Below are 57,079 nucleotides of genomic sequence, written 5' to 3' on the forward strand. Positions count from 1 at the left end.
TTCCCGTGCCTGGCACCCCGAACAATTCACCACCAACGCCGAGGCCAACGAGAGTGTCCGGCAGCGTGCGGAAAGCCATCTAGCGGAGTTTTTCGCTGTCATGGACGGTGCTATTGCCGGCAGCCCCTATTTCCTGGCACGTGGCTTCAGCGCACTGGACATCTATCTGGCGATGCTGAGCGAATGGTCTGCGGACCATCAGGCCTTGTTTGAGGCCAATCCACACGTCGGAGAGCTTTGCAGGGCTGTTCGGGAAAGACCGGCATACAGAAAGGTGCTGGAAATGCACACTGCTCCCTTGGCCGCCTGACGCCCGAACAACAAAAACCAGTTGGCCTCAGTCCTGGACGAAATCACCGCATTTCGGGGGCTGCTGATCTCCCCAGGGCATCAACGGCACGGTTGAGGTCGAGTTTTTAGGGCTGCCTTCAATCAGCTTGTCGGAATAGACCAGATAGACAAGAACGTTTCGCTTGGCATCGCAGCCACGGACGATCCGCATTTTCTTGAACATGAACGAGCGGCGCTGGCGGAACATTTCCTCGCCCTGTTCGAAGTTCTCCTTGATGGTGACCGGGCCAACCTGACGGCACGCCAACGATACGTCAGAGACTTCTTCCGCAACGCCGAGCCAACCGGAAACGCCGCCTTTCTCCGGAACAGTGAAGTGGCAGGAGACACCGTCGACAATCGGATCGTCTATGGCGTAGGTCGCCAACTTGTGGTCGGGCGTCAGGAACTTCCAGACGGTTGATTTCTTGAAGATCAGATCAGGCTCATCCGCCGCAAGAGCAGCGCCCACGCCTTGCAGCAGCAAAGATGCGCCAAGAGCGGCGGCGACCAGAAAACGCATTAGAAATCCTCCAGATTTTCAACCGCCCAACATGTGGGGATCACGAAAGCGCGATCAAGCGTCAGACGAAAAACAAAGCGCGCGCCCATCAGGCGCGCGCCTCATAACTTCATCTTACCGGGTTTTCGACGCGATGTTAGCGGGCGTCTTCAAGAACCTTGTCTGCGGCCGCCTTTTCTTCAGGAGCCGGCGTATCCGACGGCTTTTCGTCCTCGATAATGTCCTCGGCCGATAGCTCCATGTCTTCGCTGTCTTCCGGCTGCTCCTCTTCAGAACCGAGTGCAAGCGAGGCAGCAAAATCGCTGTCCGAGACGAGATCGGATGCTTGTGCTTCTCCGCCCGTTGCCGGAGCCTCTTCCGAGACTTCCGCCGCGGGCGTATCGGCGACAGCCATTTCCGCCGCAACCTGCTCCGGTGCCCCCTCACTCAGGCCTGCTGTTCCGTCCAGGGCATCGTAAAGATCGGCGATCCGTTCCCGTGTCCATATCTGGGGCTGGTCGAGGCCAAGAGCTTCGTCGTAGGCCCGGGCAACGCTTATGGGCAGATGAAATTCAAAGTCGGCCTTCGAGCCGAAACGGGCAGCAAGCGCGTCACGAACAGCCTGGAAAGTATCCTTCAGACCAAGGCTCTGCTCGACACATGCAGCTGCTGCGTCCCGCAAGGTCACGACAAAATCGCGAGTGGTTTCAACAGCCGTTGCCACGGCTTGCGCACCGATGGCGGATTTACCGCGTCCCGGCATCAGCGCAGTCGGACGAAACGCCGTGATGCGGTCGAGCGCGCGCGGCCAGTCGGCCAGATGGGCATCTCCGCAATAAGGAACAGCGGCTTTCTGAACCAGATCTCCTGCGAAGATCACGCCACTTTGCGGAACCCATACGACCAGATCGCCCATCGTATGGGCGCGGCCCAGATGCATCAGCCGGACGTCCAGCCCGCCGAGGTCGATGGTCATTGAAGATGCAATGGTCATGGAGGGCATGCTTACACCGGTGTTGCCGGGTAGTCCGGCGAACAGTGCCGCATCCCGCTCCCGGGCCACGCGGATTTCCTCGACGCCGCGCGTTTCCATCATCCGCCTGGTCAGATCGGAAGCAATGACCTCGCCCGGCTCGAATGCCAGGGCACCAAGCGTGTTGTCTGAATGGAAGTGCGTCAGAACAACCTGTTTGATCGGCTTGTCCGTGAGCTCGCGAACCTTCTGCAGAACCTTTTCCGCAAGGGCCGGTGTTGCCTGGGCATCGACAATCAGAACACCTTTTTCGCCGATGACCACGCCGGTGTTGGAACAGCCATCCGCGCTATAGGCATAACAGCCGCGTCCAAGCTCTTCGAACCGTTCGTTTTCACCCGGAACGGCTTCGGACCTGTTTGTCATCTCTACCATAACGGTCTCGCTTTCCTGCCAGATGTCTGACTGCCTGTTTCGGCCTGCGCGAACTTTGCCGCGCTTTTTCCTGTTGACTGAAGCGTCTCAGTTTCGGTGTCTGATTCGCAATTTTTCACGCGCCAATTCCTTAACTATTCTCTCTTTATCAACAGATAGGTCAGCTCTTTCGCCGTATTTTGACTGCACCTGACAAAGCTCTTCGCCATACTTGCTTTCAATCCTGCTACTTTTTCGTAGCTGCCCGGGGTGTCTTTCCGGGGTTATTCAACCGGATATACTTGCTAGTCACAGAAAATGGCCGGATAACGGCATTGTTCATCTGCCTGCTCAATCAGGCTTAACGAATCTCCAAGGCGTCGACTTATCCATGTCCGATCAGCAAGGGCCCAAATCCACTGTTTCCCCAGGCAAGGTACCTTCCAAACCTGTCCTGAAGCTGAGCGCATTCCTGCCTTACAGGCTCAACCATCTGGCCGAGACCGTCAGCAGGTCCTTTTCCAGAATCTATGCCGACACCTACGGTATCGGGATTCCCGAATGGCGGGTGCTTGCCACTCTTGGCGAATACAAGGCCATGACCGCACGAGATATCAGCCAGGCAACCTCCATGCACAAGACCAAGGTCAGCCGGGCTGTCGCCGCCCTGGAAAAGCGCGACCTTATTGTGCGAGACAAGAACAGGGACGATCAGCGGGAACAGACCCTGTGCCTTTCTGACCAGGGCAATGCCATGTACGAAGAAATTGTCCCTCAAGCCCTCGCCTACAGCAAGAGCCTGGAAGACGCGCTGACAGAGGAACAGAAATCGGTCCTGGACGAGATTTTCGACCGTCTGCACGAGGCCACCCGATCCGGCGAAAGCGACTGAAATCCTGCGTGATCCTGCCGCTCCGCCATTAACCTAACGTGAGAGCTTTCATTGCTATTGATAGGTCCAGCAGCGATAGTGCCGAGGTCGGTTGAAGGCCGATACGGCGTGGCAAAAACGCTGTAGGGGATGGGTGATGAGACGTAGCTGGTCTGCCGGGTCGAAGGTTATGGCACGCGCTGTCGCGTTTGGTGCCGGGCTTGTGCTGTGCGCACATACTGTGAGCGCGGCCACCTGCTCCAGCCTGAAGGCCGAACTGCAGCGGCTGGAATCGCGTTCGACGGCACAGTCTCCCGCAGCCCAGAAATGGACCACCGCCAAATCCCAGCAGCAAAAGGCCATCAATGCCGCGGAACGGGATGCAAACTACTTCGGCTGCGCTTCAAACGCATCCCCCAAATGCAGTGGTCTAAATGACAAGATCAAGCGCATGAAGGCCAACCTTTCTGCAATTGAACGTCAGCTTGCGAAGTCCGGTGGCGGATCGTCGAAGACTGCAAAACGTGCAAGGCAGATCCGGGCCTCGCTGGCAAAACAGAAATGCGATGCCCCGACCCGCGAAGCACGACAACAAAATGCCAGCGGTGAGGACAAGCCGCAGTCTCTCCTGGCCCGCATCTTCAACCCGCAGCCGCGCGTCGAACTTGCCTCTGTAACGACGGGCGACCGGGAAATCGCTTCGGTGCGCCGGCAAGCCCGCAGCGAAACCAAACGATATTCCCTGCCTTCCGGTGGCGCATTCCGGACCGTATGCGTCAGAACCTGCGACGGCTATTTCTTCCCGGTAAGTTTTTCGACGGGCAAGAGCCAGTTTGCCAATGACGAAGCAAGATGTTCGGAAATCTGTCCGGCTGCGGAAACCGAACTATACGTTTATCGCAACCCGGGTGGCGACCAGGCCCAGATGATGTCTCTGGCCGGCAACCTCTACTCCGAACAGCCCTTCGCCTATCGCTACAAGAGCGAATTCGTTGAAGGCTGCAGTTGCCGTGCAACCCGGCAATCGAAGGCGCAATCGGCTTGGACGGATCTCAGCACTGGCTCGGGGAACAGGGTATTCTTCACCGACATAAGCGCCGGCCTTCCCAGGCGGACGCTTCAACCGAGCCGCGGTGGAACCTACGAACACGAAGAAGACCTTCCCTCTCCGCTGGCCAGAACCCCGCTGACCAGAACGCAACTTCCGCGCTTTGAAGATCCCGACACGCTCATGAACATGGAAAAGGGCTTCGACGTGTCGGCGCGGCTTGATCTCGCCGCGACACGACTTGAGCGCGACGAGGACAAGGTTGCTTCAAGTTCCGGTTTCAAGGACGGTTTCCCGGTCCTGTCGATCCATTCCCCCAAGGAAACGGATGACGAGGAACTGGCGGCTTTTTCGCCTGTGTTCAAGGCAGAAGACGACGGTTTTAGCGCAGCGCCGGACCGAAAGGCCCCTGTCAGGGTAGTCGGTCCAGAATATTTTGTCGCCCAATAAGCGGCAGCAAGGCCTTCATGTCCGGACCGTGATCCATCCCGGTCAGCACCCTGCGCAATGGCATGAACAGGCCACGACCCTTACGGCCGGTTTCAGCCTTCAGAGCAGACGTCCACTCTCCCCAGGTCTCCAGGGTGATGTCACCCTCGGGCAGCAAGGCCTTTGCACCTGAAACGAATTCCTGGTCTTCGGCCTCGATGCGGCTTTCCACGGGACCCGTGACGACCTGCCAATAGGCACGCGCGTCGTCAACTGTTTCACAGTTGCCACGCACGGTATCCCAAAAGTCAGCGCCCCGACTGATGCCCATCGCTGCAAGACGGCTCTCCACCGCCTCGAAGGGCAGATCATGTACGAGGCGCGCGTTGAGGGATTTCAGCTCTTCCGGATCGAACTTAGCGGAGGACCGCGAAACGCTGGTCAGGTCGAATTTCTCGATCAGGGCATCCATGGACGCAACCGGCTCGACCGCCTGACTGGTTCCGGTCAAAACGGCCAGGGAAGCGACCGCCATTGGCTCAAGCCCGGCCTCGCGCAGCGAACCTATGGACAATGCCCCCTTGCGCTTCGAAAGACCTTCGCCATCGATCGTCGTCAGGAGGTTGTGATGACCGAATACCGGCGGTTTTGCCCCCATCGCCTCGAAGATGGCAATCTGGACGCCTGTGTTGGAGACGTGATCTTCGCCGCGGATGATGTGGGTCACATCCATGTCGATGTCATCGACAATTGAGGTGAAGGTGTAAAGATACGAACCGTCCGCACGGATCAGAACCGGATCGGACATGGAGGCCAGATCGATCGTCTGGTCGCCGCGGCACAGATCCGACCAGGCGACATCCGTACGTCTGGTTTCAAACGGGTTGCCGTCGTGGTTCGGCAGGACAAAGCGCCAATGCGGCTTGCGGCCTTCGGCTTCGAAAGCCGCCCGCTCTTCGGCGGTCTGCTTCAGGCCTGCACGGTCGTAGACCGGAGGTCTGCCGAGCGCTCGCTGGCGCGACCGACGGCGTTCCAGTTCATCCGGCGTTTCGTAACACGGGTAAAGCAGGCCCGCATCTTTCAGCTTCTGAGCTGCTGCATCGTAGTTGGCGATCCGGTCCGACTGCCGCTCCTTCAGGTCCGGTTCGATCCCGAGCCAGTGAAGGTCAGTCTCGATGGAATCGGCATATTCCTGCTTCGAGCGGACGAGGTCCGTGTCATCGAAACGCAGGATGAACCTGCCGCCCATCTTCTTGGCAAAAAGCCAGTTGTAGAGCGCAGGACGGATGTTGCCGATGTGGATATGGCCGGTCGGCGACGGCGCGAAGCGAACAGTGACGGTCATGGCGATGAGTTAGCCGGGGTTGAACCGGACGGCAACCCCAAACTACCGGACCTTACGAAGAATGTTCGGAAGACCGGTAGGTGCGCGACACGAACCCGAGCACACCGCAGAAAACGAGGCAGTAGCCGCACATTGCCATGACCTGCAGGTCGAACGAGACACCTTTGTCGATCAGCCAGCCGACGAGACCCGGACCGGCCGCGGAAGCAAACACCATCACCGAAAACGCGACAGACCGAATGGCCCCCATGTGCCGCGTGCCGTAAACCTCCGGCCAAAGCGCGCCCACCAGCGTGCTGTTGAAACCGTTCGAGATGCCGACAAGCAGCATGAAAACGAAAGCAGCTGCTGGCGCGTGGAAATTGGCCAGCACGAAACAGGCCAGCGTCAGGGGAACAAGGGTGAAAGGCAGCAACTGACGCGCGGAAAACCGGTCGATCAACGGGCCTATCACCAGGGATGCACAGACCACGCCGGATGCCATCAGCAGAAAGGCGCTTGCAAACAATTCCAGCGTCCACCCTCTCAGTTCCACCAGATAGACCTGGTGGAAGAAGATTGCCGTTCCGATAAAGGCCGGCGCGTTGACACCGCAGTTGACCAGCCAGAAGCGGACATCGCGCAGCGCTTCCCCTCGTGTCCACTGGCGGCCTTCCGGTTTGGCCGAGGCCGTTTCGAGCGCGGAAGGGATGCGGTCCTTTGCCAGGAGCGTCAACAAGACCGGCAGGGCGACAACAGCCAGCACGATGGCCGATACCGTCCAGGCACCGCGCCACCCGAAGGCATTGGCCAGAACAACGAAGCACAGCGGAAACAGCGCTTCTGCCGTCGGAAAACCGAGAACGGCGATCGACACCGCCCGGCCCCGCTGCGCAGTGAACCATCGCCCGGCAGCGGTCACCGACGTGTGGGTCATCATGCCCTGCCCGCACAGCCGGAGGCCATAAAAGGCAAGTCCGACCATCCATACGGAAAACGTGTTGGCCATCGCCAGGCAGAACAGGGCGAGACCTGTCATCACCACCGCTGCGATCTTCTGTACCGGGAAGTGATCAAGGCTGCGACCGACATAAGGCAGGGTCAGGGCACTGCCGAGGGTCGCCACCATGTAAAGCAGGCCAATGTCACCGTGACTGAGACCAAACTCCGCCCTGAGGTCCCCCGCCGACAGCGAGATGAAAAACGTCTGCCCGAAGCCGGAAAAGACCGCGAGAAGGTAACTGGCGGCAAGCCAGCGGGCATTTTCACGCAGGAAGGAGAAATAGGTCATCGAGGCAAAAGCCCACTTTCAACAAACAACTGACGATCCACAAAACAACCCATCCTGCGAAAGCGCGTAACGCCGTCTCGAAGGATGAGGCGACAGCTTTCTGCCACGCCCGTTCAAATTCAAACGATCAGATTCTGCGAAACATCAGCCAGGCAAGCACTTATGAATGCCCTGCCCCTCAAGAGCGATCGCGGAACCTGTTGGTGATGGGATATCGCCGGTCCTTGCCGAAGTTGCGCTCGGTGATCTTCACCCCCGGAGGCGCCTGCCGGCGTTTGTATTCGGCAATATAAAGAAGATGTTCGATCCGGTGGATCAGTGCCCGGTCGTGACCGCGTTTTTCAATGTCACCCACCGACATCTCGTCTTCCACCAGACATTCCAGGATGTCGTCGAGAACATCGTAAGGCGGCAGAGAATCCTGGTCGGTCTGGTTTTCACGCAGTTCGGCAGTCGGCACCTTGGTGATGATATTGGACGGAATAACCTCTCCACCCGGACCAAGCAGCCCTTCCGGCAGGTTGGCATTGCGCCATGCGGCCAGGTGATAGACCTGCGTCTTGTAGAGATCCTTGATCGGATTGTAGCCACCGTTCATGTCGCCATAAAGCGTGGCGTAGCCGACCGACATTTCCGACTTGTTGCCGGTGGTCATGACCATGCGCCCGAACTTGTTGGAAACTGCCATCAGGATGACACCACGCGCACGCGATTGAAGGTTTTCTTCGGTCGTGTCTTCGTTCGTGCCGGCAAACAGATCGCTCAGCGCCGACCTGAAGCCTTCAACCGGTTCGGAAATGGGCACAGTGTCATAGCGAATACCCAGCGCGTTGGCGCAGGCGGCCGCATCGGTGATGCTTTCTTCCGAGGTATAGCGATAGGGCAACATGATCGCATGGACCTTGTCGGCACCAAGCGCATCAACCGCCATTGCCGCACAAATGGCCGAGTCGATACCACCGGAAAGACCCAGTACGACTCCTGGAAAGCCATTCTTGGTGACGTAGTCTCCAAGGCCCATGACGCAGGCCCGCCAATTCGCCTCATCGAGTTCCGGAAGCCTTGCAAAAGTGCCGTTCTCGCAAACCCAGGTCTCACCCTCGCGCTTCCAGTCACTGATACCAAGAGCGGCTTCAAACTGGGGCATCTGGAACGCCAGCGAGCGATCGGCATGAAGCGCGAAAGATCCGCCATCGAAAACAAGCTCGTCCTGCCCGCCAAGCTGGTTGCAGTAGATCAGCGGCAATCCGGTCTGGACCACACGCGAAACAACCACCTGCAGACGGTGCTCCGCCCGGTGTTCCCAGTAGGGAGAGCCATTGGGAACCAGCAGGAGCTCCGCGCCGGTTTCCTCCAGACACTCGCAAACCTCGTCGTTCCAGATGTCCTCGCAGATCGGCAAGCCGATGCGCACACCGCGGAAGTCGACAGGTCCGGGCAAGGGGCCGGCAGCAAAAACCCGCTTCTCGTCAAAGACGCTATAGTTGGGCAGGTCGTACTTGTAGCGAACGGCCTTGATCTCACCCTGGTCCAGCAGCAGGGCGGCGTTATAGACTTTACCTTCCTCGCTACGCCAGGGAGACCCCAGCACGATGCCCGGACCGCCATCTGCGGTCTCACTGGCGAGGATTTCGGCCGCCTCCATGCAGCGCCTGACGAAAGCCGGTTTCAGAACAAGGTCTTCCGGCAAATACCCGGCGAGCATCAGTTCGGAGGTCAAGACAAGGTCGGCCCCTTGAGAGGCGGCTTCCTGACGGGCCTTGCGAACGAGCTCTGCGTTGCCGGCCACATCGCCAACAGTCGGGTTTAGCTGCGCGACAGCCAGTCTGAAACGGTCTGAAATCATCGGAAAATTACCAGGAAGTGACATTGCTTTCTGGTGTAGCCGCTAGATCGGCGAACGTCCAATCTGAATTTGCATACGTCCAGAAGTAGATTTGCCGGCACCTGTCAAAAGCCCGGTCGTGATGGGCCATGCCCGAAGGCATCGTCAGAGCAAGGCGAGCCCGGCTTGATCGGTTGAAGATTCCGATGCTGCCGTGGACGAGATGTCCGTGACATTCAGTTTGCGCAGCGGCTGCTGATGCCCGGGGCCGAGAAGACCTTTCGAGCGCCCATGCATCTCCTGCCGTTCAAGGATTTCGCCGATGTGACGATACAAGATGGCAGGAGCGATCGGTTTGGCGACGAACCCGTGAATACCGATCTCGATGCCTTCCAGGATTGTCGCGCGCTTGGCATGGGCAGTCACGATCAGAACCGGCGTGGTGCTGACCACAAGGTCCCTGTCGGCACGAAGGATGCGGAGAAACTCATTGCCGCCAAAGGGGCTCATCACCCAGTCGCAAAGCACAATGTCCGGCTTGCGGTCAACGACCATTTCCAGGGCTTCCGCACCATCACTGGCTTCATAGGCCGAACGGATGCCGAAGCCCGCCAGCACGGAGCGGAGGATCGAGCGCATATGGGGATTGTCTTCCGCAATCAGGCAGGAAACCTTCGTCAGATCCCACTTATCGCGCACAACTCAAACTCCCCACTACACCCGTTTCCCTAAAAAGAAGGTATGCGCGTCGAGCGTTAAGCGAGGCTTACCTCAGGGCACGTTCATTCGGAAAATTCCGGAAAAAACGCAAAAGGGCGGCAAATGCCGCCCTTTCAGATAACGTAACGGAAGAGGCAATCCTCTTTATGCGCTTGCCGCAAGCGGCTCGACCTGTCGGCCGTCGCGTTCCTTCTTCAGGTTTTCCGCAATCAGGAATGCAAGTTCCAACGCCTGATCCGCATTGAGGCGCGGGTCGCAATGGGTGTGGTACCGGTCGCCGAGCTGGTCTTCGGTCAGGGCGCGCGCCCCGCCCGTGCACTCGGTCACGTTCCGGCCGGTCATTTCGATGTGAACACCACCGGCATGCGTGCCTTCCGCCCGATGAACCGCAAAGAAGGCTTCAACTTCTTTCAGGATCCGGTCGAACGGACGGGTCTTGTAACCGCCAGCGGAAATGGTGTTGCCATGCATCGGATCGCAGGACCAGACCACCGTCTTGCCTTCCCGCTCGACAGCGCGAACGAGCTGCGGCAGGTGGTCGAACACCTTGTCGGCGCCGAAGCGGGCGATCAGCGTCAAGCGGCCCGGTTCGTTTTCCGGGTTCAGGATGTCGATCAGCTCCAGCAGGCCATCCGGTGACATGGACGGGCCACACTTGAGGCCGATCGGGTTCTTGATACCGCGGAAGAATTCCACATGGGCGTGGTCCGGCTGACGCGTCCGGTCGCCGATCCAGATCATGTGGCCGGAAGTCGCATACCAGTCACCCGAGGTGGAATCGACGCGCGTCAGGGCTTCTTCGTAGCCAAGCAGCAGAGCTTCATGGCTGGTGAAGAAATCGGTCGACCGAAGCTGCGGAACGCTATCGGCGTTGATGCCGCAGGCCTTCATGAAGTTCAGCGACTCCGAAATGCGGTCGGCCAGTTCCTTGTAGCGATGGCCTTGCGGGCTATCGGAAATGAAGCCGAGCATCCAGCGATGAACCTGGTCGAGGTTTGCGAAACCACCCTGCGCGAAAGCACGCAAAAGGTTCAGCGTGGCTGCCGACTGACGGTAAGCCATGGCCATGCGGCCCGGATCCGGGATACGGCTTTCCGGGGTGAAATTGATGTCGTTGATGATGTCGCCGCGGTAGCTCGGCAGCTCGACGTCACCCTTCTTCTCGAAATTGGAAGAACGCGGCTTGGCGAACTGACCGGCGATCCGGCCGACTTTCACAACCGGCTGGCTGGCGGCATAAGTCAGCACGACAGCCATTTGCAGGAAGACGCGGAAGAAATCACGGATGTGGTCGGGATGATGCTCGGCAAAGCTTTCGGCGCAGTCACCGCCCTGGAGCAGAAAACCGTTGCCCTGCGCGACATTTGCCAACTGGCTCTTCAGCGCACGTGCCTCACCTGCAAAAACCAGCGGCGGATAAGTCGACAGGCGCTGTTCAACATCCGCCAAAGCCTCTTGATCCGGGTATTCCGGAACCTGCAAGATCGGCTTCGATCTCCAGCTGTCCGGGCTCCACTTCTCCGCCATACTTCCTACTCCTCACTGGACCCGCAGGTTCGTTTCACACCCTAGATCACGCGGTCCGCGACATTTTCGTTCGTTTGGGCCTGCCAATTGAAGGCAAACGTGCGGCCTTATACACTTCATGGGCCGCCAAGGCCACAGGGCAATCCCCCAAAATATACCCTGTTTTAAGGATCATTTTCGCCACTTCTGCCTGGACACGAAATCCTTGCCTTTGAGGCGGATCATTGCGGGTGGTGATCCATGGGGGCATCGTGTGTGAAATCATACAGGATGACCTCATGCCAACACCTCGTCTGGAGCATAGCCACAGGCCCGATGACATCGCGAACCGGCTCGCTTCGGGACCGGATGCAAGCTACCTGAGAGACTGGGTCTATGGCGGCATAGACGGCGCCGTCACCACCTTTGCCATTGTTGCAGGGTCTGTCGGCGCGGACCTCTCTCCGACGATTATCCTCATCCTGGGAGCTGCCAACCTGTTTGCCGACGGGTTTTCCATGGCGGCAGCCAACTACACCGGTTCCAAATCCGAAATCGAGGATTATGCGCGCCTCAAGGCGGTCGAGGAAAAGCACATCGCCGTGGCGCCAGATGGCGAACGGGAGGAAATCCGGCAGATTTTCCGCGCCAAGGGCTATGACGGACCAGACCTGGAAACCCTGGTCGAGTTGGTTTCCTCCAACAAATCCATCTGGATCGAAACCATGATGCAGGCCGAATACGGTCTGTCGAACACGGCGCGATCGCCAATGAAGGCAGCGCTTTACACCTTCGCCGCCTTCGTTCTGTTCGGCTCGATCCCACTGCTGCCGTTCGTCATTCCGGTGCCAGCCAGTGCAGAAACCGCGACAATCCTCACGATACTCGCCTTTTTTACCATCGGCTCCCTGAGGGCGCGCTGGTCGCAGCGGCATTGGTTTTCCTGCGGGCTGGAAACAAGCGCAATCGGCACCCTGGCCGCGGGCATCGCCTTTGCGGTCGGATACGGCCTGCAAACGCTGCTCGGCTGACGGTACGATAATGCCTAAGTGGCCGGGGAAAGAAAGTTGATCCCGAGGTCTTTCAACTTGCTGTCGATCAGCTTCGCCACTTCCGGATCGAGCACAATCTTGCGCGGATAGAGAGGATTTGCACGGTCCGGCAGTACTGGCACATGCCAGCCTTCAGTCGTTTCCAGAAAATGATCGATCCCTGCTTCGCCCCAGAAACGGTAGAACCCGGCGAGAACGCAATCCAGGTAACTTTGCAGGATCGGATGTTTGTCCGTGCCCCAGCGACAATGTTCGGGCGCAGCCCTGAATAGAAACAGTTCGTCAGGCCCCGGCCGCATGGACGCGTCGCAACGAAATGCGCCGCCGACAGCTTCGACCTTCAGGTATCGTTTCTCGCGCAGTTCCAGCTCGGCAAGGCGGGTCTTGGGTTCACGCGCCATCACCCCCATGATGCGTGATCCTTCCTTTTCCCGTACAGTCAGGGCGCAGCGCCCCTGGCCGTCCGGGCTCTCGCCGCACACTTTCCATTCCCGCACCCAACCGTGAAGGGTTCCGGGCGTCACTTCAACGCCGGCGGGAATAGTGTCAATATTGACTAGGGAACCATAACCAAAATATGTGATCGTCATCTGGTGCTTGTCTAGTGCTTGTATGTTTTTCTTAGATTGTTTCCGAGGGTGTCATGATCGTTCCGTCTCTTACCCAGCAGGATATCGACCTCATGAGGGACGATACTCCGGGTGTACGTCAGCTCATTCACTTTAACAATGCGGGAACGGGGCTGGCCCCAACTCCTGTTCTTGAAGCAATTAAGCAGCATCTCGATCTTGAAGCGACCCTCGGCGGATATGAAGCCGCAGCGGCCGCCAAGACCGCAATGGACACCTTTTATACGTCTCTGGCAGCTTTGATCGGCAGCAAACCGCAGGAAATAGCCTATATCGAAAATGCCACCCGGGCCTGGGACATGGCTTTTTACGGCATCGACTTCCGCGAAGGAGACCGGGTTGTCACCGGCCGTGCCGAATACGTCTCCAACTACGTTGCCCTGCTGCAGATGAAACGCCGCAAGGGGATCGAGATCGATATTGTCGAGGACGATGAATTCGGGCAAATCGACCTGAAGGCCCTGAAAGCCGCTATTGGTCCGAAAACGCGGCTCATCGCCCTTACGCATGTTCCGACCTTTTCCGGACTGATCAATCCTGCCGAAGAGGTTGGAGAGATCGCGCAGCAAACGGGTGTCCTTTATCTTCTCGACGCGTGTCAGTCCGCAGGGCAGATCCCGCTGAATGTCGACGAAATCGGTTGCCATATCCTGTCCGGCACCGGGCGCAAATATCTGCGCGGTCCGCGCGGCACCGGATTTCTCTACGTCAGCGACGCCGTGCTTGACCAGGTAGAACCGCCGTTTGTCGATCTTCAGGCAACGGAGTGGATCGACGAGGATCGTTATGAACTTGTTCCCCACGCACGCCGTTTCGAAACCTGGGAACGCTATGTCGCGGGGCAGATCGGCCTGGGTGTTGCCGTCAGCTATGCCATCGGCTTCGGCATGGAGCGGATCGGCAACAGGATCTGCGGGCTTGGCGCTCAGCTCCGGTCTGAGCTATCTGCACTTCCCGAGGTAACCCTTCACGACAAGGGCCAGCGCAAGGGCGGCATCGTCACCTTCTCGCTGGCCGGTGAAAGCCCGGCACAGACCAAGCTACGGCTCGGGCAAGCCGGTATCAACGTTTCGGTCAGCCAGGCCAGCTCAGCCCGGATCGACTTGCCGCTCCGGGGTCTTGATGCCGTGGTGCGGGCGTCGGTTCATGCGTTCAATTGCGAAGAGGAAATTGAACGCTTTGTTAAGTGTCTCGGTAGTTTTCGCTAGGTGAGCACCCTAGAAAAGCGCCTCCCCCACCCGGTGTTAAAGTTCTTCGGCTAAACAGCTGTCGCATCCGGGTAAGAGGGGATGGCGGTTTCTTGTTCCGTTTGAAGAAAAAGACATCTGAAGCAACACATCCAGGGCTGGAGGCTCCCGAAGCCGGCCAGCGGATCACGGTGTGGATCTACAGCCTTGCAGCGCTCGTGATTTTCCTGTCGACCGCTTCCCTCACCTTCATTGCCCACATGGCCTGGGGCGAAGCCGACAGGCGCGCTCTTGAAGCCGAGCAGATGCGCCTGACCAACACCTTGAAGGACATCCACCGCCAGGTCGCGCGAGACCAGGTGACGATGGCTCAGTGGGACGATACGTTCAACGCCCTTCAGGCCCCCTTGGACCGCGAGTTCATCGAAGACGAACTGATCGGCGACCTTTGGGAAGATTTCAACCTCGACCGGACTTTCGTCGTGATGCCGGACGGGACCTTGATCGCGCAGGCAATCAGGGACGATGTCCTGATTGAAAATCGGCAATTGCCGGCCGAAAATCTTGTTCGGAAGCTTGCCGAACAAACGGCTGCGGCTTTCCGGAAGCGGCAGGACGGTTCCAACTCCGTTTTTGCCGAATGGTACATGCCTCAGTCCGCCTTGCTGGAAACGTCTCAATCCGCCTTTGCCCAGATCGACGGATCCCGAGCATTCCTCAGCGCCATCCCGGTTCTACCCGATGAAGGTCATGTCCGGCTGGTGGGCGACTATCCGGCAATCCTGGTCAATGCCGTCTACATAGATCAGGACTGGCTGACCGGACTGAACGAACAACTCGGCTACAGGGATTTCCGGTTTTTCCCCGGTGAACCTGAACGCAAACACCCAACGAATTACCTTGTACAGGCGGCAGACGGGTCCACGTTCGGCTATTTCAAATGGGACCATTCCAAACCGGGTCGCGAAATCTGGATCATGGCCCTGCCGCTGATCATCCTGTTGGCGTCCATCATCGCAATCGTCGCCTTCGCGCTTGCAACTAAGATCAGCCGTCTGTCGGCATCGCTTGAAGAAAGCGAACGGAAGAACCGCCACTTTGCGCGACACGACGCTCTGACAGGGCTGCCGAACCGGCATCATTTTTCCGACTGCCTCACTTTCTCGCTGGATGGCCTGCCGGATCGTGGATTTGCGATATTTGCCTGTGATCTCGACCGCTTCAAACCGGTGAACGACACATATGGGCATGAAGCCGGTGACCGGGTCATCTGTACTGTCGCCGACAGAATGCGGCTTCTGGTCGGCAAGGATGGTGTCGTCAGCCGGATTGGAGGAGACGAATTCATTGTCCTCTTCACCAAGCATACAGACAGGGACAGGCTTGCAGCACTGGCCGACGAAATCCGCCGGTCGATTGCCGAGCCGATAGACATTGGTGGAGGTCAACAGGTCGACATCGGTGTCAGCATCGGCATTGCCAGCGCGCCAGAGTCCGGCACGAGCGAGAAAGATCTGATCCGCATGGCCGACATGGCGCTTTACCGGGCGAAGGATAAGGGCCGCAATGCTTATGAATTTGCGGGCCCGCACAGTCTCGAGGCTGCCAAGGCCCGCAAGCAGATGGATCTGCAAGCAATTCCGGCGTCACGCTAGCGGGCACTGCCGAAAGCGGCAAATTACATTGTCATTAATACTATAAAAGGCAGAGTCCTTCGAGGATGCACCTCACGAAAACTCCTGAGTTTTTTAATACTCCCACATCCTGTTAAGGTATTCGTTGATACAATCACTTTACTCTTTAGTGGCAAGAATTCAGAATAACAAACAAAGACCCAATCGGGATCTCAATTTGACCGAGTTTAGGCGTAGATATAGCGACCAGGCCGCGAAAATTCCCCGGCAGCATATTTCCCGGCTGGCGTTTCTGCTTGCCGGATTGCTGATTGCTGTTACGTCCGTTTCGTTGCTGTTCGTCGGTTTCGTTGCCTCTCAAGCTTCCCGGCAGCAGGCCATCGCCAACGAGGAACGTCTGTTCCAGAGCACGCTGGCAGATCACCTTCGCACCATCGTTCGCGAGCAGATCGGCATCGCGTCGTCGGACCAGTCGGTGCGCAAGCTGGTGCGCAATTTCGATCCCGACTACGTTCGAAGCAGCTTCGACACCCTGTGGTCAACCTATCGCCACAGCAAGGTAATGCTGATCTCCGGAAACGGGGACGTTCTGGCTGAATCCTTCGCAGACTATACTCACATCATCCGGCGTCCCGTCTCCGAAACGCCGGAGCTTGAAATTGTTCATGAAAAACTGAAGGCGCTGTACCTGCAAAACCGCGTGCGGGTGCCTGGCGGTTTCGGTCACAAGTCCCTGCAAGGAGCAGATCCCGGGGAATATGCCGTCATGGGTTTTGTCCATATCGACGGCAAACCGGCCATATTCGGCGCGATGCCGATCATTCCGGACGACTATGAAGAGACTTTGCCCGACGGGCCTCCCACCGTGCTGCTGTCAGCCCATTACGTTGACGCCTATCTGCTCGGCCAGCTCAACGCGCAGCTGAATTTCGCCAATTTCGGCTTTGAGGAAGATGCAGGCGTGCCCGGCAAAGGGCCGCGCCATCTTGTCAAGGATCAGAATGACGACCCGCTCGGAACCTTTCGCTGGGACAGCCAGACCGTCGGCGAATCCATCTGGCCAACCATCGTCCCTGTCATCGTGGTTCTGAGTGTTGCCCTTGGCGCCCTCGCCTTCGGCATTGCCTGGCGGATCGGCCAGCTGACCACATCCCTTCAGGCGAGCGAACACCAGAACAGGTACCTGGCTCTGCACGATACGTTAACGGGGCTCGCTAACCGCCTGCAGTTCAACCGTGTCCTGGAATCCTCGGTCAAAACCCTGCCGGACAAGCCCTTTGCCGTCATTCACTGCGATCTGGACAAGTTCAAGGCGGTGAACGACACCTTCGGACATGCCGCGGGCGATATCGTCATCAAGACCATGGCGGAGCGCCTGAGCAAAGCCGTCGGCAAACCCGGTCTGGTTTGCCGTATCGGCGGCGACGAATTCATGGTGATCTATCGTGGCACTGTTGTGCGGGAAACCTTGAACACACTTTGCCGGGCCCTTGTTGCTGCCGGCGAATTGCCCGTACCGATCTCAAGTGGCGATATTGCGCAGATCGGTCTTAGTGTCGGCATTGCGATCGCCCCGGAGGACGGAACGACTTCCGAACAACTCGTCACCCGTTCGGACGCCGCGCTATACCAGTCGAAGAAACTCGGCCGGGGCCGGTATTCCTTCTATTCCGATTCACTCGATCTGGAAGTCGGACCAGACGGCGTGTTGACTGACCCTGAAGACGAGCCGCTGCGGCGGGCAGCGTCAGGGCCTGCAGAATGAAACCGCTGCGGGACAAGTTACCCCGCAGAGGCTCCTGACTTTCTGAATTGCCGCCGAACTACCCGCGCAGACACTCGGTCGGTTCACGCATCGTGACGAGTTCTTCAGCAGCGGTCGGATGAACGGCGATCGTCCTGTCGAAGTCGGCCTTGGTCGCGCCCATCTGCAAGGTGATGCCGAGGATCTGAGCCAGTTCGCCGGCGTCCGGTCCCATGATGTGGACACCGAGTACTTTCTGCGTGTCTGCATCGACGATCATTTTCATGAGCATCTTTTCATCGCGGCCCGACAAGGTGTGCTTCATCGGACGGAAGCTGGACTTGTAGATATCCAGATTGGGCGTACGCTGCAGTGCTTCTTCCTGTGTAAGACCGACTGTACCCATTTCCGGCTGCGAGAACACGGCAGTGGCAATCAGGCTGTGGTCGACCGTCCAGGGCTTGTTGCCGAAGACCGTGTCTGCAAAGGCATGGCCTTCCCGGATTGCAACCGGCGTCAGGTTGGCCCGGTTGGTGACGTCGCCAACGGCATAGATGGATGCCACATTGGTGCGGGAGTCCGCACCTACCTTGATCGCACCCGCCGCATCCATCTCGACACCGGCCTTCTCAAGACCGAGGTCACGGGTATGCGGGTTGCGGCCGATGGCGAACATGATCTGACCTGCTTCCAACGCAAGCCCACCCTTGGTGTGGCCTGTCAGAGTGCCGTCTGCCGCCTTCTCGATCCTGGAGAACGTGTCGTTGAGCACCACCTTGATGCCCTTCTTCTCCATTTCCTGGCGAACCGCGGTCCGAAGCTCACCGTCGAAGCCGCGCAGAATTTCCTCTCCGCGATAGATCAGCGTCGTATCGACCCCCAGCCCGTTGAAGATACCGGCAAACTCGACCGCGATGTAACCACCACCGGCAACCACGATCTTGCTCGGCAGTTCGGCAAGGTGAAAGGCTTCGTTCGAGGTGATCACATGCTCGCCGCCCGGCAGACCTTCGTCCACGTTCGGAGACGCGCCGACGGCCACGAGAATATATTTCGCGCTCAAGGTCTGACCGGTGGACAGCAGGCGGACGGTGTGGGCATCTTCAATCACCGCGCGGCTGTCGTGGACTTCCACGTCGGTCCGCTCGAGATTGCGCCGGTAGATCCCTTCGAGGCGGGTGATCTCCTGATCCTTTGCCGCAACAAGCTTGTCCCACGAGAAGGCGCGTTCGCCGACCGTCCAGCCAAAGCCTTCCGCATCTTCGAATTCTTCGGAAAACTTCGAGGCGTAGACAAACAGCTTCTTGGGCACACAGCCGCGAATGACGCAGGTACCGCCGTAACGGTACTCCTCGGCGATACCGACCCGGGCGCCGTGTGTCGCGGCAATTCTGGCAGCGCGTACGCCGCCGGAGCCGCCGCCAATAACAAAGAGATCGTAATCGTAGTCGGTCATCAGTGCCTCATCGTGATCAAAAGTCCGCCGGCTGCCGTCCGGCAGAGCCTTGCCAGCCCCGCAGATAGGCAACCGAAGCTGCGGTACAAGTCCGGATGCCCGGTCGGGCCAGGCCATCAGGGACAGCCAAAACGGGCCATTTCCAAAAGAATTGGGCCGCTTGCGCGGCCCGAAAGCCGGACATGACCCCGGCCTCACTTATTCGTGTGAAAGGCGTGTTCCCTGCCATCGGCATGGCCGACGCGGGAGCCCTGCCCTTACTGAGCTGCGTTCAGCTTGGCCAGTTCTTCCTGAACCATGGTCACCATTTCGGTGGAAACCTTGTCCTGCCATTCACGGGCAGCACCAACGGAATACTGCGTGATGGTCGGGATCTTTTCGGTCAGCTTCTGGCCGAGTTCGGTGCTGTAGAATTCAGCAAGCTGGTTCAGCTCTTCTTCGGTGAAGGCGTCTGCCCAGGCCTTGTAAACCAGATTGTTGAGCTCGGTCCGCTTCGGCGCCAGCGTCAGCGCGACATTCTGAACGACTTCGGCGATTTCTTCCGCACGGGTCGGGTCGGACTGAATGAAAGCCGTCCGGGTCTGTTCAGCAAGGATCGGAAGAATATCGTCAAACGGTTCCAGAACCTTGGTCACAACGGCAACCTGCTTGGCTGCGGCAAGGTGGCTTTCAGAAACGGCATCCTGTGCGGCTGCGCCCGAGGCGACAAAACCAGCGGCCATCATGGCTGCGCCCAATACAGCTGCCCGCGGGAAAGATTTGATAAGCTTCATTTTTCTACTCCTAGGCGGCTTTCATCTTTAGTCTGGAAAGCCAAATCCACACCACTTAGATGGGCAAGACGGTCTTTACCCCATCTGTGCCGGCCACGTAAGCTTTTGTTGCAAGTTCAATGAAGAGGCCGTGTTCGACAACCCCCGGGATGGCAACCAGCCGGTCGCCCAGGGTCTGGACCTCGGGTATGCTTTCAAGCTGCGCATCCAGGATGAAGTGCCCTCCATCCGTGACGAAAGGCTGAGCCGATCCGCCGCGCAAAGCCATGTTCAACGGCAGTCCAAGATCCCCAAACACTTTCAGGATCGCGCGCCGCGTTGCTTCCAGACCGAAGGGAACGACTTCGATCGGCAGGGGAAAGCGGCCAAGCGTCGCAACTTCCTTGCTGCCGTCTGCAATGACGATCATGTTGGCCGACGCTGATGCCACGATCTTCTCGCGCAGCAAGGCTCCTCCACCACCCTTGATGAGCGACAGGTGCGGGTCCAGTTCATCGGCTCCGTCGACGGTCAGGTCAAGTTCCGGCAATTCATCAAGCGTGGTCAGGCGAATGCCGAGGCTCGACGCAAGTTCCCGCGTGCGCTCCGAAGTTGGCACACCGATAACGTCCAGGCCATCCTGTACCCGACGGGCAAGTGCATGGACGAAGAATTCCGCGGTCGAACCGGTCCCAATTCCAAGACGCATTCCGGATGTGACATCGTCGGCAGCGCGCTCCGCCGCCAGTTTCTTGTACTGGTCGCTCATTTACCGTTCCTAGGGCCAACCTGTCGGCGGAGAAGACCAAGCAATCATCTCCATCCGGCCGCCGGGTGCTTAACATGGCCGGCGTCCGCCGGTCCAGTGACATTCCCCCTCTTCAACGGGGAAACACCGCCATAGCGCCCATATCCGCGGTTTATTAACCATCATTTCAGACCAACAATAGATAATGCTTTCAATTGTCTAGGGTTTGGAAAGCACAGAATCAAATGAACATTCTTCGACTTAGACCAAGGCAGAAAGACGAATACAATAATTTAAACAACAAGATACCTGCCCCTGAGGAAACTGACAATACTTCCGGAAACCAGCCGGAAGCGCAGCTGGCAGCCAGCCAGATGAGCTTCGTACTGGACAGCCTGGAAGACGATCTGCAAGTCGCGGCCAAGACCATCAACGCCGCGGCGGAGAAGGTGCAGGACCGGCTCGTCAGTCAGATGGACAAGCTGGAGACCATCCGCAGCGACAGTCAGTCGCTTGCGGACCAATCGGCCGTTGCCAATGAGAACGCTTCGGGACTGGCCACGTCCATTCAGGATCTCACCACCTCCAGCAGCGAAATCGGACAGCAGGTCGGTGTGTCCAACCAGTTGGCACAAGAGGCGCGCGACGTCGCGGCCCAGGTCAACCAGGGTGTTCTGGAGCTCAAGAACGCGATCGATGACATTGCCAATGTCGTCAGCCTGATTTCGGACATTGCCAAGCAAACCAACCTGCTGGCCCTGAACGCCACTATCGAGGCCGCCCGTGCAGGCGAAGCCGGTCGTGGCTTTTCCGTTGTCGCGAGCGAGGTGAAGGCGTTGTCGGTGGAAACCCAGTCGGCAACAGAACAGATCGTCGCCAACATCGACCGCCTCAACCAGTCAGCGGAACTCAGCCTTGGCTCGGTCAACCAGATCATCGATGTTATCGGCAGGATACGGCCCAGCTTTGCCGCGGTCGAAGATGCGGTTCAGACCCAGGTAGAGACCACGAACCGGATCGGTGACCAGGCACAGCAGACGGCGGACTTCGTTCAGGAAGTGCTGCGCACCGCGCAGACGATCACGGAGTCTGCTGCGGCAGCAGAAGAAGGTGGCATGCTGGCGCGCGAAACCGGTGCGGAAATGAGCACGGCTTCCAAAGCGCTGCAGTCCCGCTTCACCATGATGATCCGGCAGACCGAAATCGGCGATCGTCGTCAGCACGACCGATTGCCGATCAAGATTTCCGGATCGGTGACAGCAGGGGGAACATCCGCACAGATCGAGACCCACGATATTTCGGAAGGCGGCACGCTGTTCCGGCCCGAAGGTGGCTCCAACCTGAAACAGGGCATGAATGCCCGTCTTGATCTCACCGGGATCGGCCAGGTGGAAGTCCGCATCGTCGCCGTCTCCGAACATGGTTGCCACGGTTGCTTCGTCAACAAGGATGCCGGGTTTCAGGCGGCCCTGGAGCGCAAGATCGCATCCATTCATGAAAGCCACGCTGCCGAAGTGGAACGCGTCCAGACTGGGGCTTCACGCATTTCCAACGCGATGGAACATCTTATCGCGCAGCACCAGCTGACCATGGACGACCTGTTCGATACCAATTACCAGCACATAGCCGGCACCAACCCGCCGCAAGTGTCGACGCGCGCGTTGGCTCATCTGGAAAAGATCCTGCCAACGATCCAGGAAGAAATCCTCGGCAAATGCAAGGGTATGGCCTTTTGTGCCTCGGTCGATCGCAACGGCTATCTGCCGGTACACAATCTGATCTACTCGAAGCCGCAAAAACCGGATGATGTTGCCTGGAACACGGCCAACTGCCGCAACAAGCGCATCTTCGATGACCGGGCCGGCCTCAGCGCGGCGCGCAACACGCGCCCCTTCCTGATCCAGTCCTATGCCCGGGACATGGGCGGCGGCAATATCGTCTGGATGAAGGAGATCGACGCGCCGATCATCGTTCAGGGCCGTCACTGGGGTGGCTTCCGGACCGCGTACAAACTCTAGAACCAACCGGCGGAGCCGATCCCCCCTTGCGGCGGAGCGGCTATGCAGCTAGGCATTGAAGGCGGCCTGCGTTCGGGTGAATGCAGGCCTTTCCCACATTCCGGGGCCGGTTTACCTGCCCGCAATCATGCCTTACAGCATGAATGCGTTCTTGCCGTCCCGCTCCTGCATTTCAGAGGGTCTCATGTCCGTTCTGGTTTTCGATCTGGATGGCACGCTGGTGTCGTCCATGGAAGATCTCGTCGCCACCTTGAACGTCGTCATGACCTCCGCAGGACATTCGGCCATTCCCCAGGACAACGTCGCCAACATGGTCGGCCTCGGTGCAAAGGTGCTGATCCAGCGCGGCCTGGAATTCAACGGCATTTCCTGGACCGATGAAACCGTGGCGCCGCTCTATGTACATTTTCTGGAGCATTATGCCGCCAATATCGCGGTTCACACCAAACCGTTCGACGGCGTTGTCGCGGCGCTGGAAAACTTCCGAAAAGACGGATGGAAACTGGCGGTCTGCACCAACAAGGCCGAGCGGCTGACGCATCCGCTGTTGGCTACACTCGATCTCGCCAGGCATTTCGACGCCGTCGTCGGCGGCGATACGTTTTCCGTGGCCAAGCCGCATGCCGAACCCGTGCATGGTGCCATCCACCGGGCGGGTGGAGAAATCGGCGGCTCCATCATGATCGGTGACAGCGGCACCGACATCGATGCCGCCCGTAACGCCGGCATTCCGGTCATCGCGGTCGATTTCGGCTATACGGTCGTGCCGGTCCGGGATCTTTCCCCGGACCGGGTCATTTCGCATTTCGACGAGCTGGCTGGTGCAATCGCTTCGCTCAAGTCCTGAGGCTGGTTCTGTCAGACATCAGAACGTCCTGATGGCATCGCCCAGGGTTTCACGGATTTCTTCCCGGCGCACGGATAGTGCCGCGATTTCCGTATCGACATCCTCGATCCGGGTTTCGCTTTCCTCCAGCTTGCGGGCGGCACGCTTGTAGAGATCGGCACCCGGCTCAAGAGCCGCCAGGTTGGCCCGGTGGCGTTCCTGGTCCCGGCTCTCCTCATCCTTTTCCAGCCGCAAGCGCTGGATCTGGCGCTCGATCTGCGCGATCTCGTTCTGCAGCTCCGACAGTTCCTTCAGCTTTGCAGCGGTTTCCTTGTCCGGCGAGCGCCTGGAGAGATAAAGCAGCTGGTTCGCATCGGTGGAGATCAGTGAATAGGTCTCCGACAAGGTCCGCTCCTGCAGGGCGGAAACCGTTTCCGTTGTTCCCGCAGGCACTTCCACCTTCAAACGGTGGTGCGTTGCGGTGCTGTCCAATTCCTGTTCGGAGGAAAACTGCCACCCGGGACGTTTGGCATGCTCGATGACGATCGTGCGGTCGCCGTCCGGGGCTCCCTTGATCGCGTATTGCGTCGAGGATCGCTCGCGCACCATCGCGTTCAGAACCCCGTCATTGACCTTGATCGAGACGATCTGGCTGTCGGCAGATGTTGACTGTGCAATCCTGACCTTCTTGTCGGTCGCAAAGCTTGCCATGCGGCTTTCGCCCGAGGGCATGCCGCTGATCTGCGCGTCGCCGACATATCCTTCCTTTTCGTCATAAACCGTCAGGATGCCCTGCGGCAGGCTGGTTTCGGTCTCGTTCTTGATCAGGATTGCAGCAATGGGATGCTGCAGGCCGCTTTCCGGCTGGAATACGGAAACCGTTTCGGCGGATACGACCTTGTCGATGATCGGTGCCGACAGGGTTTCCCCGCTTTCAAGGTCGACAGGCCATGGAATTGTGAAGGACGCGGTGACCGCGCCTTCGCTCACCTCGCCGACATTGGCAGCGGCCATGTTGAGAACCATTTCCGGCGCAACCGCCGAGCCAATGAAGCTGGAACGCGCCGCGCCCGGCATGCGGGCCTCGCTCTCGGCAACATCAAACTGCGGTTCCGCCCCCATGTCGACAGGAGGCACATAGCCGCTGGACACATCCACCGGCACTTCCTGCCGTTGCTTCCAGTAAAGATCGTGGAGCCGCTGTTTCAGCGTTACCGGTGCGCCGGAGGACAGGGTTATCCTGACATCGTCCCAGTCTTCGCCGCTGGCGTTTTCAAGTACGGCCCAGGCCTGCAGCCGGGCCTTGTCATCGGCCATCGTCACCACGCGGTAAGCCGTCTTCCAGATGGGAGCCGGCACGACGTAGGAAACCGCGACCTCACGTTCGCCCTCGCCTGCCACTTTCAAGGCAACGGTTCGCGCGCCGTCCGACTTGCCGTTGCCAACGGCCGACAAGGCCTTGGCAACCTTCTGCTGAATGTCTTCATCGAGAAACGTGACTTCGGTATCTGCGGACAGGCCGACTCCGGTGATGCGACCATCACTGAGAACCGAAATGACAAAGGACTGCCCCCTGTCGCCGTCATCCTGCACCGACACGCCGAGAACGAGACCCTCGACCGTGGACCCGGCCTTTTCCAGACGCACGCGGGTTCCCTGCAGTTTTGCCAGAAGGCGTGCGGGCGACTGCAGGTCCTCAACGGTGAACGGCAGGTTCTTGAAGGTTTCCGCCAGCGGGTTCGGGCCGGGAAGAGTAATGCCCTCGACAACGCCTGCCTCGTCAAACACGACAATGCTCTTCAGCACATCGTTCACCTGTTCGAGTGGGACCGTCATGTTGATCAGCCCGCTGCTGTCAATATCCGCCTTGCGCACCACTTCGGCGAGACCACCCGAAGACAGCGTGATGCTGGTAATGGGCCCATTGTCGGCGCCAAACGCCCCGGCAGGCAGGAAAAGCCCCACGAGCGCGAGAGAAGAAACGCGTGCAATCATTTAAAAACACTCCAAAAAACAGTCAGTAGAAACGATCGTCCGCTTTAAATACGGCCTTTTCGCGAAGACTGATAACGGCTCCTGACATAATCTGTCACGCGATACGACAGCCTTCAGGATCCGCCCGCTCGGTCAAAACCTCACCGCACTGAAGACCACGCCGACTGGCAGCCGTTCCACATTACGGCACCCCGATATTCCAGACATTACCGGTCAGACGACAAACATCTTCGCCCGGGAGAGCGGGTCACCTCTTTGCGTGGCATCAACACAAAAAGGCAATTAGCTAGAACCGATGAGTCCCAGCAACAGACGTCGGCTCCAGAAAAAGGGTGTTGCACAAGCAGTTGATTTGCCCTAGATACGCGCCACCAGCCGCCAAGGCATGGGCGATTAGCTCAGCGGGAGAGCACTCCCTTCACACGGGAGGGGTCACTGGTTCAATCCCAGTATCGCCCACCATTTTCCTTTGTTTACATCCAGATCCGGTTGCCGCAATTTTCACTACTTTGCCGTGATGCGATTCACCACAATTGCAACTCTTGCCAGAAATCTGGGCAAATTGCCCTGAAAACCAGCCCTGCAAAAGGTGAGCGTGTATATTGGTCAGATCCGTTCCGTTGAGCGGATCCTGATGATCGGGCGAACCGGAAGTGATCCGGTTTCGTGCTGCCCGCCAGCAAAGCCCTGGCTCCGGCACTGGGCATGGATGACATGTTTCGCTCTGCGACCAACAAAGCTGCGGCAATTCTCCTGTTATTTGCGGTCCTTGCGCCCGCAACGGTCGCTCGCGCGCAGTCCTCGCAGAACATCCAACTGCCATCTGCCCCCCTGCTCACCGACGAGCAACAGCGGCTCAATCAATCGCTTCTGCAGCAGCAGATGCTGATTCTGGAGCTCGAGCGACAACGACTGGCACAGGAAAGGCGTGAACTGGAAGAAGCGCAGCGCGTTCAGCAATTGCGCGAAGAAAGAGTTCGCCTTTTACAACTTGAAAGACAACGCCGACTGGGCCTGCCGCAAAACAGATCCTACTATCAGCGCCAGCAATACCAGCGCGAAGACTACCGGCCGCAGCGGGGCCAGCAACAACAATACCAACGCCAGCAATTTCAATCACAGCAGTTCCGCCGGCAATAAGCTCTATCGAGCAAGAAATTCAGCTTCAATCCCCAAGGTAATCCGGACAGTTTGGCTTGTCGGCCTGCCTTTGAGACCCCTTCCTGCTATTGTTCTTCAAGTGATTCCCGAAGAGCAGATAGAAGATGGCCACGCAAACCGCTCCAAATCCTTTACGTGAAAAGCTCGTCAAGGGGCTGTCCTATCACCAGTCCGGTGAGATCGAAAAGGCGCAGCGCTGCTACAAGCTGGTCCTGAAAAAGGCGCCGACCAATCCGGATGCGCTCAATCTGCTTGGCGTGACCTACAGGCAATTGGGATCTCCCAAAAAGGCCGTTGAATACATCCAGAAGGCGATTGCCCAGAACCCGAACCAGGCATCGTTCTATGCCAACCTCGCCCGAGCGATGATGGACATCGGAACGGATTCGGAAAGCATGCTCGCCGTTTCGGAAAAAGCCCTGTCGCTCAACCCGAAGGAGCGCGAGGCACTCAACATCAAGGCAATCGCGCTGACCGGACTGCAACGGGTTGAAGAAGCGGAGGCGATCTTCAAGAGCCTGCTTGTCTCCAATCCGAACCATGGTGAAGTGTACACGAACTATGGCCTGCTTCTGCGCAAGAACAACCGATTTGAAGAAGCGCTCACCTTCTTCAAACGCGCGGAAATACTCGCACCGGACAACGTCGAGAACTGCATCGAACAGGCCCGTTGCCGCCTTGAACTGAAACAGTTCGACGCCTCGCTCGAGGCGATCGACAAGGCCCTGGAGCGCTTCAAGGACAACCCGCTCCTGCTCCACGAAAAGGCCCGCGTCCTGTTCTCGATCTCCAGGGCACACGAGGGCCTGAAATACGCCGAAGAGGCCGTCAGAGGCACGCCGGGCAACTATCACTGCAAGGTTACGCTCGGGGTTCACTACCTCATGCTCGGCCGCGGACAGGACAGCATCGACATTCTGCAGAAGGCAAAGGAGGAAGCGCCTGGCGGCGTGATTTCCGGCCTCGACTGGAACCTGTCGCTCGCCTATCTGTCGATGGGCAACCTCGAAACGGGTTGGGACATTCACGCCGCCCGGTTTGAAGACAAGAAAGCAACCTCCCAACGACGTGAGTTTCCAAAGCCGGAATGGGAAGGCGAGGATATCTCGGACAAGACGGTGCTGCTTTGGGGCGACCAGGGACTTGGTGACGCGCTCAAGTGCGGCACGATGTTTCTCGACATCCAGGCGCGAGCGAAAAAGCTCATTCTCGAAGTGTCGGCGAAGTCGGTTCCCTTCTTCCAGAATTCGTTTCCGGAGATCCTTGTCAGGCCCGGCACACCAAAGGACGACCAGGCCCCGGAGGATGCGGATTACGACATAACGGCCAACATGGTCGATCTTGCGCGCTATTTCCGGCGGGATTTCGAGAGCTTCAAGAAGGCCCCCTACCCGGTTTACAAATTCAACCAGGAAAAGGCCCGCGAATATCTCGGCAGGCTGCCGGACGCCGACAAGAAACCGATTATCGGCGTCTCCTGGCGCTCACGGAACCTGGAGAAATATCGCGCGCGCTACTACCTGTCCGCGCCTGATTTTGCACCGATCCTTGATGCTGAAGACGCGATCTACGTCAATCTTCAGTATATGGCCCTGCAAAAGGAGCTCGACTTCCTGGTGGCCCGCTCGGAAGGAAAGTTCACCTATTTCCCGGACGTCGATCTCTTCAACGACCTGATAGCGGCCGCCGACCTGACCGCCATTTGCGATGTTGTGGTTTCGGCAAACACCAGTGTTGCGGACATGGCGGGCATTCTGGGTGTTCCCTGCGTGCGCTTCGGCCCGGTGGAACCCGCCCTGTTGCTCGGCCAGGCCAATCCGCCCTGGTATCCAAGCATGAAGTACATCTACATCGACGAGACGCATCCGACGGTGGAGATGGTACCGCAGGTCATTCAGGTCATGCGTGAAGAACTGGCAGCCGGTTATCCTGGCAAACGGAATGAACGGCTGGGCCTGTAGAAAGCTTTGCAGGCACTGCCAGTGAACCTGCGGCAAAGCAGTGCGATCATCCGTTGAACTGGCCGCCCCGCCTTAGCGAGCCTTCTTGGCAATCGCAACAAGCGTATCGGTCGCGTCGATCTTGCGGAGCGCGGCCTCGTAAGCCGACCTGAGTTCCGGTGTTTCCAGTGCGGACAGGCTTGACTTGTGGCCACCGGGCTTGCCGTTGGCAAGCCAGCCGAGATGGTTGGAAAGCGGATACCGCTGCACCCCTTCAATCAGAACATCCGAAAAGCCGGCAGCCACAAGCAGGCGCCTCAGGCTTTCGCGTGTGTGGAGAATAAGGTGCTGGCTCCAGAGGGTGAAATTCTTGAAAGCTTCGTTCTGAAGATTGGACAGCAGGAAATCGGAAGCATGCGGAACCTCGACAACGAGTGTTCCGGTGTCCGTCAGCAGTGCTCGCAAGTTTCGCAAGGTGGAAAGCGGATCGGGAAGATGCTCCAGCACATGAAAGGCAAAGACCGCATCCTGCGTTGCCGGAGAAATCTGGTTTGGATTGTCCACGCAGCGATAGCCATCGGCAACCAACGCCTCAATGTAACCCTTGTGTAGCTCGATCCCCGTGACATCGGCACCCCGACTGGCTGCCTCTCTCAGGAAAAGCCCTTTCCAGCATCCAAACTCGGTAACCGTCTTGCCCGTATAAAACTGCTTGTAGGCATCCAGACGCCGGTACTGATCCTGCTGGTATTCGAAGTCCCAGTCGATGCGCTTGTAGAAGTCATCCTTGCGGTGTTCAGCGCCTTCGTAGGTCTCGTCACCGACATAGTAATCATTGATGTAGACAACACCTGAAACCGTGTCGCGATAGACGGTCAACCCCTCCTTGTCGCGGGTCCGGGGTGCAAAAACACTCTGGGTTTCAAGGGACGCAAGGCCGAGTTGCTGCAGTGTATCGAACACCGAAACGTTCTTTTGCAGTGGGTCTACGGCCATATTTCACCTTCTCAGTCGCAAGGTGCCCGGGGAGCGAAGACATTTGTATATTGCACGTATCGCAATCCCCGAACCCAAATTCTTCCATGTCACCACCTGGAGTGATGCCAGTCCTGTCAGTTGGCAATCATACCCCGTGCAATCAGCAGCTCGGAGACTTCATTCAGCACACCGGCACCACCGGCACTTTCCAGAACCACCGTTGCCGTTGCCTTCACTTCAGCCGGCGCATTGCGCGGCGCGATGCTCAGACCGCAAGCCTTCATGCAGTCGAGATCCGCAATGTCTGCGCCGATATAGGCAATCTCGGACCACTCCAGCCCCTTTTTGGTGCGCCAGTCCGAAAGGGTTTCCATCTTGTCGAACAGATGATGCTTGTAATCCATGGCAAGCTTGCGGGCGCGCTGGACAGCGAGACTGTCCTCTTCCCGATCCAGCATCAGCAGCATCATGCCGCGGCCAAGCAGACGGTCGAGACCGATTTCGTCATACCGGTTGCAGACGATCGATTCCGTGCCGTCTCGATTGACGAAAACTGTATTGTCCGTATGCACACCGGCAAAGGCGGTCACCACCGCCCGCAAGGGCTGGGTCTCAGTCTCGGTCAGGAAGCCGGTGAAGGGTTCTGACCGGATGAAAGCCTCGGCCATGTCCCAGTCCTGCGAAGTATCGATCTCGATCCAGGTCGAATCCACCGGAACCAGGATCGTCTTTCCGCAGTAACGGTTGCCCGCTTCCAGGAATTCGGGAACACGCATGGCGTAAACGGCACCGTTTTCCCTGTATCTTGCAGAGATATCCTGCCGGCGGACGCGTTGTTTGCTCGGATCATGGTTGAGACCGACGCCTTCGCCGCCAGGGCCGACTTCCCAGTAGAAGCCATGGTCATCGACCACCGAGATCGCGCTGGTCGCATTCTTGGTCAGCAGCGCTTCCACAACATGGTCGACATGATGTGCCTGCGTGAAAGGGGCCGTACACTGCAGGAAAACCAGAATGTCCGGCGGTTCGCTGACAAGGCTTGGCTCGTTCTGCAGAAGATGGATCAACGCGGATTCCGAGCTCGCGGTCGGTCCGGAAAGTTCGGTCGGGCGCAAAACGGATTTGGCGCCGTATTTCTCACCGACTGTCAGAATTTCCGCTGAATCGCTCGAGACGAATACTTCGGACACGAAACGCGACCCGCGTGCGGCACGCACGGTCCGGCCGACAAGCGGAATGCCGTTCAAGGGCCGGATGTTTTTACCCGGAAGACCGACGGAACCGCCTCTGGCAGGAATGGCCGCTACTATTTTCATTTTCTGCTCAACCACCTCTGGGAAGCTGGGGTCACTCTGGTTTGCGCGCGAACACGGTTACGAAAGATCCCCAGAACGCCGGCGACACATCCGCGTCGGCCCGTACCATGCTGTCGAACGTTTCGCGCGTGGCAAAACGTGTTCCGAAATAGGGATATTCGACCATTTCGATGCGGAATCCCGTGTCACGCAGCAGCCTGACAAGAGAATCGTCAGAGAACAGGCTCACATGAGTTGGGTCATGCAGCAACCGGAAACGATCTCCGTAGACCCGGGCGGCCGCTGAAGCGAAATTCGGCGTGCCACAAATGAAGTCACCACCCGGTTTCAGGATCTCGAAGATGGTTTCAACAAAGGGGATCGGCTCGTCGACATGCTCGATGACATGGTTGGCGGTCACCACATCGAACGTGCTTGAAGGAAACGTCCCCTTCTCCAGAACACCGTGACGAAGCTCGGCCGTACACCATTGGCGAGCGACCTCTACCGCCTTCTCGGAAGGATCCAGGCCGAAACACTCGTTCTTGCCCGTGAGCTGCTCAAGCAATTCGCCAAGGCCGAAGCCGATATCAAGCACTCGTCCCGGCGACCGTGCGTTGACGTAGTCCGCGATATAGCGAACATCTTCCTTGCGCTGACCACGCTCGGCTTCAATGTCCCTGACCTTGCCGTCCGGATCCGTCTTTGCTTCCCAATAGTCCTGCGGGAGCGGCCGGGCTGGATAAGCCACATAATAGCTCTCCCCCCGGTAAAGATTCAGGCAGCGGTCAATGATGGACATAAATGGCTCTTGAACAAAAAAAGGGCCGACCGGTTCCGGTCAGCCCACCAATACCTCAATCGTCTCACGCTGCCTGCAGCGTGACTTTCCGGCGAAGCTTTTCCGCAATCGGCTTCTCGTCTTCATAAATCCGCAGAACCCCGTCACCCCGGACCACTTCCACACGGCGCACCTGCGAAACCAGCTCAGCGACTTCCGGCATTTCAAGCGACGCCTTCTGGTCGGAACCCCAGTCCGAGCGATCCAGCGTGACATGCCGTTCAATGGAACACGCCCCAAGAGCGGCGGCACAGACGCTTGGCAGGATACCTTCTTCGTGACCGGAATAACCGATCTTCAGATGGGGGAAAGCGTCCTTCAGGGTCGAAATGCCGAGCAGATTGATCTCGTCATCGCGCGTCGGATAGGTGGAGGTGCAGTGGTACAGGCAGGCGATCTCGCCGCCGGAGCGCTCGATCACGTCAACGAAGCTCTTCACCATTGCCATGTCGCTCATGCCGGTGGAAACCAGCAAGGGCCGGCCACTGCGAGCGCAATACTCCAGGAAATCCCGATCGGTCACCATCGCGGAAGCGACCTTGATATAGGGCGTGTCGTAGTCCAGTAGGAAATCGACGGAGCCTTCGTCCCAAGGCGAGGCAAACCAGTCGATGCCCAGTTCCTTCGACAGCTTGTCGATGCGGTCGTAGTCGGCCTTGCCGAATTCCAGGCCGCGCTTCAGATCGCCGTTCGTTGCGCCGAAGACGTTTTCACGGGGACGCGCCAGCTCTTCAGCGGAATAGACGACGTCGATCGTACGCTTTTGAAACTTGACTGCGTCGCACCCGGCCTCCTTCGACTTGCGGATCATTTCGAGGGCCTGGTCGATATCGCCATTATGGTTGATACCGATTTCGGCAATCACATAGGTTCGACTGTCGGAGATCATGGCTCAGTACCTTGATGTTTGGCCTGCAGCGTTCAAGTGGCCCTGCTGACTTGCCATTTTTAAGACAGATTCTTGCCACTGCAGGCAATGTCTGTCCACCCGCGAACCCCATATTAGGGTGTATCGACCCTGCTTTCTTTGGAAAACCCAAAATAGATCATTAATAAAGCCGCGGGGGCACGTGTTAAACACGCGCCCCCGGCCAAAGATCTAAGCATTAATAACAGATTAAGCCGTTGCCGACTCAGCCGACAAACGCACGCTCGACAACGAACTCTGCCGGCTTGTTGTTTGCACCTTCGGTGAGGCCTGCTTCTTCCAGAAGCGCCTTGGTGTCCTTCAACATGTCCATGGAACCGCAGATCATGCCGCGGTCAACGGCGGGATCGAGCGGCGGTACGCCGAGGTCTTCAAACAGTTTGCCGGACTTGATCAGATCGGTGATACGGCCCTGACGCGGAAAGTCTTCACGAGTCACGGAGGTGTAGTGGACCAGCTTGTCCTTTGCGAACTCACCGATCAGCGGATCGTTGATGGTTTCCTGAACAAGGTCCTCGCCGTATTTCAGCTCGGAAACTTCACGGCAGGTATGGGTCAGGATCACCTGGTCGAATTTTTCGTAGGTGTCCGGGTCACGGATCAGGCTCGCAAACGGTGCGATGCCGGTTCCGGTGGAGAACATGTAAACGCGCTTGCCGGGGATGAGCGCATCGTTCACCAGCGTGCCGGTCGGCTTCTTCTTCATCAGCACGGCATCACCCGGCTGGATCTTCTGAAGATGAGACGTCAGCGGGCCGTCTGGAACCTTGATGGAGAAGAACTCGAGCTCTTCGTCCCATGCCGGGCTGGCGATGGAATAAGCGCGATAGAGCGGCTTGCCGTCGATCATCAGACCGATCATCACGAATTCCCCGGACCGGAAGCGGAAGCTCGCCGGGCGTGTCATGCGAAAGCGGAACAGGCGGTCCGTGTAATGCTGGACGGATTTCACTTCCTCGACGAAAGCGCCAGCCGGGGCGGCAGCTTCGAGGTCGGCGGGTTTGGCAAGTACGTTCATGTCAATCTTGGTCCGTATGTCAGCGCTCGTATTAGATTGTGCCTCATGTAGCACTAGTCCAGCCTTGACTTGAAGCAACTGCGATCCACTAAACGCACTTAGTTCAAAAAAATCATTCTAAAAATGTTCAAGATTCCGGCCTGCAGGCATTCGCTGGCCTTTCCTGACAGGCCATCCGGCGATGCCGGACGGCCACGCCACCTGCATTACACGTCAGCGTCTTTCTTCAATTGTCGTCACGGTTTCCCGAAAGAAATCGAGCTTTCCGTGGTCTTCGTGGCTGAGGATATAGGTGATGCTTTCGCATTCGCAGTTCCTGACAGGATAGAAGAACCTTTGCTCGAAACGGGTCAGGAACCATCCCTGCCCCAATGCCTGGGAGGCGAGAGCGAGAATATGTGTTCCCTTCGGAAAAATGTCCTGTGCAAGGCGCTGCAGGACACCAGCCATTTCCTCCAGCCCGGAGGCCACCTGCCAGGCAACGTCGGTTTCATCGCGGTAGTGGTCGATGCGGAAATCCAGCTGTTCCGACAGTTCGCCGAAGAGTTCCGGTGACCCTTTTTCAAACAGATCAAGCACACGATGAATAGCGATCGGTTCGGTTCGAGGCAGCGGAAAGGTTTCTGACGGAGACAGGGGTATTGCGGAATTCATTCGGGAGTTCCTTCGGTACGGCGTTGCAATTGACCGCCCGAGTTGTGCCCTCAACTTATTTCGCAGTATACTCCTATGCTTTCTATCATTGATATAGGCAACTCCTATGCTTGAAGTGACCCCGCTTCGCTATTTCGTCAGCGCCTTCGAATTGGGAACGATCAGCGCGGCAGCCTCGGGACATGGTATTTCCCAACCGTCCTTGTCCCAGGCCTTGCAGAAACTTGAAGACGCAATTGGAACGTCGCTGTTTGTCCGTTCCCGTACCGGGTTACGCCCGACACCGGCTGGTCGCGATTTATATCACCATGCCCAGTCTATCCTGCGGGCTGTCGGAGAGGCCGAGAACCGCTTCCTGAAAGAACCCCCGCTTCGCCTGAGCCTCTATACGGCGCCCGATATTCTGCTTCCCGCGTTTCAGGGGGCGTTCCATGCCCTGCGCACCACTTATCCGACACTGGAGATGCGTTTCGAGCAGGCAGCGGCGGACGCGGAACTTTCTCTGGTCGACAAGGCCTGTTCCCCCAAGAGCCACAAGTACCGGGAACTCTACAGCGAGCCTTATGTACTTGCCGTTGCAAGGTCTCATCCGCTGGCCGGGCGCAACAGGATTTCCATGAACGACCTTCAGTCCGTGTCCCTGATCTCCCGCAGATATTGCCCGAATTACGATGCCCTGCTGGCTGAATTCGCCCTGGCGGGCCTGCCGTTGAACGTTTCAGCTGAAGCGGTCAACGATCAGCAGGTACTGGAATTGGCCGGATTAGGCTTTGGCGCTGCCATCCTTCCAGCCGGTCATTTGAAGATGAAGGATACTTTGACGGGCGTTCCGCTCGACCATGAAGGCCTGGAGCGGCGCAGCGTCGGCATCGCGGTGAAAAAGACAGCATTTGCCGATGAAATGTTCCGCACCTGGATGACGGGCTGGGCAACGTTGCCAATTCGTTTGTGACATTTACGAGAATATCAGGTCTGTAAGCGTTTTTTATTTGACAGATAAATACAAACTGCAAAACTTGCTGAAAGCCAAAGACAAATGGCAATAATACCTTCCATAGAGGCACAGTAAATGTCCGGACGCGCGCACGATGAATCAGGCCAGAAGATAGCATTCGTGCTCATGGAGCGATTTTCCATGAACGCTTTCGCCAGCGTTATCGAACCTGTCAGAATAGCAAATCGCCTTTTGGGAAGAGAGTACTACCAATGGACAACTTATTCGCTTGACGGGAATCCCGTCACGGCGAGCAACGGCTGCGAAGTCGCGGTTAAAAAATCTATTCGCGACCTGCACGATGCCGACATTACACTTTTGTGCACCGGCATCGACGTCGAGCGCCTGCCGCTGGACACGGAACTCGGCAACAAGCTGCGCCGTCTGAACGCAATGGGCCGCACCTTTGGCGCCATTTGCACCGGTGCCTATCTGCTTGCCCGGTATCATCTTCTCGACGGTCGCCGCTGCACCATCCATTGGGAAAACCTGAGATCCCTGCGGGAAGAATTTCCGGATGTCGAAGTAACGTCCGATATCTTTGCGATCGACCGCAACTGCATCACCTGTGCCGGCGGCATGGCGTCGCTCGACATGATGCTGCGCCTGATCGCGATCCAGCATGGTGCCTATCTTGCCCATGAAGTTGCCGAAGTCGCGCTCTACCAGAACATGCGTTCCGGCGAATCTGCACAGCGCCATGACATCGAGGCCCGGACCGGCATTTCGAATGCCAAGATCCTCGACGCGATCCGGATCATGGATTTGCATATCGAAGACCCGCTGAGCTGCCAGCAACTTGCGATGACGGTCAACCTGTCGCCGCGCCAGCTGGAGCGCCTGTTCCGGCGTCATTTCAACTGCACGCCCGGCCAGTACTACTTGCGCCTGCGCCTTGAAACCGCGCGCGACCTGTTGCGCCGGACCAGCCGCCCGGTGCTGGATGTCGCTTTGGCCTGCGGCTTTGCCTCCACCTCGCATTTCACCAAATGCTACCGCGAGCGCTTCTTGTGCACACCGACGGAGGAACGTCAGTCCTACCAGTGGGCCAACACCAAGACGACATCCGGGGTCGGCACCGCCACCCCCATGCGGCTGATCGCCAAGTAAGACGCGGCCTGAAAAACCAGTCCTCGAACGCCGCGGTCTTCGCGGCGTTTTTTTGTAGCCCGCCATGGTCAACCAGGACGTAGCGTAGCGAAGATCCGTGATCGGTGTGCCGAGATCTGGCGAAACAAGCCGAAGAAGACAGCGAACACAACGTTGTCTCTGTCCCGGCTCGCGCTTCGCTTGGCCGGAATGTCGTTGGAAACGCAAGTCCTTGGCTGCGCTCCCAAGCGCCACGATTTCCCGCCGAGACTTCTGCCGGAAAAGCTAGAGCAGCCGCCAGAGACCCAGTGGAATGAGGTAAAGGCCAAGGGCGAGGATGGCTGCCAGCACGAGCCGGCGGAAACCGGCCTCCGACACTTTCTTGCGTGCGCGCTGTCCAAACCAGACGCCGGTCAGGGCCGGTACGACCAGCGCAGCAGAGGCCACGGCTTCCTGGCCTCCCATCAGTCCGAAACCGCCAAGTGAAATACCGAGCGCCGTCGTCGACAGCAGGAACAAGAGACCCATTGCCTGGATAAGTTCGTCTCGCGTGAGCCCCAGCGCCTGCAGATACATGACACCGGGCACCGTGTAGGACCCCGTCAGTCCCGAAAGGACACCGTTAACCAGCCCGACGACCACTCCAACCGGGACGACCCGGTTTTCCGGAATATGCAGCACCAGCCCTGCAAGCATCGGCACCGCGTAGGAAACCATCAGTATCCCCAGAAGCAGATCGGCGGCACCTTCCGGCAACTGGGTGAGGATGAAGGTTCCGGCGGCGAGCATCACCACGGCTGACACCAGAAAGGGCCAGAGACGGGGCAAGAGAACGCGCAGGTAACCACCGGACAGGCTTTGCCAGAGGTTGGTCAGGAATGCCGGCCAGAGGATAAGGACCATCGCCTTTTCGACACCGACAAACACAGTCATCAGGCCAAGCCCGATTGTCGGCAATCCGAAGCCCACAAGCCCCTTGATGAACCCTGCGCTCAGAAACACCAGCACGGCAATCAGTATCAGTCCCGGACCGGCTGCGCCTAAATCCGTCACGCCTTCACCTGTTGCTGCATGGGGTCTCTTGCTTCTTCTATCCGTCGCCCGTGGGCAGAGTGTAGCCTTCGATCAGCTTGTTCAGCTCACCGGATTCACGGCGACGCTGCAGTTCCTCGTCAAAGGACTCCAGCATTCTTATACACGGTGTCGCGCGGGAGAACAGGAAATGAACCGTGTTGACAGCCGCAGACCACGGCAGGACTTCGACCTTTCCTTCGACCCCGGCTTCCTGGATCATCATCTCGCCGTCCCGGCGGGCAATGACCAGATAGTCGGCCTTATCCTCTGCCAGCAGGTACATGTTGGTCTTGAAGTCGTCGAAGGGTTGCCGATCGATGGACAGTTTGGCAGCCGCATAGGTCTCGAATTCTTCTCCAAACGATGCCCCGAACGGTGCAACGCCCCTCAGTCCCGCAAGGTCTTCAAGAGATGCAGGGCGGATATCCAGGCTGGTGCGGACAAAGACACCGACATCTTCGCGCATGACCGGCAGACTGACGCCGAACTTGGCGAGCCTTTCGTCAGTCAGATAGGCCCCCGCCAGGACGTCGATCTGACCATGCTCAAGCAATGTCAAAAGCCGTTTCCACGGTAGATCCGGCCCCATGACTAAAGGCAAATCCAATGCTGAAAAGATTTCAATTGCGAGGTCAGGAAACACACCGTTGAGGCTGACATCGGCTTCCTGGCGCATGGAAATCGGGTACCAGACACTGGAACCGTTCACCTTGACGGAGGAACAGTCATTCGTGTCGGCACGGGTAGTAGAGGACAGCGTCAAAGCCAGGCAAGCAAGACCCGAAACCAGTATTCTCTTTCTCAAATGATTGAAAACACTCATTTTATACCGCTCAAACAAAGCCATGAATGAAGTCAGACAAATCAGTGAAACTTCTTTTGACTAATCGGTCAATCAAAAAAACACGTTTTACGTGTACATGCGTTGTATTTGCGGTTTCATTTTGACAACGGCATCTGTCGCTCTTGCAAAAAATTACAATAAGATCCCTGCGGTCATTTTCTTTGAAACCTGGAAGATGCTAGCCTTGCCGCATGAATGCCTCCCTCCTGCCCCGGCTGCCGAATCGTATCGCTCGGCAGCTCTTCCTCGAAAGACACGGCCTTGCATCCGCCCCCAAGGGAACCGGAAAAGGCGATGATCTTGCTGCGGTCATAGACCAGATCGGCTTCGTGCAGCTCGACAGCATCAACACTGTCGCCCGCGCGCACCACATGATCCTGGCTGCCCGGCGACCAGCCTACAAGGAAAAGAACCTCAAGCTTCTTGCCGAGCGTGACCGGCATCTGTTCGAGCATTGGACGCACGATGCGTCGGTCATACCGACAGAGTTTTTCCGGCATTGGCGCCTGCGCTTCAGCCGAGACAAGGAAAACCTCATCAACAGGTGGCGCAACTGGCACCAGAACGAGTTCGAACGGAAATTCGACGAGATTCTGAACAGGATCAGCGACCATGGTCCGGTCACGTCGGCATCTGTCGGTGAAGACGAGCAACGCAGCAATGGCGGTTGGTGGGAATGGCATCCCTCGAAGGCAGCACTCGAGTTTCTGTGGCGCACCGGCGAACTATCGGTTACCGGCCGGAACGGGTTTCAGAAAGTCTACGACCTGACGGAACGGGTCATTCCGGCGCAACATCTCAATGCTGCTCATGACTTTGAAGAAACGACAGAATGGGCAGCCCGCTCCGCGCTCGACAGGCTGGGCTTTGCGACCTCCGGCGAGATTGCTGCCTTCTGGGACCTGATCACGCCACAGGAAGCCAAGGACTGGTGCACGGCAGCAAAGGCTGCGGGCACGATTACCGAAATTGAAGTTGAGTGTGTCGATGGATCCTGGCGGAAGGTTTTCGCCTATCCGGAAACGCTGGATACGCTTTCCGAGCTTCCAGAACCGCCTTCGCGGGTGCGGATCCTGTCGCCGTTCGATCCTGCACTTCGCGACCGCAAAAGGGCTGAGCGCCTGTTCGGATTCTACTACCGGATCGAGATCTTCGTGCCTGAGCCTAAACGCCAATACGGTTACTACGTCTTCCCTGTCATGGAAGGCGACCGTTTGATCGGCCGCATCGACATGAAGGCACTCAGGAGCGAGAACAGGCTTCATGTGCGGGCCTACTGGCCGGAACAAGGCATCAGAGCCTCAAAGGGCCGGGAGGCCAAACTACAGGCGGAGCTGGAACGCACCGCCCGCTTTGCCGGCGTTTCCGACATCACCTACGAACCGGATTGGCAACGGACGGCCCTTTAGCCGTCCGCACCACTGTTTCCAGTGCTGGCCGGTCATCCGGCCAACACCATGGGTCAATCATGTGGTCAGCTCGCCACCCTTTCCAACAGGTGCTTTCGGGCCAGATCGCGTACCTCTTCGAAAGTCCAGTCCTTCACCAGCACGCCATTGCGATAGACCGTCTGCAACTGATCGGTTCTGCCGCCAACCGCTTCGAGACGAACCGCGCTCAGCACGCCGTTTTCCAGGACCGTCGCCTGACGACCGGCCTTGGAGGCCTTGCCGGGATCGGTCGCCGGGTTCTTGGAGACATCGCGCCAGGTGCCGTCAGCGGTTTTCATCGCATTTGCCTTCATGGCAAAGCGCATCGTGTCCCGGTTGACCTGCTGCAACAGTCCCCCGCCCATTCCGACGGCGATGTTGTCGACCGACCAATTGCGACGCACCAGCTCTTCCACCAGTTGCCTGATGGTGTCGAGCTTCATGCCGTCACCCTGAATGACGCGAACCGACGGATGCAACACGCGCGCACCCTTGCTGTTTTCCGAGCCGCCGTAGTGCTGCCAAAGGGTTTCCATAACCTTCAACGGCATTTCGACAGGGTCGCCGGAATCCGGGCGGATGACGACCGTTGCCCCCGATTTCAGCACCTCGTCCTTCAACCGGCCGCACCACAGGTTCTCGACAGCATTGCCGAGATCGTAGTTGTCTGAAACGACCGCCACCAGGGCATTGGGACGGCCAAACTGCACCAGCATGTTCCGGTACGCGTCGACTTCCCGCTCACGGCCCCAACTTGTCATAGTCGAGTGTTCAGCTGCCGGGATCGAAAAGCCCGCCACATCCGCGCCGTACCAGGTCATGGCCGCTTCCAGAGCTTCCATGGTGTCGGTGCCGGCAAAGTTGACCAGATGGGCCATGCCGCCAAGAGCGGCGCTTTCGGCAGAAGATACACCGCGCGCGCCAAAATCGTGCAGCTTGAACGGGATCTGGCTGTCCGGATCATCGGACGTTTCCAGAAGACCGCGATACAGGATCTCCTTGCACTTGAAAGACAACGTCGCAACCGTCGACGGGTACCAGACCGACCGCAACAAGGCGGTTTCCACCCAGGTCGTCAGCCAGGGCATGCGCTCGTCGGTGTTTTCCACCTGAACCAGCGGCACACCACTCGGTGCCAGTGTTCCTTCCGGCAGCGCCTTGATCTCCAGCGGAAACAGGCCACAATGATCTGTCAGGATCTGTTCCCAACCTTCCCGGTTGAAGGGAACGCCATGGGCAGCACAGATCCGATCAGCCGCCGCAATGTCCGATGCCGTGATCGGCTTGAGAAGCACGTCCTTCAGGTAGGTTTGCAGCCCGAAGAACAGGACGCTGTCCGAAAACGGATTTGGCCTTGCTTCCAGGTAAGCAGAAATCCTGCGGGCCTCCGGAGGGTATTGCTTGAAATGCGACTGCTTGTAGCTGTCAGTCGCCAGAAGTGGATTTGTCATTGTGAACTCCTCACGTGACAGGTGCGATTGCCTGCGGGCCTCCCCCGCAGGCGCTGTTACAGGTCCGCCATCAGCTGGATGATGGACCAGTGATCTTCGAAGAACTGCTCGGACTTCAGGTCGCCAAGGCGATGCCAATTGGCTGACCTGGCATCGTCACCACCCGTGACTGAAAACAGTTCGCGCCGTTCAGGCAGGCGAAACAGAAACGCGTGGGTGATGATGCGGCCACGCAACGACCGGTCAGGATGGTCGAAGACCCTTGTCTTGGTTCCGTCTATGAAAGACGCCAGCATCGCCGGGGGAATTTCTCCCTTGTGGTCGCTGATGGCGGTTTCTTCCTTCAACTCGCGGATCGCGGCGTCCTTTATGCTTTCACTGGGATCAAGGAAACCGCCGGGCAGAGCCAGCAACCCCTTGCCGGGAGCCTGGCCGCGCTCGACCAGAAGAATGTTTCCGGACTGGATGACGACGGCATCCACCGTCACGAACGGTCCTCTTCCCCATTGCCCGGGATAAGCATCCAGGTATTCGGCCTCTTCCAGAAGTGCACGAAAGGTCTCCGTCAGAACGAAGGCTTCCAGCCACTCCACCACGCCGGCCGACAGAACCGACCGCGATATGACCGGGATGCGCTGGAACAACTGCCTGCGCACGTCTGTCGACGAGAAGGTGCCGTATTGGCTGGCCAACTGCACATTGCCCCATTCGGGAAACAGCTTGAGATAGTAGCTCGTGCGGTCCTTGCCATAGCCTGCAAGCGCGATCTCGATATCCTGCAAGCCATGCAGAACGACACCGCCCTTGTTGTAATCGGCAAGCACGGTTTCATTGACGGCTCGCTGAACCTCGGCGCACCAGGCAGCATCCGAATAGGGATGATCCGAAACAGGCTTCAGGATCAGACGGCCGGTGGTCAGCTCGTGCTTGAACACCTTTGCGAACATTTCTTCGCGTTCGGCGCAAGTGAAGGGATTTCGCGGGGTGCGCGCCTGACCGGAAGACCCGATCAGCACGATCAGCGTATCGACTTGTTCCAGCGCAGATCTGATGACGGCCTCATGGCCGGCATGCAACGGCTGAAAGCGGCCGACAAAAACGCCGTAGTGAAATTTTGACATTCGAGCCTCCCTCGAATTTTTGGAATACAGCCGAACTCCTCGGCTGCATCTCATCTAATACTCATTTTGAGCATTAGCAAGAGAATAATGCTCAAAATGAGTATTATTCTCTTGTCGATCCGGAAATTGCCGCGATTACGCCGGTGAGATCCCTGCCTGGCGATGTGTCCTGCCGGAACCAAGGACCTGTTCAACGCGGTAAAATGGGCGCATAATTTCTCTGTTTCGAATGAATGAAACTTGGGAGAATACGATGACTGTCGAACGCGCCATTCTTCTCGTGGTCGGCCTGCTGATACTTGCGTCGGTATTGCTGGCTGTCTACGTCAATCTCAACTGGCTTTGGCTCACCGGAATTCTCGGCGCCCATCTCGTCCAGGCGTCCTTTACCGGACTTTGCCCGGTGGTGATGGTCCTGAAAAAGCTGGGTTTGCCGCAGAAATCCGGCTTTGCCTGAAACGGTGCAACGCCGCCAGGAAAGAAACGCGCGCGAAAAGATCGCCCTCGATCTGATCGAGAGCGATCTTGCGTCACTTGATTGTTCATGTAGCTGCTGAAGTTCCCTTCGCCATTCAGCCGGCTCAGGTCCAGCTGAGGACTACCTTGCCGGCTTCGCCGGACTTCATGGCAGCAAAACCTTGTTCGAAATCATCGACACCAAATCGGTGCGTGATGACATTGCGCACGTCCAGACCGTTCTGCAGCATGGCAATCATCTTGTACCAGGTCTCGAAAATTTCCCGGCCGTAAACGCCCTTGATCGTGATCGCCTTGAACACGATGCGTGACCAGTCGACGGGCGACTTTCCGGGTGGGATACCAAGCAGTGCGATCCGCCCGCCCATCACGAGGTTCTCGACCATCTGATCGAGCGCTACCTGACTGCCGGACATTTCCAGGCCGACGTCGAAGCCTTCCTTCATGCCGAGTTTCTTCTCGATGCCTTTCAGATCTTCCCGGGCGACATTGACCGGCACCACGTCGGCCACCTTCGTTGCAAGGTCGAGACGCGCCTGATTGATATCGGTGATAACGACATTGCGCGCCCCGACATGACGGGCAACAGCAGCGGCCATGATGCCGATCGGACCGGCTCCGGTGATCAGAACATCCTCTCCAACCAGATCGAAACTGAGTGCGGTATGAACCGCATTGCCGAGCGGGTCGAGAATGGCGCCGATCTCATCGTCGATCTCGTCCGGCAAAGGCACAACATTAAAGGCCGGCAAACGCAGATATTCTGCAAAGGCACCCTGCTCGTTGACGCCTATGCCGCGGGTTTCCGGATCCAGATGAAACTTGCCCGCGCGAGACTGGCGTGAGTGCCGTCCGATCAGGTGCCCCTCGCCTGAGCATCGCTGTCCGATTTCAAGGTCGGTGACGTTCTTGCCGAGTTCGACAATTTCGCCGGCGAATTCGTGACCGGTAATCATCGGCACCGGCACGGTCTTCGACGCCCAGTCGTCCCAGTTCCAGATGTGAATATCCGTGCCGCAAATGCCGGTTTTGTGGATCTTGATCAGAACGTCGTCCGGACCGATTTCCGGCACCGGCGCGCGAGTCATCCAGAGGCCCTCTTTCGGCTCGGACTTGGACAGCGCCTTCATCTGGTTGCTGGTCATGACAGAACCCCCGTCGCCTTGCCGGCCTTTTCGAAGGCTTCCAGTGCGCGGTCCAGATCGGACCGGGTCAAGGCCGCGTTCATCTGCGTGCGAATGCGGGCCTGACCGCGCGGCACCACAGGAAAGAAGAAACCGGAGACATAGACGCCTTCCTCAAACAGCTTTGCCGCCATTTCCTGGGCCAACTTTGCCTCGCCCAGCATCACCGGAATGATGGGATGCTCACCCGGCAGAAGCGTGAAGCCGAGCGCTTCAAGGCCTGCACGCCAATAGCCGGCATTGTCGAAAAGATTCTTGCGCAGATCGTCACCCTCTTCCACCAGGCGGATGGCTTCAAGACCGCTCATGACCACTGCCGGTGGCAGAGAGTTGGAGAAGAGATAGGGCCTTGCCCGCTGGCGCAACAGGTCAATAACCGGCTGAGGCCCGGCAATGTAACCACCAATGCCGCCGCCCAGCGCCTTGCCGAGCGTTCCCGTCAAAATATCGACATCAACCCCGAAATGCGCCGGGGTACCCTTGCCCTTCGGCCCCATGAAGCCGGTCGCATGACAATCGTCGACCATCACCACGGCATCATATTGCCTGGCCAGTTCGGTCACCCCCGGCAGGTTGGCCAGATAGCCGTCCATCGAGAAGACACCGTCGGTCGCGATCATGATGTGGCGGGCACCGGCGGCCCGAGCTTCCTTCAGCTTCGCTTCCAGATCCGCCATATCGGAATTGGCGTAGCGATAGCGCCGGGCCTTGCACAGGCGAATACCGTCTATGATCGATGCGTGATTGAGCGCGTCCGATATGATCGCGTCCTCAGGACCGAGCAAAGGTTCGAACAAGCCGCCATTTGCGTCAAAACAGGCAACGAACAGAATGGAATCGTCCTTGCCTAGAAACTCGGCCAGACGCTGTTCAAGCTGGCGGTGAATGTCCTGCGTTCCGCAAATGAAGCGCACGGACGCCATGCCGTAGCCCTTCGGCTCAAGAGCCTTGCGGGCCGCCTCCTCGAGAGCCGGATGATCGGCCAGACCCAGGTAATTGTTTGCGCAAAGGTTGATAACCTCGCGCCCGCCAACCGTGATCAAACCGCCCTGCGGCGAGGTGATCAACCGCTCGCGTTTGTAGAGCCCTTCGGCCTCGATTTCTCTAAGCGTCTCGGAAATATGCGACAGAAAGGCATCGGACACAGGGCTTCCTCCGGCAAAATGGATATCTCCTCCACTATGCCGGATATTTGTCCAGAATAAAAGATTCTATTTCCGGTATCACGGATTCTTGCAACTGCCCTTCTGTAAGATCCAGGCGATCGCATCAGCCTTTCCGGCCAGGAAATATCCGCAGATACTAACGCATTACAGTGACACCCGCCATTCGAAAACCTGCATAGAGCAAGGCAATCCCGGCGCATTTGTTGACGAGACCTACAACCCAGTTCTTCATCTCGCCACGGGTCAGACGGTCCCCCAGAAAGGCATATGCCGTGTAGGATGTCAGGTCGATCAGGAAAGTCGTCATGCCCATGATCAGGATCTGCGGAACAATGGGGGCATTGATGTCGAGAAACTGGGGCAAAATGGCTGCGAAATAGAGCAGTGCCTTCGGATTGGCGAACTCGATCACAAACCCCTGGGCGAACAACGCCTTCAGGCTGGACTGCCGCCCGGACCGTTTGACGCGGATTGCGCCTGCCGGCGTGAAGAGTGCGGTCAGACCCAGCCAGACGAGATATCCTACACCAGCCCATTTGATTACCGAGAACACCAGGTTGGAAGCAATGATCAGTGAGGCAATGCCGGTTGCCGAAAGCGCAAAATAAACGGCATTGGCAGACGCAATACCAAAAACGCCACCAAGTGCCCGACGCCCACCATTCGCCGCCCCTTGCGACGCAACGGCCACGGCCGCCGCACCGGGAGAGAAAACCACGACAGCTGTCGTGACAAGAAAGATCAGATAGGTCTCGAACTGCATTGCTTTCTCCTGCGCTCGCCAGATTTGCCGAGAACTGCTGCTTCGCCTAAGCGGCCGCGACAATTTCGATTTCGATCATCCACTCGGGTGTCAGCGTTCGAACCACAATGGCGGTGGTCGGGACGCGTCGGGCGCCCAGTGCCTCCAGTCGTGCGGCCTGGTTCTTTTCGGCATGGTCCGGATCTGAAAGATAACTGGTGACGCGGACGATATTGTCGGTCGTCATGTCCGCTTCAGTCAGGACCCGGCGCAGGTTCGCCCAAACCAGATCGAGCTGCTCTTCCAGGCTCGCTGGAGCCCGGCCGATTACATCAAGCCCCATGGTGCCGCTGACGAAGAGCAACCGCCCTGCACCTGTCACTTCCAGGGCATGCACATAATCCGGTGTTGCCGGGTAAATGCCCTTGTCCGGGTTGATTGTCCGCTCCATCAAGTCGAAGATCCTTCTTCCGAAATCTGTTTCGGATATGACTGTTCAGACGAACACGATTCACCGCAACAAGGATCTCGCCGAATGAAATCAAATAAAGAGACCATTCAGAAAAACAGCACTCCCGGCCGCCCCGTGGACGCATTCGACCGAAGAATATTAGGCGAGCTGGTGCGCAATGCCCGGCAGACCTATGCCGAGATCGGGACCAAGGTCGGGCTGTCCGCACCGGCGGTGCATGACCGGGTAAAGCGGATGATCGCGTCCGGCACCATCTCCTCCACCAACGCCGCCATTGATCCCATGTCTGTCGGCAAACCGTTTCTGGCTTTCGTGCATGTGGATGCCAGCGGATGGGGCAAGAGCGAGCGGATGATGAAGCTGCGGGACTTTCCGGAAGTGGAAGAACTCCATTCCGTCACGGGCGACTGTTGTGTCATCCTGAAGGTGCGGACGGCCAATGCCGACGCGATGGAACACTTCCTTGCACAGGTCTATGCCCTGCCGGGCGTAAGGGCGACCAGAAGTTATGTGGTGCTGACGACGTATCTCGACCGGCCGGTGCAAGCGGAGGTCACGGAAACCTGGCCTGATGTGCCGCTGCCGGCTGTGTGAAGGTCAAGGAAGCGCTCGCGGCCTTCAGAACTTAATCACCATCAGGATCGCCCGAGCCGGGCCGCCAACGGCTGCAATGCAATGGGGCACGTCGGCGGCGTAGCGAGCCGTGTCCCCTTTTCCGATGACACCTTTGGCCACACCGGACGTGACTTCAAGCTGGCCGTCTTCGGCTATCAGTTGCTCCCGCGTCCCACGTTCGTGCGGTTTGCTGTCGAGCTTTCCATCTGCCGCGAATATCAGCTCATAGATTTCGAACCGGCCTGTGTCCTGAGGCGGTGACAGGATGCGGATCTTGCAGCCGTCTCCCGCCCTGTCGAGCGCCGGGGTCTGATGTTCGTGCACGATCTCGACCCGATCCTCGGCTGCCTCCTCCCCCAGCAGACCTGCAAAGTCGACATTCAGGGCTCTGGTCAGATTAAGCAGTGTCGCGACAGTCGGGTTCGACTCCCCGCGCTCGATCTGGCTGACCATGGAGCGGGAAACGCCGGAGAGCTTTTCAACGGCCTCAAGCGAGAGCCCCTGGGCACGCCGCGCTTTCTTGAGGCGGGCCGGCAAACGGGAGAGAATGTCTGAATCTGTCATTGCGGAACTAAAATCCGTTTCGCCAGATATTGCAATTTACTTTTCCCGTCATCCAACTGTCACAAATCATGTAAGCTTTCCCTCGGCCAGGACCTGAAAACAGGAATGGCCATCGTCTTCAGGGGGGAACACATGAAAGCGATACCACGTCTTTATTTTGCCACGGCCGCACTCTTTGCCCTGATCGGCATGGCCTGGGGCATCCACATGTCCGCGACCACTGATCACACACTTGCGCCAGCGCATGGGCATCTCAACCTGATCGGCTTCGTGATGATGGCCGTCTTTGGTGCCTACTACGCCCTTGCACCAAAGGCTGCCGCCTCGCGCCTTGCGCTCATCCACTACGGATTGTCGGTTCTCACCGTCATCGTACTGGTGCCCGGGATCGTATTTGCGATCAACGCCGAAGGGGAAATCATGGCCAAAGCCGGCTCTGTTCTGGCGGTTCTGACCATGCTGGTTTTTCTCGCAACAGTGCTGCGCAACCGCGCCGATTGAATTGCCGTCGCTTCCGGGGCGCATCCTGTCGCTTTCGGAACATTTGCTGCACCGCCCTCTCCCATAGCGTTCCGGCACAAGTCGGGGCGGTGCAAAACCGCATCCGGAAAACAAGAAATCGGAAACGCTTCGGAGAGAGAGAACACATGGCCAGCGATATTGAAATTGCCCGTGCAGCCAAGATGAAACCCATTCAGGAGATCGGCACACGGCTGAATATTCCCGAAGACTCTCTCCTGCCCTATGGGCGCACCAAGGCCAAGATTTCCGCCGACTACATTGCCAACCTCAATGGCCGCAAGAACGGCAAGCTGATTCTGGTGACGGCGATTAACCCGACCCCGGCCGGCGAAGGCAAGACGACCACAACGGTCGGTCTTGGCGACGGTCTCAACAGGATCGGCAAGAACGCGATGATCTGCCTGCGCGAACCTTCGCTCGGCCCCTGTTTCGGCATGAAGGGCGGCGCAGCCGGCGGCGGCTATGCGCAGGTCGTCCCGATGGAAGACATCAACCTGCATTTCACCGGCGACTTCCACGCCATCACCTCGGCCCACAACCTGCTCGCCGCCCTGATCGAGAACCACATCTACTGGGGCAATGAACTGGGCATCGACATTCGCCGCGTGGTCTGGCGCCGGGTGATGGACATGAACGATCGCGCACTGCGTTCCATCGTCTGTTCGCTTGGTGGCATTGCCAACGGCTTTCCGCGTGAAGCAGGGTTCGACATTACCGTCGCCTCCGAAATCATGGCAATCCTCTGCCTGGCCACCGATCTCGAAGATCTGCAGAAGCGGCTCGGTGACATCATCGTTGCCTACCGGCGCGACCGCACGGCGATCACCGCGCGCGAACTGGAAGCAGACGGCGCCATGACCGTGCTGCTGAAAGAAGCAATGCAGCCGAACCTGGTGCAGACGCTCGAAAACAATCCCGCATTCATTCACGGCGGCCCCTTCGCCAACATCGCACACGGCTGCAACTCCGTGGTTGCTACCCAGACAGCCCTGAAGCTGGCCGACTATGTGGTGACGGAAGCTGGCTTTGGCGCAGATCTTGGTGCGGAGAAGTTCTTCGACATCAAATGCCGCAAGGCAGGCCTCAGCCCGGATGCGGTTGTCATCGTCGCCACCATCAAGGCCTTGAAGATGAATGGTGGCGTTGCCAAGGAAGACCTCGGCAGCGAGAACGTCGAGGCCGTGAAAAAAGGCTGCGCCAACCTGGGACGCCACATCGAGAACGTCAAACAGTTCGGTGTTCCGGCAGTTGTGGCCATCAACCACTTCACAGCAGACACGGAAGCGGAAGTTCAGGCCGTGCGGGATTACTGCGCCGAATTCGGCGTTGAAGCGATCCTGGCGACCCATTGGGCCAACGGCTCCGCAGGCACCGAAGAACTTGCCACCCGTGTGGCAGCCCTTGCCGAAAGCGGCGCGGCGCAGTTCGCACCGCTCTACGACGACAGCCTGTCCCTGTTCGAGAAGATCGAAACCATCGCAAAACGGATCTACCGGGCAGACGAAGTTCTGGCAGACAAGTCTGTGCGCGACCAGCTCAAGCGTTGGGAAGCCGACGGGTTCGGTCATCTGCCGGTCTGTATGGCCAAGACCCAGTATTCCTTCACGACCGACCCGCAGCGCCGAGGCGCCCCGACCGGCCATAGCCTGCCGGTCCGCGAAGTCCGCCTGTCGGCAGGGGCCGGTTTCATCGTGGTGATCTGCGGGGAAATCATGACCATGCCCGGCCTGCCGCGCGTGCCGTCAGCCAACCACATCAAACTGGACGAAAAAGGTCAGATCGAAGGTCTGTTCTGATCATTCGGGATTGATGCCGAATACCAGTAAAGGCGGGTCTCAGGACCTGCCTTTTTTGTGTGGCGTGCGGTCCACGGTCTCTCAGCCTACGGCGGAATGACATCGCTTCAAACGCTACACAAGAGGAACTGAAACGGCATGGATGCCATGGTCGAGCCAAGGCATGACGAAGATAAGGCAAAGATCGAGCGGTTTGCCTGCCAACAAATTGCATAATCCATCAAAGAAAGTACCAATCCGTCACTTCCTCCGTCATTGCAGGGCTCGACCCTGCAATCCATACCGAAACATCGCCTCGAACGAAGGCCGCGCTTGCGTAAGTCAAACAGCGTGGATGCGATGGTCGAGCCACGCATGAAGAAAGTTGAGATTTTGGCTAGGTAGCGCGGTGTGGATGTCGGCCGAGCAGAACGAGACCGATTGCAGCCAACAACAGGGAAAGGCCCGAGAAGACGGTCCGTGTCTGGTTCCACTCCTGCCAAGGCTCGGAATAGGACCGCCAGAGCATTGCCGCTTCATTCAGGTTTTCCGGGATCGCTGCCTCAGCAAGCTCGAGGTTCATCGGCACGTTGACCAGGAACGTCAGCATGATGCCACCCAGCGCATAGATGATTGCTCCCCCTACAAAGGCGACCCCGGCTGCGCGCCGGCCAGACAACAGGCTGAAGACCCCGGCAAGAGCAAGAACGAAAGGCGTGCCGAAGAAAGCGGGCGCAAAAACGGCGTTGCGGACAGACGCGTTCATGGCCTGCATGGCTGCTATCGCAATGCGAGGGTCAGTGGCATCCAGGCCCCACATGGTTGAGCAGACCCAGGCATAGAAGAAACCGAAGATGGCCCCGGCAAAAACAAGCGCCAGGAGACCGGTTCCAAGTGCAAGTCGATACATCCCAAACTCCAAAACCGTAATTAAGTGTACGGATTGTAATTTCCGTAACATCGATTACGGTTTTGAGCAACCGACGGAGAGAACGACATGCGGGCGGAAGCCAGGGAACGACGGAAAGCAGCCATAGAAGCGGCGGCGATCGAATTGCTGCTGGATCAGGGCTATGACAACCTGTCGATGCTGGCAGTCGCCAAAAAAGCAAAGGCCTCCAACGAAACGCTCTACCGTTGGTATGGAGACAAGACCGGGTTGTTCAGCGCCCTGGTGGATCGCAATGCAGAAAACATTCGCCAGTCACTTCGAGAGTGTATCGAAAACAACCCGTCTCCCACCGAAGCACTGCGGAACTTCGGCCGACGTCTCCTGGGCGTTCTTTCGAACCCGGCTGCAATCGCTCTCAACCGTGCAGCTGCCGCCGACACGACCGGCACGCTTGGAATTGCCCTCGCGCAAAGCGGTCGCGACGCGATCAGGCCGCTCGTAACCGACCTTGTCGCGAAGGTTCAGGGCGACGGACTGCTGACAGGCCTTGAGACGGAAACCGCGGCGGAAATCTATCTGTCCCTGCTGATTGGCGATCTTCAAATCCGGCTGGTGACACGCGCCGTGGCTGAATGGTCGGAAAACGACATCGACGCCCGTGCGGAAACCGCCTGGCAGGGCGTGAAGCTTCTTTCGGCAGGCAGCGCCACTGCCTTCTCTTAAGTTTAGACAGCTACAAACATTTCCCGTCAGCGTACAAAATTGACATTGAACGGCCTGGCTTGATTTCCCTGTCGCGTAAACGACTAGCCGTGTCGCTTTGGAGATATCGGCGAATCCGGCTTGAGGCATAAGGTTTTGCACTAAGTTGATGGCCGTTGTGCCTGGTTGGAGCTGCCCATGTCTGACGAAGACGATATTGATCTCGCCTCCCTTTCTGACGACGAACTTGTCGAGCAGATGCATGACGACCTCTACGACGGTCTTCAGGAAGAAATCACGGATGCCGTGAACATTCTTCTGGAACGCGGCTGGGTTCCCTACGACATCCTGACAAAGGCTCTGGTCGAAGGCATGCGGATCGTCGGCGTCGACTTCCGCGATGGCATCCTGTTCGTTCCCGAAGTGCTGCTTTCCGCCAACGCCATGAAAGCCGGCATGGGCATCCTGCGTCCGCTGCTGGCGGAAACCGGTGCGCCGAAGGTTGGCAAGATGGTCATTGGCACCGTGAAGGGCGACATCCACGACATCGGCAAGAACCTTGTCTCGATGATGATGGAAGGCGCAGGCTTTGAAGTGATCGACATCGGCATCAACAACCCTGTCGAAAACTACCTTGCGGCCATTGAAGAGCATCAGCCGGACATTCTCGGCATGTCGGCTCTTCTGACCACCACCATGCCCTACATGAAGGTCGTGATCGACGAAATGAAGGCCAAGGGCATCCGGGACGATTATATCGTGCTCGTTGGCGGTGCACCGCTGAACGAGGAATTCGGCGAAGCCGTCGGTGCTGACGGTTATTGCCGCGACGCGGCCGTTGCTGTGGAAATGGCGAAAGATCTGATCGCCCGCCGCCACAACATGCTGGCCAACAAGGGCTGACGGCAATGTTCAAGGAGGCTGCCGAAATGTTGGTGGGCGAGCCTCTCTTTCCGGTTGAAACGGATGGGAGCGCGGACGACAAGGCCGGCCGCGTTCTTGTTATTGCCTGCGGGGCTCTGGCACGCGAAATCGTTGCCATCCGCGAAAAGAACCGCCTCGATCATCTCGACATCACCTGCCTTCCGGCGAAGCTTCACAACTCACCGGAAAAGATCCCTGATGAAGTCCGCCGGGCCATCCTCAAGAATGCGGACACCTATTCCGACATTCTGATTGCCTACGGCGATTGCGGAACCGGTGGCCTGCTCGACAAGGTGCTGGAAGAAACCGGCGCGAGACGCATCGATGGCGCGCACTGCTATGCCTTCTTCACGGGGATAGACGAATTCGACCAGATGGAAGACGACCAGCTCGGCACCTTCTACCTGACCGACTTCCTGGCCCGTCACTTCCAGACCATGGTCATCGAACCACTCGGCCTCGACTGGCACCCGCATTTGCGGGACATGTATTTCGCTCATTACACCCGTGTTCTTTACCTTGCGCAGACCGATGACCCTGCCCTTGAGGATGCGGCGCGGCGCGCGGCGGACCGGCTGGGTCTGCCGTTTGAAATGCGCCGAACCGGGTATGGATTGCTTCAGCCGTTTCTGGACAAGGGCCAGGCGGACTGAGCGTCGCAAAATAGCATCCGGACAAGTCGGTTTTTCACGTGATGATGCCGCTATCAGGCGTCCTGGATCAGCCAGCTTCCGGCAAACATGTTTCTCAGGAGGAAAGTCCGAGAATGGCGCAGAAAATCATCGTTTATTGGCGGGACATCCCGGCACAGATCCTGGTGAAACAGGGGCGCAAATCCGCCCGACGGGAACTGCCGGCCATGTTCATGGAAGCCATTGATGCCTGCGCGATGCGGATCGGAGCGAAGGACAGCGACGCCTACATGGCGGAGTGGCGCCGGACAGACCCGGTCTCCGTCACGGACGACCTGGAAACGGAAGCGGACGCGGCCCTGACCGACCTGGTCTCGGCCTATCCGAAAGAGAGACTGAAAACCCTGCTCGCAAATGGAGGCTCGGAACATGACTGATCAGCGCCTGTTGGCCAATGGGCGGCTTCCCGCCTCTACCGAAATGTCTCCCAAGCAGGTGGTCGAAAAGACCGAGCTTCTGGAATTTATTCCGGCAGGCACGCAGGTCTATGTCACGGATCTGGGCAACTGCTCGGAAGACATGATCGTCGATGCCGCCCGCATCCTGCGCGACAACAAGCTGACCGCCGTTCCGCATATGGCGGCCCGCCGGTACGCCAGCCGCGAGGACTTCGAGCGCCGCATCACGCGTCTGACCCAGGAAGCAGGTGCGACCGAGGTTCTGGCCATTGCCGGTGAAGCAGAAAAAGCCGGCCCCCTCACCTCATCCGTCGCCCTTCTGGAGACGGGCCTCTTCGACAAGCTCGGCATCAAGAAGATCGCCGTTGCAGGTCACCCGGAAGGCGCACCGGACATCAAGCCGGACGTCATCAAGAGCTTCCTGCAGCGCAAGCACGAACTTGCCCGCGAAAGCGATGCGGAATTCCGCATTGTCACCCAGTTCGGGTTCGATCCGCACCGCGTCAGCCTGTGGCTGGACGAGCTGCGCGAATGGGGCAACGAATTCCCGGTCCATGTCGGCGTTGCCGGTCCGGCAAAGATGACGACCCTGTTGAAATATGCCGCTTTTGCCGGTGTCGAAAATTCCTTCAACTTCCTGAAGAAGCGCGGCGGTGCCGTCGTCTCCATGCTGTCGGGCTACGATCCCGACACGATGGTCGATCCGCTGGAGACCCGCGTCACCAGCCAGCCGAACACCCAGTTGGCCCAGATTCACGCCTATCCCTTCGGCGGTATCCAGAAAACCGCCGAGTGGCTTCACAGCCGCGGGAGCTGGTCTTTTCAAACCTCGTCTTCAATCCTGACTGCCAATGAGAGCGCATAAATGACCCGCACTGTTGTCGCGTCCGCCACCAAGGAAATCGTTATCGGTTTCGATCAGCCGTTCTGCGTGATCGGCGAGCGGATCAACCCGACCGGCCGCAAGAAGCTGGCGGCGGAAATGGCCGAAGGCAACTTCGAAACCGTCAAGGCCGATGCGCTGGCCCAGGTGGCTGCAGGCGCGACCATGCTTGACGTCAACGCAGGCGTGACAGCGGTCAACCCGAACGAGACCGAACCGCCACTCCTCGTCAAAACTCTTGAGATAGTTCAAGAACTTGTCGACGTTCCCTTGTCTATCGATTCATCCGTGACCGCCGCCATCGAGGCAGGCCTTGCGGTTGCCAAGGGCCGTCCGCTGGTCAACTCCGTGACCGGTGAAGAAGAGAAGCTGGAAGCGATCCTTCCGCTGATCAAGAAATACAACGTGCCGGTGGTGGCGATCTCGAACGATGAGACCGGTATCTCCGAAGATCCGGACGTTCGTTTCGAAGTCGCCAGGAAGATCGTTCAGCATGCTGCCGACTATGGCATTCCCGCACACGATATTGTCGTGGATCCGCTGGTGATGCCGATCGGCGCCATGGGCACCGCAGGTCAGCAGGTGTTCCGGTTGCTGCGCCGTCTGCGTGAAGAGCTGAAGGTCAACACGACCTGCGGCCTTTCCAACATCTCCTTCGGCCTACCGCATCGCCACGGCATCAATGCCGGTTTCATTCCGATGGTCATCGGTGCCGGCATGACCTCCGCGATCATGAACCCGTGCCGCCCGCAGGAAATGGAAGCCGTACGTGCGGCGAACGTGCTCAACGGCACTGATCCGAACTGCTCGGAATGGATCATGACCTACCGTGATCACCAGCCTGCTGCTGCAGGTGCGGTTGCAGCACCTGGTGAAGGTGGTGCGTCTGCAGGCGGTCGCCGCCGCGGTGGACGCGCGGCGCGTCGGTCCGCCGGCTGAGCCCAGATGTCATAACACGTTTGCGGTTCTCTCCCCTTCCGCAAACAGGGTGGCTTTTCACCAGTTTCAGGATGGAATCTCCACCCCAATCCCCTCCCTTTAATAGGGAGGGGTTTTGCGTGTCGAGGGGCACGTTTCAAATCGCGGGATCCGCGTCGTTTTCACGATGGCTCCGGCTTTCGCAGGTTCAGATAAAACTCCCTCCTCCTTGTGAGTGAAGGGTCAAGGTTGGGCTTCGTCCCCGCAGTGTTTCAAAACCGGTAGTGGCAGATCGCAGACATGACCGAGACCGTCAAACAAGCCAAAGTCGTTTTCCAACCCAGTGGGCGCCGTGGAACCTTTCCTGTCGGTACGCCCCTGCTCGACGCTGCCCGCTCGCTCGGTGTCTATGTGGAGTCGGTATGTGGCGGGCGCGGCATTTGCGGGCGCTGCCAGATTTCCATCTCGGAAGGCACTTTCGCCAAGGAAAACCTGACCAGCGCAGCTAAAAACCTGGAAGGTGCCACCGAAGCGGAAACCCGCTACGCAACCTTGCGCAAACTGCCCGCCGACCGGCGCCTTTCCTGTCAGGCAAAAATCCTGGGCGATCTGGTTATCGATGTCCCGACCGATGCCCAGACCAACCGTCAGGTTGTGCGCAAGCGCGCGGAAGCCCGCAACATCGAAGCCGACAGCCCGATCTCGCTGGTATCCGTCTCGATCGCCGAACCGGACATGGAAACGCCGCGCGGCGATATCGACCGGCTGCGAGAGGCGCTGATTGCCAAGACCGGTATCGCCGACCTCACAATCGACCCGGTGCTGCTGCCACGGGTCCAGACAATCCTGCGCAAGGGCAATTGGCAGGTAACCGCGGCAATCCACGAAGACAGAGGCGTGCTGCCGACGCTCGTGGCGCTCTGGCCCGGAGAAAAACCTGCCGTCTACGGCCTTGCCGTCGACATTGGCTCCACCACCATTGCAGCCCACCTTTGCAACCTACAGAACGGGCGTACAGTCTCGTCCGCAGGCACCTCCAACCCGCAGATCCGCTTTGGCGAGGATCTGATGTCGCGGGTGTCCTACGTCCAGATGAACCCGTCCAAGCTGCCGGATCTGACAAAGGCCGTGCGCGATGCCATCAACGCGCTGATCGGCAAACTGGTCGGCGATGTCGGCGCAGAGCGCACGGATGTGCTTGATGCGACCTTTGTCGGCAACCCGGTCATGCATCATCTGTTCCTCGGTATCGATCCGGTGGAACTGGGCGGCGCTCCCTTCGCGCTCGCAGCCTCCGACGCCATGATTTTGAACGCGCGCGATCTGGATCTGGAACTGAACCCGGGTGCTCGTGTCTACATGCTGCCCTGTATCGCCGGCCATGTGGGTGCCGATGCAGCTGCTGCAACGCTTGCAGAAAGCCCTTACAAGCTCGACGAGATAACGCTGCTTGTCGATGTCGGTACCAATGCGGAAATCGTGCTGGGTAACCGGAACCGGCTGTTGGCAGCGTCCTCTCCGACCGGCCCTGCGTTCGAAGGCGCCGAAATCTCGTCCGGCCAGCGCGCGGCACCAGGTGCAATCGAGCGCATCCGCATCGACAAGGAAACGCTTGAGCCTCGCTTCAAGGTGATTGGTGTCGACGAATGGTCGGATGAAGAAGGCTTTGCCGAAAAGGTCGACACTGTCGGCGTTACCGGCATTTGTGGCTCCGGCATTATCGAGGCCGTTGCCGAGATGTATCTGGCAGGCCTCATCACGGAAGACGGTGTTATCGACGGCTCGATGGCGGAGCGGACATCGCGCGTCAAATCAACCGGCCGGACCTTCTCCTATCTGATTGCTGACGACGGGGTCGAAATATCGATCCTGCAGACGGACATTCGCGCGATCCAGCTCGCCAAGGGTGCGCTTTATGCCGGCGTCAAACTTCTGCAGGACAAGCTCGGCACCTATGATCTGGACCGCATTCGCCTTGCGGGGGCCTTCGGCAGCTACATCGACCCAAAGTACGCGATGATCCTTGGCCTTATTCCCGATTGCCCGCTGGAAGGTGTCTCC

Annotated in this window: 53 protein-coding genes and 1 tRNA gene (2 of these 54 cut by a window edge); 26 read left to right on the plus strand and 28 right to left on the minus strand. The window is 58.2% G+C overall.

The genetic code is table 11. The annotated features are described in order from the left end of the window. Positions 1-310, plus strand: the end of a protein-coding gene (locus tag HCG46_RS19355) for a glutathione S-transferase family protein (protein ID WP_168687110.1). It extends 335 nt beyond the left edge of the window; 310 of the gene's 645 nt are visible here — the last part of the coding sequence; its start codon lies beyond the left edge, outside the window; its stop codon occupies positions 308-310. A gap of 27 nt (positions 311-337) precedes the next feature. Here the strand turns inward: HCG46_RS19355 and HCG46_RS19360 are convergent, their stop codons facing one another. Together HCG46_RS19360 and HCG46_RS19365 are read right to left on the minus strand one after the other, a co-directional pair. Next, a complete protein-coding gene (locus HCG46_RS19360; RefSeq protein WP_023003912.1) occupies positions 338-853 on the minus strand; it encodes a CreA family protein in 516 nt (171 codons plus the stop codon). 136 nt (positions 854-989) lie between these two features. Continuing rightward, positions 990-2,240, minus strand: coding sequence for an MBL fold metallo-hydrolase (locus HCG46_RS19365; RefSeq protein WP_209009529.1), 1,251 nt, complete (start codon positions 2,238-2,240; stop codon positions 990-992). A gap of 370 nt (positions 2,241-2,610) precedes the next feature. On the opposite strand from HCG46_RS19365, the gene HCG46_RS19370 reads away from it, so the two are divergent. Then, positions 2,611-3,111: a MarR family winged helix-turn-helix transcriptional regulator gene (locus tag HCG46_RS19370; RefSeq protein WP_168687111.1), complete on the plus strand. Its 501-nt coding sequence runs from the start codon at positions 2,611-2,613 to the stop codon at positions 3,109-3,111. A gap of 136 nt (positions 3,112-3,247) precedes the next feature. Beyond that, on the plus strand, positions 3,248-4,588 hold the full coding sequence (locus HCG46_RS19375; RefSeq protein WP_168687112.1) for a DUF2865 domain-containing protein: 1,341 nt from the start codon (positions 3,248-3,250) through the stop codon (positions 4,586-4,588). Here HCG46_RS19375 and gltX read toward each other — a convergent pair. The 5 genes from gltX to HCG46_RS19400 form a co-directional block, all read right to left on the minus strand. Further along, positions 4,551-5,912: a glutamate--tRNA ligase gene (gene gltX, locus HCG46_RS19380; protein ID WP_168687113.1), complete on the minus strand. Its 1,362-nt coding sequence runs from the start codon at positions 5,910-5,912 to the stop codon at positions 4,551-4,553. The genes HCG46_RS19375 and gltX overlap by 38 nt on opposite strands. A gap of 52 nt (positions 5,913-5,964) precedes the next feature. After that, complete coding sequence (locus tag HCG46_RS19385) at positions 5,965-7,182, minus strand: MFS transporter (protein WP_168687114.1); 1,218 nt, start codon at positions 7,180-7,182, stop codon at positions 5,965-5,967. A gap of 178 nt (positions 7,183-7,360) precedes the next feature. Further along, positions 7,361-9,028, minus strand: coding sequence for an NAD+ synthase (locus tag HCG46_RS19390; RefSeq protein ID WP_168687115.1), 1,668 nt, complete (start codon positions 9,026-9,028; stop codon positions 7,361-7,363). A gap of 144 nt (positions 9,029-9,172) precedes the next feature. Continuing rightward, the gene (locus HCG46_RS19395; protein WP_209009530.1) at positions 9,173-9,706 is read right to left on the minus strand and encodes a response regulator; all 534 of its coding nucleotides are present in this window, start codon (positions 9,704-9,706) and stop codon (positions 9,173-9,175) included. A 165-nt stretch (positions 9,707-9,871) separates the two neighbouring features. Beyond that, complete coding sequence (locus HCG46_RS19400; protein ID WP_023003903.1) at positions 9,872-11,254, minus strand: class II 3-deoxy-7-phosphoheptulonate synthase; 1,383 nt, start codon at positions 11,252-11,254, stop codon at positions 9,872-9,874. 278 nt (positions 11,255-11,532) lie between these two features. On the opposite strand from HCG46_RS19400, the gene HCG46_RS19405 reads away from it, so the two are divergent. Continuing rightward, positions 11,533-12,264: a VIT1/CCC1 transporter family protein gene (locus HCG46_RS19405; protein WP_168687116.1), complete on the plus strand. Its 732-nt coding sequence runs from the start codon at positions 11,533-11,535 to the stop codon at positions 12,262-12,264. Positions 12,265-12,278: 14 nt separating this feature from the next. On the opposite strand, the gene HCG46_RS19410 is transcribed toward HCG46_RS19405, so the two are convergent. After that, positions 12,279-12,875, minus strand: coding sequence for a hypothetical protein (locus HCG46_RS19410; RefSeq protein ID WP_023003901.1), 597 nt, complete (start codon positions 12,873-12,875; stop codon positions 12,279-12,281). A 53-nt stretch (positions 12,876-12,928) separates the two neighbouring features. Here HCG46_RS19410 and HCG46_RS19415 point away from each other — a divergent pair, with 53 nt between their 5' ends. The 3 genes from HCG46_RS19415 to HCG46_RS19425 all read left to right on the plus strand — a co-directional run bounded on the left by HCG46_RS19415 (position 12,929) and on the right by HCG46_RS19425 (position 17,500). Continuing rightward, complete coding sequence (locus HCG46_RS19415) at positions 12,929-14,122, plus strand: aminotransferase class V-fold PLP-dependent enzyme (protein WP_168687117.1); 1,194 nt, start codon at positions 12,929-12,931, stop codon at positions 14,120-14,122. A gap of 92 nt (positions 14,123-14,214) precedes the next feature. Continuing rightward, positions 14,215-15,756 (plus strand): diguanylate cyclase, encoded by a 1,542-nt coding sequence (locus HCG46_RS19420; RefSeq protein ID WP_168687118.1) that lies wholly within the window; start codon positions 14,215-14,217, stop codon positions 15,754-15,756. Positions 15,757-15,952: 196 nt separating this feature from the next. Next, entirely contained in the window at positions 15,953-17,500 is a 1,548-nt protein-coding gene (locus HCG46_RS19425) for a diguanylate cyclase (RefSeq protein WP_209009531.1), read from the plus strand. A 58-nt stretch (positions 17,501-17,558) separates the two neighbouring features. Here HCG46_RS19425 and gor read toward each other — a convergent pair whose 3' ends face one another. The 3 genes from gor to rpiA all read right to left on the minus strand — a co-directional run bounded on the left by gor (position 17,559) and on the right by rpiA (position 20,456). Continuing rightward, entirely contained in the window at positions 17,559-18,935 is a 1,377-nt protein-coding gene (gene gor, locus HCG46_RS19430) for a glutathione-disulfide reductase (protein WP_168687119.1), read from the minus strand. 257 nt (positions 18,936-19,192) lie between these two features. Further along, on the minus strand, positions 19,193-19,708 hold the full coding sequence (locus HCG46_RS19435) for a DUF2059 domain-containing protein (RefSeq protein WP_031270696.1): 516 nt from the start codon (positions 19,706-19,708) through the stop codon (positions 19,193-19,195). Between the two features lie 55 nt (positions 19,709-19,763). Then, positions 19,764-20,456, minus strand: coding sequence for a ribose-5-phosphate isomerase RpiA (rpiA, locus tag HCG46_RS19440; RefSeq protein ID WP_023003895.1), 693 nt, complete (start codon positions 20,454-20,456; stop codon positions 19,764-19,766). Between the two features lie 353 nt (positions 20,457-20,809). On the opposite strand from rpiA, the gene HCG46_RS19445 reads away from it, so the two are divergent. Together HCG46_RS19445 and HCG46_RS19450 are read left to right on the plus strand one after the other, a co-directional pair. Then, entirely contained in the window at positions 20,810-22,453 is a 1,644-nt protein-coding gene (locus HCG46_RS19445; protein WP_209009532.1) for a methyl-accepting chemotaxis protein, read from the plus strand. Between the two features lie 184 nt (positions 22,454-22,637). Beyond that, positions 22,638-23,300 (plus strand): HAD hydrolase-like protein, encoded by a 663-nt coding sequence (locus HCG46_RS19450; protein WP_055656436.1) that lies wholly within the window; start codon positions 22,638-22,640, stop codon positions 23,298-23,300. 18 nt (positions 23,301-23,318) lie between these two features. Here HCG46_RS19450 and HCG46_RS19455 read toward each other — a convergent pair whose 3' ends face one another. Further along, positions 23,319-25,274, minus strand: coding sequence for a DUF4139 domain-containing protein (locus tag HCG46_RS19455; RefSeq protein ID WP_168687121.1), 1,956 nt, complete (start codon positions 25,272-25,274; stop codon positions 23,319-23,321). A 387-nt stretch (positions 25,275-25,661) separates the two neighbouring features. Between HCG46_RS19455 and HCG46_RS19460 the strand changes: the two genes are divergently transcribed. The 3 genes from HCG46_RS19460 (at position 25,662) to HCG46_RS19470 (ending at position 28,396) form a co-directional block, all read left to right on the plus strand. Then, positions 25,662-25,736, plus strand: a tRNA-Val gene (locus HCG46_RS19460). Positions 25,737-25,940: 204 nt separating this feature from the next. Next, positions 25,941-26,414: a hypothetical protein gene (locus HCG46_RS19465; RefSeq protein ID WP_168687122.1), complete on the plus strand. Its 474-nt coding sequence runs from the start codon at positions 25,941-25,943 to the stop codon at positions 26,412-26,414. Between the two features lie 125 nt (positions 26,415-26,539). Continuing rightward, positions 26,540-28,396, plus strand: coding sequence for a tetratricopeptide repeat protein (locus tag HCG46_RS19470; RefSeq protein WP_168687123.1), 1,857 nt, complete (start codon positions 26,540-26,542; stop codon positions 28,394-28,396). Positions 28,397-28,468: 72 nt separating this feature from the next. Here the strand turns inward: HCG46_RS19470 and HCG46_RS19475 are convergent, their stop codons facing one another. The 6 genes from HCG46_RS19475 to HCG46_RS19500 form a co-directional block, all read right to left on the minus strand. Further along, positions 28,469-29,371, minus strand: coding sequence for a class I SAM-dependent methyltransferase (locus tag HCG46_RS19475; protein WP_168687124.1), 903 nt, complete (start codon positions 29,369-29,371; stop codon positions 28,469-28,471). A 116-nt stretch (positions 29,372-29,487) separates the two neighbouring features. Further along, positions 29,488-30,669, minus strand: a complete 1,182-nt coding sequence (locus HCG46_RS19480) for an acylneuraminate cytidylyltransferase (RefSeq protein ID WP_168687125.1) — start codon at positions 30,667-30,669, stop codon at positions 29,488-29,490. A 31-nt stretch (positions 30,670-30,700) separates the two neighbouring features. Then, a complete protein-coding gene (locus HCG46_RS19485) occupies positions 30,701-31,450 on the minus strand; it encodes a class I SAM-dependent methyltransferase (protein WP_168687126.1) in 750 nt (249 codons plus the stop codon). Positions 31,451-31,514: 64 nt separating this feature from the next. After that, a complete protein-coding gene (locus HCG46_RS19490) occupies positions 31,515-32,378 on the minus strand; it encodes an N-acetylneuraminate synthase family protein (protein WP_168687127.1) in 864 nt (287 codons plus the stop codon). Between the two features lie 244 nt (positions 32,379-32,622). Further along, positions 32,623-33,435 carry a ferredoxin--NADP reductase gene (locus tag HCG46_RS19495; protein ID WP_023003885.1) on the minus strand — a complete coding sequence of 271 codons (813 nt, stop codon included), beginning with the start codon at positions 33,433-33,435 and terminating at the stop codon, positions 32,623-32,625. Positions 33,436-33,648: 213 nt separating this feature from the next. Beyond that, positions 33,649-34,089 carry a hypothetical protein gene (locus HCG46_RS19500; protein WP_205838585.1) on the minus strand — a complete coding sequence of 147 codons (441 nt, stop codon included), beginning with the start codon at positions 34,087-34,089 and terminating at the stop codon, positions 33,649-33,651. 106 nt (positions 34,090-34,195) lie between these two features. On the opposite strand from HCG46_RS19500, the gene HCG46_RS19505 reads away from it, so the two are divergent. Both HCG46_RS19505 and HCG46_RS19510 read left to right on the plus strand, forming a co-directional pair. Beyond that, entirely contained in the window at positions 34,196-35,041 is an 846-nt protein-coding gene (locus tag HCG46_RS19505) for a LysR family transcriptional regulator (protein ID WP_075281513.1), read from the plus strand. A gap of 117 nt (positions 35,042-35,158) precedes the next feature. Beyond that, positions 35,159-36,193: a GlxA family transcriptional regulator gene (locus tag HCG46_RS19510; protein WP_023003882.1), complete on the plus strand. Its 1,035-nt coding sequence runs from the start codon at positions 35,159-35,161 to the stop codon at positions 36,191-36,193. A 264-nt stretch (positions 36,194-36,457) separates the two neighbouring features. Here HCG46_RS19510 and HCG46_RS19515 read toward each other — a convergent pair whose 3' ends face one another. Both HCG46_RS19515 and HCG46_RS19520 read right to left on the minus strand, forming a co-directional pair. After that, the gene (locus HCG46_RS19515) at positions 36,458-37,225 is read right to left on the minus strand and encodes a sulfite exporter TauE/SafE family protein (protein WP_062489099.1); all 768 of its coding nucleotides are present in this window, start codon (positions 37,223-37,225) and stop codon (positions 36,458-36,460) included. A 37-nt stretch (positions 37,226-37,262) separates the two neighbouring features. Continuing rightward, positions 37,263-38,069 carry a transporter substrate-binding domain-containing protein gene (locus HCG46_RS19520; protein ID WP_168687128.1) on the minus strand — a complete coding sequence of 269 codons (807 nt, stop codon included), beginning with the start codon at positions 38,067-38,069 and terminating at the stop codon, positions 37,263-37,265. Positions 38,070-38,281: 212 nt separating this feature from the next. Here HCG46_RS19520 and HCG46_RS19525 point away from each other — a divergent pair, with 212 nt between their 5' ends. Beyond that, positions 38,282-39,499, plus strand: a complete 1,218-nt coding sequence (locus tag HCG46_RS19525; protein WP_168687129.1) for a crosslink repair DNA glycosylase YcaQ family protein — start codon at positions 38,282-38,284, stop codon at positions 39,497-39,499. A gap of 65 nt (positions 39,500-39,564) precedes the next feature. On the opposite strand, the gene HCG46_RS19530 is transcribed toward HCG46_RS19525, so the two are convergent. Further along, positions 39,565-40,971, minus strand: a complete 1,407-nt coding sequence (locus HCG46_RS19530) for a nicotinate phosphoribosyltransferase (protein ID WP_168687130.1) — start codon at positions 40,969-40,971, stop codon at positions 39,565-39,567. A 56-nt stretch (positions 40,972-41,027) separates the two neighbouring features. Next, positions 41,028-42,092, minus strand: a complete 1,065-nt coding sequence (locus tag HCG46_RS19535; RefSeq protein ID WP_055653537.1) for an NUDIX domain-containing protein — start codon at positions 42,090-42,092, stop codon at positions 41,028-41,030. Between the two features lie 253 nt (positions 42,093-42,345). On the opposite strand from HCG46_RS19535, the gene HCG46_RS19540 reads away from it, so the two are divergent. Continuing rightward, the gene (locus HCG46_RS19540; RefSeq protein WP_031270681.1) at positions 42,346-42,549 is read left to right on the plus strand and encodes a YgaP-like transmembrane domain; all 204 of its coding nucleotides are present in this window, start codon (positions 42,346-42,348) and stop codon (positions 42,547-42,549) included. A 124-nt stretch (positions 42,550-42,673) separates the two neighbouring features. Here HCG46_RS19540 and tdh read toward each other — a convergent pair whose 3' ends face one another. From tdh to HCG46_RS19560, 4 genes are all read right to left on the minus strand, one after another. Then, a complete protein-coding gene (gene tdh / locus HCG46_RS19545) occupies positions 42,674-43,714 on the minus strand; it encodes an L-threonine 3-dehydrogenase (RefSeq protein ID WP_168687131.1) in 1,041 nt (346 codons plus the stop codon). Further along, positions 43,711-44,898 (minus strand): glycine C-acetyltransferase, encoded by a 1,188-nt coding sequence (locus HCG46_RS19550; protein WP_168687132.1) that lies wholly within the window; start codon positions 44,896-44,898, stop codon positions 43,711-43,713. The genes tdh and HCG46_RS19550 overlap by 4 nt, the downstream gene beginning before the upstream one ends. 157 nt (positions 44,899-45,055) lie before the next feature. After that, a complete protein-coding gene (locus HCG46_RS19555) occupies positions 45,056-45,682 on the minus strand; it encodes a LysE family translocator (RefSeq protein WP_055653531.1) in 627 nt (208 codons plus the stop codon). A 46-nt stretch (positions 45,683-45,728) separates the two neighbouring features. Next, complete coding sequence (locus HCG46_RS19560) at positions 45,729-46,112, minus strand: RidA family protein (RefSeq protein WP_168687222.1); 384 nt, start codon at positions 46,110-46,112, stop codon at positions 45,729-45,731. An 84-nt stretch (positions 46,113-46,196) separates the two neighbouring features. Here HCG46_RS19560 and HCG46_RS19565 point away from each other — a divergent pair, with 84 nt between their 5' ends. Then, positions 46,197-46,727 carry an Lrp/AsnC family transcriptional regulator gene (locus HCG46_RS19565; RefSeq protein WP_168687133.1) on the plus strand — a complete coding sequence of 177 codons (531 nt, stop codon included), beginning with the start codon at positions 46,197-46,199 and terminating at the stop codon, positions 46,725-46,727. 24 nt (positions 46,728-46,751) lie between these two features. On the opposite strand, the gene HCG46_RS19570 is transcribed toward HCG46_RS19565, so the two are convergent. Then, positions 46,752-47,312 carry an XRE family transcriptional regulator gene (locus HCG46_RS19570; RefSeq protein WP_023003870.1) on the minus strand — a complete coding sequence of 187 codons (561 nt, stop codon included), beginning with the start codon at positions 47,310-47,312 and terminating at the stop codon, positions 46,752-46,754. Positions 47,313-47,444: 132 nt separating this feature from the next. Between HCG46_RS19570 and HCG46_RS19575 the strand changes: the two genes are divergently transcribed. Beyond that, positions 47,445-47,813 (plus strand): hypothetical protein, encoded by a 369-nt coding sequence (locus HCG46_RS19575; RefSeq protein WP_062491737.1) that lies wholly within the window; start codon positions 47,445-47,447, stop codon positions 47,811-47,813. A gap of 146 nt (positions 47,814-47,959) precedes the next feature. Beyond that, a complete protein-coding gene (locus HCG46_RS19580) occupies positions 47,960-49,630 on the plus strand; it encodes a formate--tetrahydrofolate ligase (protein WP_152511225.1) in 1,671 nt (556 codons plus the stop codon). 376 nt (positions 49,631-50,006) lie between these two features. Here the strand turns inward: HCG46_RS19580 and HCG46_RS19585 are convergent, their stop codons facing one another. Continuing rightward, positions 50,007-50,519: an anthrone oxygenase family protein gene (locus HCG46_RS19585; RefSeq protein WP_168687134.1), complete on the minus strand. Its 513-nt coding sequence runs from the start codon at positions 50,517-50,519 to the stop codon at positions 50,007-50,009. Positions 50,520-50,606: 87 nt separating this feature from the next. Here HCG46_RS19585 and HCG46_RS19590 point away from each other — a divergent pair, with 87 nt between their 5' ends. The 7 genes from HCG46_RS19590 to HCG46_RS19620 all read left to right on the plus strand — a co-directional run. After that, a complete protein-coding gene (locus HCG46_RS19590; protein WP_168687135.1) occupies positions 50,607-51,224 on the plus strand; it encodes a TetR/AcrR family transcriptional regulator in 618 nt (205 codons plus the stop codon). Between the two features lie 177 nt (positions 51,225-51,401). Then, on the plus strand, positions 51,402-52,106 hold the full coding sequence (locus tag HCG46_RS19595; RefSeq protein WP_031270674.1) for a B12-binding domain-containing protein: 705 nt from the start codon (positions 51,402-51,404) through the stop codon (positions 52,104-52,106). A gap of 26 nt (positions 52,107-52,132) precedes the next feature. Continuing rightward, complete coding sequence (locus HCG46_RS19600) at positions 52,133-52,780, plus strand: DUF1638 domain-containing protein (protein WP_055656430.1); 648 nt, start codon at positions 52,133-52,135, stop codon at positions 52,778-52,780. Between the two features lie 113 nt (positions 52,781-52,893). Beyond that, the gene (locus HCG46_RS19605) at positions 52,894-53,196 is read left to right on the plus strand and encodes a virulence factor (RefSeq protein ID WP_031270670.1); all 303 of its coding nucleotides are present in this window, start codon (positions 52,894-52,896) and stop codon (positions 53,194-53,196) included. Then, complete coding sequence (locus HCG46_RS19610) at positions 53,189-54,082, plus strand: methylenetetrahydrofolate reductase (RefSeq protein WP_023003862.1); 894 nt, start codon at positions 53,189-53,191, stop codon at positions 54,080-54,082. Before HCG46_RS19605 ends, HCG46_RS19610 begins: the two co-directional genes overlap by 8 nt. After that, on the plus strand, positions 54,083-55,039 hold the full coding sequence (locus tag HCG46_RS19615; protein WP_023003861.1) for a methyltetrahydrofolate cobalamin methyltransferase: 957 nt from the start codon (positions 54,083-54,085) through the stop codon (positions 55,037-55,039). It abuts the gene before it with no gap. A gap of 279 nt (positions 55,040-55,318) precedes the next feature. Continuing rightward, a protein-coding gene (locus HCG46_RS19620) for an ASKHA domain-containing protein (protein WP_168687136.1) crosses the window boundary here: on the plus strand, positions 55,319-57,079 show its 5' portion. 276 nt of this gene lie beyond the right edge of the window; the window shows 1,761 of its 2,037 coding nt (coding positions 1-1,761); it begins with the start codon at positions 55,319-55,321; the stop codon falls past the right edge of the window.

The organism is Labrenzia sp. PO1, from assembly GCF_012273635.1.
Lineage (GTDB): Bacteria > Pseudomonadota > Alphaproteobacteria > Rhizobiales > Stappiaceae > Roseibium > Roseibium algicola.

What these genes read in the sequence shown, in the direction of transcription:
- HCG46_RS19455 (WP_168687121.1), bottom strand. Translation starts at nt 25,274, where the DNA reads ATGATTGCACGCGTTTCTTCTCTCGCGCTCGTGGGGCTTTTCCTGCCT.
- tdh (WP_168687131.1), bottom strand. Translation starts at nt 43,714, where the DNA reads ATGACCAGCAACCAGATGAAGGCGCTGTCCAAGTCCGAGCCGAAAGAG.
- HCG46_RS19370 (WP_168687111.1), top strand. Translation starts at nt 2,611, where the DNA reads ATGTCCGATCAGCAAGGGCCCAAATCCACTGTTTCCCCAGGCAAGGTA.
- HCG46_RS19365 (WP_209009529.1), bottom strand. Translation starts at nt 2,240, where the DNA reads ATGGTAGAGATGACAAACAGGTCCGAAGCCGTTCCGGGTGAAAACGAA.
- HCG46_RS19530 (WP_168687130.1), bottom strand. Translation starts at nt 40,971, where the DNA reads ATGACAAATCCACTTCTGGCGACTGACAGCTACAAGCAGTCGCATTTC.
- HCG46_RS19450 (WP_055656436.1), top strand. Translation starts at nt 22,638, where the DNA reads ATGTCCGTTCTGGTTTTCGATCTGGATGGCACGCTGGTGTCGTCCATG.
- rpiA (WP_023003895.1), bottom strand. Translation starts at nt 20,456, where the DNA reads ATGAGCGACCAGTACAAGAAACTGGCGGCGGAGCGCGCTGCCGACGAT.
- HCG46_RS19495 (WP_023003885.1), bottom strand. Translation starts at nt 33,435, where the DNA reads ATGAACGTACTTGCCAAACCCGCCGACCTCGAAGCTGCCGCCCCGGCT.
- HCG46_RS19540 (WP_031270681.1), top strand. Translation starts at nt 42,346, where the DNA reads ATGACTGTCGAACGCGCCATTCTTCTCGTGGTCGGCCTGCTGATACTT.
- HCG46_RS19570 (WP_023003870.1), bottom strand. Translation starts at nt 47,312, where the DNA reads ATGACAGATTCAGACATTCTCTCCCGTTTGCCGGCCCGCCTCAAGAAA.
- HCG46_RS19410 (WP_023003901.1), bottom strand. Translation starts at nt 12,875, where the DNA reads ATGACGATCACATATTTTGGTTATGGTTCCCTAGTCAATATTGACACT.
- HCG46_RS19435 (WP_031270696.1), bottom strand. Translation starts at nt 19,708, where the DNA reads ATGAAGCTTATCAAATCTTTCCCGCGGGCAGCTGTATTGGGCGCAGCC.
- HCG46_RS19585 (WP_168687134.1), bottom strand. Translation starts at nt 50,519, where the DNA reads ATGTATCGACTTGCACTTGGAACCGGTCTCCTGGCGCTTGTTTTTGCC.
- HCG46_RS19485 (WP_168687126.1), bottom strand. Translation starts at nt 31,450, where the DNA reads ATGTCCATCATTGACCGCTGCCTGAATCTTTACCGGGGGGAGAGCTAT.
- HCG46_RS19400 (WP_023003903.1), bottom strand. Translation starts at nt 11,254, where the DNA reads ATGGCGGAGAAGTGGAGCCCGGACAGCTGGAGATCGAAGCCGATCTTG.
- HCG46_RS19490 (WP_168687127.1), bottom strand. Translation starts at nt 32,378, where the DNA reads ATGATCTCCGACAGTCGAACCTATGTGATTGCCGAAATCGGTATCAAC.
- HCG46_RS19475 (WP_168687124.1), bottom strand. Translation starts at nt 29,371, where the DNA reads ATGGCCGTAGACCCACTGCAAAAGAACGTTTCGGTGTTCGATACACTG.
- HCG46_RS19525 (WP_168687129.1), top strand. Translation starts at nt 38,282, where the DNA reads ATGAATGCCTCCCTCCTGCCCCGGCTGCCGAATCGTATCGCTCGGCAG.
- HCG46_RS19360 (WP_023003912.1), bottom strand. Translation starts at nt 853, where the DNA reads ATGCGTTTTCTGGTCGCCGCCGCTCTTGGCGCATCTTTGCTGCTGCAA.
- HCG46_RS19610 (WP_023003862.1), top strand. Translation starts at nt 53,189, where the DNA reads ATGACTGATCAGCGCCTGTTGGCCAATGGGCGGCTTCCCGCCTCTACC.
- HCG46_RS19560 (WP_168687222.1), bottom strand. Translation starts at nt 46,112, where the DNA reads ATGGAGCGGACAATCAACCCGGACAAGGGCATTTACCCGGCAACACCG.
- HCG46_RS19480 (WP_168687125.1), bottom strand. Translation starts at nt 30,669, where the DNA reads ATGAAAATAGTAGCGGCCATTCCTGCCAGAGGCGGTTCCGTCGGTCTT.
- HCG46_RS19605 (WP_031270670.1), top strand. Translation starts at nt 52,894, where the DNA reads ATGGCGCAGAAAATCATCGTTTATTGGCGGGACATCCCGGCACAGATC.
- HCG46_RS19500 (WP_205838585.1), bottom strand. Translation starts at nt 34,089, where the DNA reads ATGAATTCCGCAATACCCCTGTCTCCGTCAGAAACCTTTCCGCTGCCT.
- HCG46_RS19600 (WP_055656430.1), top strand. Translation starts at nt 52,133, where the DNA reads ATGTTGGTGGGCGAGCCTCTCTTTCCGGTTGAAACGGATGGGAGCGCG.
- HCG46_RS19535 (WP_055653537.1), bottom strand. Translation starts at nt 42,092, where the DNA reads ATGTCAAAATTTCACTACGGCGTTTTTGTCGGCCGCTTTCAGCCGTTG.
- HCG46_RS19555 (WP_055653531.1), bottom strand. Translation starts at nt 45,682, where the DNA reads ATGCAGTTCGAGACCTATCTGATCTTTCTTGTCACGACAGCTGTCGTG.
- HCG46_RS19580 (WP_152511225.1), top strand. Translation starts at nt 47,960, where the DNA reads ATGGCCAGCGATATTGAAATTGCCCGTGCAGCCAAGATGAAACCCATT.
- gor (WP_168687119.1), bottom strand. Translation starts at nt 18,935, where the DNA reads ATGACCGACTACGATTACGATCTCTTTGTTATTGGCGGCGGCTCCGGC.
- HCG46_RS19575 (WP_062491737.1), top strand. Translation starts at nt 47,445, where the DNA reads ATGAAAGCGATACCACGTCTTTATTTTGCCACGGCCGCACTCTTTGCC.
- HCG46_RS19390 (WP_168687115.1), bottom strand. Translation starts at nt 9,028, where the DNA reads ATGATTTCAGACCGTTTCAGACTGGCTGTCGCGCAGCTAAACCCGACT.
- HCG46_RS19565 (WP_168687133.1), top strand. Translation starts at nt 46,197, where the DNA reads ATGAAATCAAATAAAGAGACCATTCAGAAAAACAGCACTCCCGGCCGC.
- HCG46_RS19385 (WP_168687114.1), bottom strand. Translation starts at nt 7,182, where the DNA reads ATGACCTATTTCTCCTTCCTGCGTGAAAATGCCCGCTGGCTTGCCGCC.
- HCG46_RS19405 (WP_168687116.1), top strand. Translation starts at nt 11,533, where the DNA reads ATGCCAACACCTCGTCTGGAGCATAGCCACAGGCCCGATGACATCGCG.
- HCG46_RS19375 (WP_168687112.1), top strand. Translation starts at nt 3,248, where the DNA reads ATGAGACGTAGCTGGTCTGCCGGGTCGAAGGTTATGGCACGCGCTGTC.
- HCG46_RS19445 (WP_209009532.1), top strand. Translation starts at nt 20,810, where the DNA reads ATGAGCTTCGTACTGGACAGCCTGGAAGACGATCTGCAAGTCGCGGCC.
- gltX (WP_168687113.1), bottom strand. Translation starts at nt 5,912, where the DNA reads ATGACCGTCACTGTTCGCTTCGCGCCGTCGCCGACCGGCCATATCCAC.
- HCG46_RS19590 (WP_168687135.1), top strand. Translation starts at nt 50,607, where the DNA reads ATGCGGGCGGAAGCCAGGGAACGACGGAAAGCAGCCATAGAAGCGGCG.
- HCG46_RS19595 (WP_031270674.1), top strand. Translation starts at nt 51,402, where the DNA reads ATGTCTGACGAAGACGATATTGATCTCGCCTCCCTTTCTGACGACGAA.
- HCG46_RS19415 (WP_168687117.1), top strand. Translation starts at nt 12,929, where the DNA reads ATGATCGTTCCGTCTCTTACCCAGCAGGATATCGACCTCATGAGGGAC.
- HCG46_RS19520 (WP_168687128.1), bottom strand. Translation starts at nt 38,069, where the DNA reads ATGAGTGTTTTCAATCATTTGAGAAAGAGAATACTGGTTTCGGGTCTT.
- HCG46_RS19505 (WP_075281513.1), top strand. Translation starts at nt 34,196, where the DNA reads ATGCTTGAAGTGACCCCGCTTCGCTATTTCGTCAGCGCCTTCGAATTG.
- HCG46_RS19470 (WP_168687123.1), top strand. Translation starts at nt 26,540, where the DNA reads ATGGCCACGCAAACCGCTCCAAATCCTTTACGTGAAAAGCTCGTCAAG.
- HCG46_RS19615 (WP_023003861.1), top strand. Translation starts at nt 54,083, where the DNA reads ATGACCCGCACTGTTGTCGCGTCCGCCACCAAGGAAATCGTTATCGGT.
- HCG46_RS19510 (WP_023003882.1), top strand. Translation starts at nt 35,159, where the DNA reads ATGTCCGGACGCGCGCACGATGAATCAGGCCAGAAGATAGCATTCGTG.